This window comes from Burkholderia sp. PAMC 26561, from assembly GCF_001557535.2.
In the GTDB taxonomy this organism is placed as follows: Bacteria; Pseudomonadota; Gammaproteobacteria; order Burkholderiales; family Burkholderiaceae; genus Caballeronia.
Window position 1 is genome coordinate 1,032,735 of record NZ_CP014307.1, and the last position, 57,671, is coordinate 1,090,405.

A 57,671-nucleotide genomic window follows, 5' to 3' on the forward strand; every position below is an offset into this window, starting at 1 on the left:
ACCGATCACGATCGCCTTATGGCGCCATGACTCGAGCGCGATCAGGCGCAACAGGTCTTCGAGGGGGTATCGAAGGTAGGCGCCGTCCTTCGCGCTTTCGCCGTCGGGCACGAGCCACAAACGGCGCAGGCCGAGAATGTGATCGATACGAATCCCGCCTGCGAGCGTGAACGCGGCCCGCAACATGTCGATAAACGCCGTGAAGCCTTGCGTGCGCATGGCGCGCGGGGAGAACGTGGTCAGTCCCCACGATTGCCCCTTCTGGTTGAACAGATCGGGCGGCGCGCCGACGGACACGCCTTGCAGCATTTCATCGCGATACGACCACGCGTGACTGCCGGCGCTGTCGCAACCCACGGCGAGATCCGCAATCAGGCCGATCGCCATGCCGGAGTCTCGCGCCACGTGTTGCGCGTGCGACAAACCCTTGGCCGCGAGCCATTGCGCAAAGAGGAAGAACTCGACCTCTTCCTTGTTTGCGGCTGCAAATTCCGCGACTGCGTTGCTGCGTGGATTGTTGAGATCGCCGGACCAGTTGCGCCAGTGGCCTTCGCCGGACTCCTTCAACTGCACCGCCTGCAGCGCTTCAAAACGCGCGTGATCTTCAAGCGCGCGTCCGCCATGTTTGACGAACTTCGCAAAGTCCTTGTGCAGCGAGTCGTTGCCATGCGTGCCGAACTGCGCAAACAGCGCACGCAGCACGGCGAGCTTCGCCGTCACCACGCGCGGCCAGTCGATCAGCTGCAGCGCTTCGAGTTCGGCGAATTCATCGGCGACGCCGGCCGTCTCGATCGCGGCCTGGGCTGCTTCGGCGCCCATTACTGCAGCCGGATCGATATGCGCGATGTTCAGGAACAGGCGCGACGACGGCGAATATGGGCTGAACTTGTTCGGCTCGGCGCTGAACATGGCGTGCATCGGACTGATCGCGACGGCGTGGCTGCCGCGCTGCGCGCTTTCGGCAGCGAGGGTAGCCAGCGCCGTGTAATCGCCGACACCGCCATCGCCCGTGCGCCGCAATCCGTAAACCTGCGTGGCGATGCCCCACATGGGCGGCGCCTTTTTTGCGTTGGATTCGATCGCGCGCCAGGCGTCATCGACGGTATAGCAACGTGCCGGGGCAACCGCGAGCGTGGTGCGCTGCTCGTTGATCACGAGCGCGTGATAACCCGGCTCGGAGATCGGCGAGAGCAACGCCGTTTCGCCGCGCGGCGACGTGAACCGTCCGTCGATGACAGCGCCGCTTTCCAGCTCTATCCGATACCGTGCGCCCGTTTTCACGGCGGCGACCGGCAGCGCTATGGCGCGGTCGACCTCGGCGGTCATCAGCGGTGGAAGCTTGCGGCCGGTCAATTCGGCATCGAGCGTGGCGGTGCTTTGTTTCAGCTGCGCGGCGTTGCCGCAGGGCAAACCTAGCCGTTCCAGCAGGACGGTCAGCGTTGCTTCGGGCACGCGCTGCGTTTGCTTGTGTGCGTCCTGCCACTCGACTTCGAAGCCGGCCTTGATGGCAAGCGCCTCCACTGGACTCGGCGGCGGGTGTGTCTGGCCGGACGTGGCCGGCGGTGTGGTGATCGTGCTCACGAGGTTTTCCCCGAAGCTTTGACGCGGCGGGCGTCATGATTGAACGCGGCATCGGCGAAATCGCCCGTCAGCCACGCGATAAAAGTCTCGGCGCCGAGCTCGCCCTTGTCTGCGGCATCGCGTGCGCGAGCCGGGGTTTCGAAGACGACCTTGCCAGGCGGATGACCGGTGAGCGTCACGGCTTCCTTGCCGAGATTCAACGCGACGGAATAGGTACTGCCATCGCCAAGACGCCAGTTCGCCACGACCGCCTTCTCTCCAATTACCTCTGCGCCCAGCGCCTTTGAACCCTTCAGACGCGGCATCAGCAACTTCGCGCGTACGGCCAGCGCCGAACGGTAGAAATGCAGCCAGTCGTTGTGATCGGGGGCGAGCCTCGACTCATCCGGCGACGACATCCTGAACGTGTCGATATGGTTCGGATCCGGAATTTGCGCACGGCGTTTTTCGTCGGTGAATGCGGTGAACTTCGCGAATTCCTTGCGGCGGCCTTCGCGCACGGCATCGGCCAGTTCGTCGTGATAGTCCGTGAAAAACAGGAAGGGTTGCGTGGAACCGTGCTGTTCTTCCATGAAGAGCATCGGGATTTGCGGCGACAACAGCATCAGGCCTGTCGCTGCGTAAAGCGCGTCTTCGGAAGTCAACGTTCGCAGGCGTTCACCCATTGCGCGGTTGCCGACCTGGTCGTGATTCTGCAGGAACATCACGAATGCGCTCGGCGGCAGATGGCCGCTCGGCTCGCCGCGCGGTTTGTTGTCGTGAATGGGCGAGGGCTCGCCTTGATACACAAAACCTTCGCTCAGGACGCGGGCGAGTTTCTGGATCGGCTCTTTGCTGTACGCGCCGTAGTAGCTTTCATCCTCGCCGGTCAGCAGCACGTGAAGCGTGTTGTGCGAGTCGTCGCTCCACTGGGCGTTGAAATGCGATTCCAGGAGATTGGACGTGTTGTGCTCGTTCTCCAGCACGAGATGCACGTGCCGCCCATGTTCCACCGAAGAACGCACGCGGTCCGACAGCTCGCGCAGCCATTCGTCGTCGTTGATGGCGTGCACGGCATCGAGGCGCAAGCCATCGAAACGATATTCGTTGAGCCAGTAGATAGCGTTATCGAAGAAGAAATCGCGCACTTGCGGACGCTCGAAATCGATCGCCGGACCCCATGGGGTGTCTACGCCTTCGCGGAAAAACGTCTTTGCGTACGCGCTCAGGAAATTGCCGTCCGGGCCGAAGTGGTTGTAGACCACGTCGAGGAAGACCATCAGGCCGAGACCGTGCGCGGTATCGATAAGCGTCTTCAATTCATCCGGCGTGCCGTACGCCGAATCGGGCGCATACGGCAGCACGCCGTCGTAGCCCCAGTTGCGGGTACCGCTGAAATCATTGAGCGGCATCAGTTCGATGGCCGTCACGCCGAGATGCGCGAGCTGCTTGAGTTGCTTTGTCACGCCGGCGTAACCGCCGAGCGTGCCCACGTGCAGTTCGTACAGCACGGTTTCTTCCCACGGACGACCATGCCATTCCGTGTTTTCCCAGCGGAACGCACGCGGGTCGATGACCTCGCTCGGGCCGTGAACATCCTCTGGCTGAAAGCGCGATGCGGGATCGGGTACGGCCAGATCGTCATTCAGGCGATACCGGTAGCGGGTACCCGCGCCGCCTTCGGCCAGGGCTTCGTACCAGCCGTCGCCGGTCGGGTTCATCTGCGTCAGCGTGGGTTTCTGGTCGTCGTCATACAGCTCAAGCTGGACCGAATCGAGCGATGGCGCCCAGAACCGGTAGCGCGTGTGGCCGGCATCGGTGAGATGGGCGCCGAAGGGCAGGCAATGAGCGTGTTGGCGCTTGTGCGGATCGATGGGAGTTTCAGACATGGTCTCTTTGCCTTCAAGGGCGCTTTCAAATACTTGGCTAGGGTGCGCAGGCTTCGACATCCGCCACGTTCGCCGCATTTATCGCTTCAACAATCAACTTTCGTGTTCGCCGGGTGACTTCCAAGGATCCGGCGTGCGCCTCGCTCCGGTCGTGCCCGGGTCAGGCGGCAAGGCGGTCAGCAAACGCGGGCCCTCATGTGCTCCCGCCATCCATACGGCCTGCCAGTCGGCGTCGCCGGTCGGCTGGGCGAGCAGGACCACCACGCTATGCGCCTGCACCTCCAGTTCCGTGCCAATCAACGGATACTGCAGCGCGTCGGGCACAGCGCTATCCATGAGCACATTCCATTCCAAGTGCGGTGCAGGCGCCGAGAAAGCCAGCGCCTGTGACGACGCGTTCATCATGATCAGCATCACATCGATCTTGCCGTCGAGCCCCGGGCCCGCGCGACGCAGCGTGAGCGCGCGGCCTTCCGGGTCCTGCCACGCGTCGGTGGTGAGCGCGGCGCCGCGCTCGTCGAACCAGCCGACGTCGTAGAGGCCCGGGAGGACCTCCTTGTCGCCCTTGAGGAAACGCATTTCCCTCAACAGCGGGTAGTTTTTTCGCAGCGCAATCACGCTCGCGATGAACTCCGTCATCGTGCGGCCGGCGGGGGTATCGGCGAGACGCCAGTCCATCCACGAAATCTCGTTGTCCTGGCAATATGCGTTGTTGTTACCGTGCTGTGAGCGGCCAAATTCGTCGCCGCCGAGGAGCATCGGCGTGCCGAGCGAAAGCAGGTTGGTTGCGACCAGCGCACGCGCGACGCGTGCGCGTGTTTCGAGGATCTCGGGGTCGTCGGTCGGGCCTTCCACGCCCCAGTTCGTGCTGCAGTTCTCGTTGTGGCCGTCGTTGTTGCCTTCCTTGTTCATCTCGTTGTGCTTCTGGTCGTAGGCCGCGACGTCGGCGAGCGTGAAGCCGTCGTGCGAGGCGACGAAATTGACCGATGCCCACGGTTTCCTGCGCCGGCGGGAAAACAGCTCCGCCGATCCCGTCAGCCGCGCCGCGAGGTCGGGCCGCACGCCGGCGTCGCCGCGCCAGAAACGGCGCACGCCATCGCGGAATTTATCGTTCCATTCTGCAAAGCCGGGCGGATGGTTGCCGACCTGATAACCATCGGGCCCGATATCCCACGGCTCCGAGATCATCTTGCGCGTATTGAGGATCGGATCCTGGCGGATGGCATCGAAGAAGCCGGAACCCGGATCGAAACCGTGGCCTTCGCGGCCAAGGGTCACGCCGAGATCGAAACGAAAGCCATCGATATTGAACGCCGTCGCCCAGTAGCGCAGCGAGTCCATCACCATCTGCAGCACGCGCGGGTGCGAGAGATTGACCGTGTTGCCGCAACCGGTGTCGTTGATGTAATGGCGTTCGTCGCCGGGCATCAGGCGGTAGTAGCTGGCATTATCGAGGCCGCGCCACGACATGGTCGGCCCGAGCTCGTTGCCCTCGCACGTGTGGTTGTAGACCACGTCCAGGAACACTTCGATGCCCGCTGCGTGCAACCGGCGCACGGCAATGCGCATTTCGTTCAGGCGGTTGGTCGAGAGGTACGACGGTTCGGGGGCGAAGAAACACGCGGTGTTATAGCCCCAGTAATTCTTCAGGCCACGTTCGACGAGAAAACGGTCGTTGAGAAACGCGTGCACGGGCAGGAATTCGACGGCGGTGATTCCGAGCTTTTGCAAATGTTCGATAAACCAGGGCGACGACAGCGCCGCGAACGAGCCGCGTTCGTGCTGGCGGATATCGGGGCGAAGCATCGACGTGCCGCGCACGTGCGTTTCGTAGATGACCGTTTCGCCCCAGGGGATGTCCGGGCGTGTGTCGCGGGACCAGTCGAAGGCGTCATCGGTGACGACGCATTTCGGCATGGCGGGGGCGGAGTCGCGTCGATCCATTGAAAGGTCCAGGCGGTTCGAGTGCACGCGATAACCGAAGAGAGCGTCCGACCATCGCCATTGGCCGACGAGTTTCTTGGCGTAGGGGTCGAGCAGGAGTTTGTGCGGATTGAACCGGTGGCCGTATTGCGGCTGGTAGGCGCCGTGGGCGCGGAAACCGTAGACCGTGCCGGGGTGGGCGCCGGGGAGGTAGCCGTGCCAGATTTCATCGGTGCATTCGGGGAGCTCGAAGCGGGTTAGCTCTTTGCGGCCGGTTGTGTCGAAGAGGCAGACTTCGATCTTTTGCGCGTTCGCGGAGAAGACGGCGAAGTTGACACCCAAACCGTCCCAGTTTGCTCCGAGCGGGTAGGCCGCGCCCGGGAGTAACTTGTCGGGGAATGAATTCGGCATAGAATTTTCGTTCGCACTCGAGGGGGTTGTGGGGTGGGGCTTGTGGTCGGGGATGGTGCCGGGTTGTTGCTGCTTGGGCCCTCGCGCGTTCCTTGTTGTCTGACTTTTTTAGCACTATTAGCTACTGTCCGTGGCGGGACTTCATTTCACGGGTTATGCGCTGGCGCTCGGCCGTGGTTTTTAGTGGCCGAGTTGACGCCGGGTTGCTGCTTTTTACGCTACCGCGCGTTCAGTTCTAGCTGACTTCTTTAGCACTATTAGCCACTGTGCGTGGCGGCACTTCATTTCTTTTTCCAACGGCGAAAAAGAAACGAAGCAAAGAAAACGCCTTCCGACCGCAGGCTCATAAGTGTCCCGAGCGTGCAGTGACAACTGTTTGGTACGTCAGAAGAACGGTCGCCGCCATAACCAGCAACACTTGAAACCCTCCCCCTCCGTCAACAGATACCCACACGCTTCGCCACCAGTAACTGTGGCAGTCAATACGGAAACCTGGCCCAAGTAAACAATGGGTTGAGCACATGACGGCGCTACAGCATCCCGAACTTGCCGAGATTTTGCCGCCGGTGGTCCCAGGCTCGCGCGAGCACAACGGAACCAGTACAGCCAACCCTGCGTTTGGGCGTCAGCGCGCGCAGCGGGGAAGCCTGATTGGCGGATTCCCACACTGGTGGCGAAGCGTGTGGGTTGCCGTTGACGGAGGGGGAGGGGTTCAAGTGTTCTCAAGTCCGGCGTCGAGCGTTTTTCTGAAGTACCAAACAGTTGTCAGTGCACGCTTGGGACACTTAAGAATTAGCGGTTGAGAGGCGTTTTCTTTGCTTCGTTTCTTTTTCGCCGTTGGAAAAAGAAATGAAGTCCCGCCACGGACAGTGGCTAATAGTGCTAAAGAAGACGCCTGACAATGAACGCGCGGAAGCCTAAGAAGCAGCAACCCGGCGCCAACCCCGTCCCCGCCTTAACCCAACCCAACCCAACCCCGGACGCTAGTCCAACCTCAGCACAATAGTAGCCAACGGCGGCAAAACCAGCGCAGCAGAAAACTCCCGCCCATGACTGGAAACATTCTCGGCGTGAATCACGCCCCCATTCCCGACATTGGATCCGCCATACACCGAGGCGTCGGAGTTAAGAATTTCCGTCCATCGCCCGCCGCAAGGCAGACCCACCCGATACCCCTGCCGGGGCACCGGCGTCATGTTCGATATCACCACGCACTCGCGACCCTCGCCATCGGTGCGCCGGAACGCAAAAACGCTATTCCCAGCGTCGTCCCCGACCAGCCAGTCAAACCCGCGCGGATCACTATCAAGCTTATGGAGTGCCGGTTCGTCCCCGTACACCCGGTTCAAATCACGAACCAGCTTCTGCAAACCACCATGGTACGGATCATCGAGTAAATGCCAGTGCGGCGATGCATCGTGATTGAACTCCGCGAACTGACCAAACTCGCCGCCCATGAACAGTAACTTCTTGCCCGGATGCGTCCACATGAAACCCAGGTATGCGCGCAAATTGGCAAATTTCTGCCAGTGATCGCCCGGCATCTTGCCAATCAACGATCCCTTGCCGTGCACGACTTCATCGTGGGAGAGCGGCAGGACAAAACGCTCGGAATAGGCATACACCATCCCGAACGTGAACATGTTGTGGTGGTACTGCCGGTACACGGGATCTTCTTCCATGTAATGCAGCGTGTCATGCATCCACCCCATGTTCCACTTGAAATCGAAACCCAGTCCGCCGTCTTCAACGCGCGCCGTCACTCCCGGCCATGCCGTCGATTCTTCAGCAATCGTGATCGCACCTGGAATCTGACGCACCTCGTGATTCAGGCGCTTGAGAAACGCAATCGATTCGAGATTTTCACGGCCGCCGTAGATGTTCGGCACCCACTCGTCGGCCTTGCGCGAATAGTCCCGGTACAACATCGACGCGACCGCGTCCACGCGCAATCCATCGACGTGATACCGCTTCAGCCACGCCAGCCCGGATGCGACCAGGAACGCACTCACCTCGTTGCGGCCGAGGTTGTAGATCATCGTGTTCCAGTCCTGGTGATATCCCTCGCGCGGATCGGCGTGCTCATAAAGCGGCGTGCCATCGAACTGGAAAAGCCCGTGGGCATCGTTTGGAAAATGCGCCGGCACCCAATCGAGAATGATCCCGAGTTCAGCTTCGTGCGCACGATTCACGAATTCGGCAAATTGCTCCGGTGTCCCGAATCGTGCCGATGGCGCGAATTGCCCCAACGGCTGATATCCCCAAGATCCGCCAAACGGATGCTCGGCAATCGGCATGAACTCGAGGTGCGTGAAGCCCATGCTCTTGGCATAGGGAATCAGGCGCTCGGCAAGCTCGTGCCAGTTCATGCCGCGGTTGCCCTCTTCCGCGACACGCAGCCACGATTCGGCGTGGACTTCGTAGATGGAGATCGGCGCGTTGACGGTCTGCTTCGGGCCGCGCTTCGTGTTCATCCACTCGCTGTCGGTCCAGCTATATCCATCGATGGCATCCGCATCCGCGACCACTGAAGCCGTCGCCGGAGGCAGCTCGCTTTGCAACGCGCAAGGGTCAGCCTTCAGCGGCAAGGCGTGGCCCTCGCGCGAGATGATTTCGTACTTGTAGCGCGTGCCCGCGCCCAGTCCCGGCACGAACAGTTCCCATACGCCTGCGTTGTGGCGCAGGCGCATCGGATGACGACGGCCATCCCAAGAATTGAAATCGCCGACTACGGACACCCGGCGCGCATTGGGCGCCCAGACGGCGAACCGCACGCCCGATACCCCGTCATGTACGACCGGCCGCGACCCGAGGCATTCGAGCACGGCATACGGGTCGCCCCATGAGATGCGGTTCAGTGCGTCTTCGTCGAGAACGGGGCCGAACGAATAGGTATCGGCGACTTCCTGCGGCGTGCCGTGCCAGTCGATATTCAGGCGGTAGGCCTGAGCCTCATCGATAAACCCGACAAACAGCCCCGCCGGATGAATCTGCGTGAGCGTGCCGAGCGGCGCGCTGCTGTCGCGCGCGAGAACCTGCACGCTGGTCGCGCCGGGCAGCAGCACGCGCACGACGGGACCTGCATCGGTCTGGTGCAGCCCGAGCTTTGAAAACGGATCGGGATGGCGCGCTTCGACAAGTGCGTCGATATCGAGCGGATGCAGCCCTTCAGTCAGGCTTCGGTCGTCGGTGCGCTTATTCATTTTCGTTTCCATCGGAGATGTCCTTTTCTGCGGCGTCCGCGGGACGCGAGCCGGGCGCGAGCGGTGCGCCGGTGTCGCCAAGCAGGCGGCTCGCAAGCGACGCGAGGCCACGCAACGGCAAGCCGATCCAGGTCGGACGGTTCGCCGCTTCATAGCGGATTTCATAGGCGGCCTTTTCGATCAGGAAGAGATCGAGCAAGGCGGCCAGAGTGGCTTCATCGCCGGCGACGGGCTGCGGGGAAGCTGCAACCGCCGCATTGTATTCAGCAAGGAAACCTTCTTCGCCATGGGCGCGCAGGCGCTCGAACAGTGCACGTTTGCGATCGGCGGCGGCTGCCGGTGCGTTTTCGGTCGTCGGCTGCGCAGCGGCGCTGGCGTAGGACAAGGAACGCAATAAGCCGGCCACGTCACGCAACGGGCTCGACTTTTTGCGGCGTTCCTCCAGCGGCCGCGCCGGTTCGCCTTCGAAGTCGATCAGGAAAGCATCGCCTTGCGCCATCAAGACCTGGCCCAGGTGGAAGTCGCCGTGAATCCGGATACGCAGCGCGTTGGCGCTTTCCGGCACGAGTTTCTGCACGGCTGCGAGCAACAGATCGCGGCGATCGAGCAGGCTCTGCGCGAGTTCGCGATCATGCTCGCTGAAGTCGCGGATCTTGGCGCCGAGGATATCGAGCGCGGTGACGAGCAGCGTATGCGTGCCGTCGTTCCATGCGCGCACATCTTCCTTCGATGCCATCTCGGGCGCGAATGCCGGATCGTCGGACGGCGATGCGAGCGCGACGTGCAGTTCGCCCAGACGACGCCCGATGATCCCCGCAATCGTCCGGTATCCCTCGATGCCTTGCATCTCTTTCTCGCGATCCATCGAATGGTCTTCGGTGTCCACTGCCAGCGCGAGTTCATCGACGGTGCGGCGCAGATAATCGAGCGCATAGTTCCAGGCATCGCCCTGGTTATCGATGAACCCCTGCAAGATGCAGAGCGTGTGCGGCACGCCTTCCGGATCGACGCGCACGACTTCGCCGAACAGCGGACCGGTGTTCGCATAGCCGAGCTTCGTCAAGTAGCGGCTCATCTCGGCTTCCGGATGGATGCCGCCAACGAGGCGCCGCACGAGCTTCAGCACGACCTGGTCGCCAATCACGAGCGAGCTGTTGCTCTGCTCGGCGGCAAGCCAACGAATCTCGGGCAGCGGTTCGCCCGGCTTGAAATTGAAGTTCAGCGCATCCAGACGTTCGGTCGGGATGAAGCGGATCTCGCTCTTTTGCACGGTCGGTACAACAGCGCGTTCCTTGAGCTTGCGCAGCACGCCATACGTAAATGCCGGGACCGCGAACGCGTCGGTGATATGGCCCATGTTGCGGCTCTGGCGCACACGAGCCAGCGCCAATTGCATGTAAAGCGGCGACGTGGTTTCCGTGCCCCACGCAATCGTCAGCGGCAACACATACCGTTCGGTGTGATCGCCAACATCCGCTTCCACTTCGGTGAACGCGAACCCGGCTTCGGGGATCGTGGTCAACGCGGCAAGGCGCACGCGCTTCAACGTCTGGTCCTTCGATGCAAACCAGCGCCGCTTGCTCAAGTAAGACGGCAGTACTTCGGATTCGAGCAGGCGCACATTCTCCGGCGTCGGGCCGGTCTGCCCGGCGCGAATCACCATGGTCACGAACTCGGGCAATTGCTCCGATGGCGCCTGGCTCCATGCCGGACGCTGATTGCCCGGGCAAAGCTGGAACCACAGGAAGCCATACGGCGGGAACGTCAGCAGATACGTCAACTGGCCGATGGGCGGAAACGCGGAATCGGCGGTCATTTCCAGCGGCACGGAACCGGCGTATTCGGACAGATCGAGTTCGACGGCTTGCGGCGCACGCGAAAGATTCGCGACACACAAGATGGGCGGTTCGCCTTCGATCTCGCGGATATACGCCAGGATCTTGCGATTGTTCGGGCGCAGGAAGCGGATCGTGCCACGGCCGAACGCATGTTTCGCGCGACGCACGGCGAGCATCTTGCGCGTCCAGTTGAGCAGCGAGTGCGGATCGCGGCTTTGCGATTCCACGTTGATCGCGTCGTAACCGTAGAGCGAACCCATCACCGGCGGCAACACGAGCTGTTCCGGATCAGCGCGCGAAAACCCGCCGTTCCTGTCCGATGACCACTGCATCGGCGTACGCACGCCGTCACGATCGCCCAGGTGGATGTTGTCGCCCATGCCGAGTTCGTCGCCGTAATAGATCACGGGCGTACCGGGCATGGACAGCAGCAGCGAATTGATCAGCTCGATACGGCGGCGATCCCGTTCCATCAGCGGCGCAAGACGACGGCGAATGCCGAGGTTCAGGCGCGCGCGGCGATCGCTTGCATACGTGTTCCACAAATAATCGCGCTCCGAATCGGTCACCATTTCGAGCGTGAGTTCATCGTGATTGCGCAGGAAAATCGCCCATTGATTGGTCGGCGCGAGATCCGGCGTCTGACGCATGATGTCGGTGATCGGGAAGCGGTCCTCGCTCGCAATCGACATGTAGATGCGCGGCATCAGCGGGAAATGGAAGGCCATGTGGCATTCGTCTTCATCGCCGAAATACTCCTTCACGTCTTCTGGCCATTGATTCGCCTCGGCCAGCAACATGCGGTTCGGATATTCCTTGTCGATGGTCGCGCGGATCGTCTTCAGGATTGCGTGCGTCTCGGGCAGGTTCTCGTTGTTCGTGCCTTCGCGTTCCACGAGATACGGCACGGCATCCAGCCGCAGACCGTCGATACCCATATCCAGCCAGAAGCGCATGACGGACAGCACTTCCTTCAGCACGGCGGGGTTGTCGAAGTTCAGGTCGGGCTGGTGGTTGAAGAACCGGTGCCAGTAGTACTGTCCCGCAACAGGATCGTGCGTCCAGTTGGACGGCTCGGAATCAATGAAGATGATCCGCGTGTCTTCGTACTTCTTGTCGGTATCCGACCAGACGTAGTAATTGCGATGGTTCGAGCCGGGCTTTGCAAGCCGGGCGCGCTGGAACCACGGGTGTTGATCGGAGGTATGGTTGATGACCAGTTCCGTCACCACGCGAATGCCGCGTGCGTGCGCTTCCTGAATGAAGCGCTTGACGTCGGCGAGCGTGCCGTAATCGGGATGCACGTTGCGATAATCGGCGATGTCGTAACCGTCGTCGCGTCGTGGCGATGGATAGAACGGCAGCAGCCAGATGCAATCCACGCCAAGTTCCGCGATGTAATCGAGCTTGGCCAGCAGGCCTGGAAAATCGCCGATGCCGTCGTTGTTGGCATCGAAGAAGGACTTGATGTGGATTTGATAGATGATCGCGTCTTTGTACCAGAGCGGATCGTTGCTGAGAGTCGAATTCTTGTTGCGCTTCACGTGTCGCTCCTTGAGCCGGTGAGGTGCGTCAGGCGCACTGCTACCGGCTGTGTGAGTTGTTCTGTGCCACGTCGGCCGATGCCTTCGTGATGATCGCCTGCGCGCCGTTCAAAGGCACGCAGGCGCTTTGACTTCAGGCTGCGGTGTCCTTGCGAGGCAGGCCCCACGTCGGTGCGATTCTCCAGATCGCAAACGGCCGCGTATTGGGATCGAGTTGAATGTGCTGCCGTCGGCCGCGCCATTCAAAACGTTCGCCCGTCATCTGGTCTTCCACAGCCAGCGCGTCCCACTCCTGAACGCCCCAATCGCTCAGCGTCTTCCACGGCAGTTCAATGTCCGCGCCTTGCTCGTTGAACGGATCGAGGTTGATTGCAACCAGCACCACGTTGTCGCGTGCGGCATTGGCCTTTTCGAAGAAGAGAATGTTTTCGTTGTGGGCGGTCAGGAAGTTGACGCCGAGGTGCGAATGCAACGCCGGATTCGCCTTGCGGATACGGTTGAGCGCCGTGATCTCCCCGACGATATTCCCCGGCCGGTTCCAGTCCCACGCGCGAATCTGATACTTTTCCGAGTCCAGATATTCCTCGCTGTTCGGCAACGCGGCGGCTTCGCACAGTTCGAAACCGCTGTACACGCCCCAGAGTCCCGAGAGCGTGGCCGCGAGCGCGGCACGAATCACAAACCCGGCGCGGCCCGAACGCTGGAGGAAACGCGGGTTGATATCGGGCGTATTGACGAAGAAGTTCGGACGGAAGAATTCCTTCGCGTCGGTCTGCGTCAGGTCGTGCATGTATTCCACGAAATCGCGCTTCGACTCACGCCACGTAAAGTACGTGTACGACTGCGAGAAGCCGAGCTTGGCGAGGCGGTTCATCACGCGCGGACGCGTGAACGCTTCGGCCAGGAACATGACGTCGGGGTGACGCGCACGCACGTCGCCGATCACCCATTCCCAGAACGGCATGGGTTTGGTGTGCGGGTTGTCGACGCGGAAAATCTTGACGCCCGCCGCGATCCAGAACAGGAACACGTCGCGCAGCGAAAGCCACAACTCGGGTTTCGCGTCCTTCGCATAGAAGTCCGGATTCACGATGTCCTGGTACTTCTTCGGCGGATTTTCGGCGTACCGCAAGGTGCCGTCAGGACGCCATGCGAACCATGTAGGGTGTTCCTTCAGCCACGGATGATCCGGCGAGCACTGCACCGCGAAGTCGAGCGCGATTTCCAGGCCGTGCGCACGTGCTGCATCGAGCATGCGCTTGAAGTCATCCAGATTGCCGAGTTCCGGATGCACCGCGTCGTGACCGCCTTCCTTGCCGCCGATGGCGTAAGGGCTGCCCACATCGCCGGGCTGGGCCGTGAGCGTATTGTTCTTGCCTTTCCGGTTCGAAATGCCAATCGGGTTGATCGGCGGGAAGTACAGCACGTCGAAGCCCATCTCGCGGATGCGCGGCATCTTGCCGATTACATCGATAAACGTGCCGTGACGGTTTTCATCGTCGCTCATGGAGCGCGGGAAGATCTCGTACCAGCTTGCAAAGCGCGCGGCGGCGCGTTCGGCGTCGATCCGGTACGTCACCGGATCGCGCGACAGGAACGGACGATGCCGCGCCGCTTCGATGGCCTGCGCCGTTTCCGGCGACAAAGCCAGCGCGAGACGTGTCTCGCCATCGGCTTTCGCGAACTGCTTGACGATGCCTTCCAGCGGTTCCGTTTGCGACCCTTCAGTTGTCTTCACTTCGGCGAGGATCAATGCGAACAGGTGCCGCAACTCCTCGAGTTCCAGTTCGACGGTCTGCTCGGCCTTGAGCTTTTTCTGCATGTGATCGATGAGCGATGCAAAGTCGTCGCGCCACGCAATCACCGTGAATTCATGCCGGCCGAGCCGGTCGAGCGGAATGCTGGTCGTCCACAAGTCGTTGCCAAGCGGAATGACCGGAAGCATCTTGGCTTCATGCCAGTCGGTTTCGTCGGCGGCGCGCCACTGCACTGCAGCCGCGATCTTGTCGTGCCCTTCCGCGAAGATAGCAGCCGTGATTTCGGCGGCTTCGCCCACAATCCGCTTCGCCGGGAAGCGCCCGTGATCCACCGACGGTTCCACGCTTTCGATCATCACGCGCGGGGCGACGAGCGCCTCGTTCACCGATTTTTTATCGGCGGATTTCGCGCCGCGTTTGACTTGGGGTTGCGCGAGCAGGATCGGCGGCTCGGACGCGCCGCGCAACAGGCGGACTTCGCCCGGCTGCAGCAGGAAAGGTTTCAGCGGCAGCGGCGTTTCGGTGGTGTCTTCATCGATCGCACGGAACCGCGTGAAGTTGCCTGGAGCACCATCGAGCAAATGACGTGTATCGACATAAACCGGCTTTGTCAGGTCGGCGTTGAGCACGATCAGCGCGGCTTCGCTCGCCGTCCGCAAGTCCGGGCCGCTGCCGCGCAGGATTGCCGCGTACGGCGTGCCGGGACCGGTCAGCGTGCGCAACTCGCCGGTGCTGGCTAGCGCCGCGGAGTTGCGTTGCAACGCGTTTGCGTGTGCCACTTCCGCCGACACATTGAAGCGCGCGCTTTCCTTCGCACGATGAAATTCTTCCGCGCTGCCGTGGTTGTACGAGAGCGGTTGCGTGAGGCCGTACTCGAAACCCATGGGAACCAGCACGCCGGTACCTATGCCCGCCGCCGTGTACAACGCGCGCCTGTAAGCCCGTTCCACAAGCGATGAATCGCTGGTGTCGGGAAGATCGTTGAGCAGGCGCGTGCCGTACGGTTCTTCGGGAAATGCGATCGGCGGCGCGATGCGGAACAGGGCCGCGTGTTCATCGAAGAGCCAGTTGCTTTGAAAGTCCCACCATCTCGCCGATGAAAACACCGAATCGAAACCGGCATCGGCGAGGTTCGCCAGATCATGACGGTTGACGCCGACCGTCCACGCAAGCCATTTGGTTTGCGGATGACGTTCGCGCACAGCCGCGCCCAGGCGGCGCCAGACATGCGCGGGCACCTTCTGCGGCGCTTCGAAGCGAAAGCCGCCAATGCCGGCATCGGCGATCAGCATCAATTCTCGCGCCCACCATTCGGTCAGCGCGTGGGCCGCTTCGCCATCGCCGAAATTGGCGTGCGCGACGCTTTCCTCATGCGGTGCCGTACGCGGATCAAGCCGCGCTTCGGCCGCTTCGAACGGATGAAACCAGTGACGGTTTTCCTGGAACAGGCCGCCTTCGGCGCTGACGCGGTCGAGGTTGATATCGACGAGCAATGTCAGCCCGTGCTTCTCAGCCTGGCTTGCGAGCAAACGCAGGCCTTCCGCTGCTGGAAGATCGGACTCAAATGCGGGATGCAGCTTGTGATGGTCGGCTACCGCCTGTCGGTGCCCGTTCTTGCCGGGCAGAAAGGGCGCGCCGATCAGGACATGATCGAAGCCGAGCGCTGCTGCGTGCTCGAATTGTGCGGGCCATTGGGACAATGGTCCGACGAGAAGCGGGTCGATGAAATAGATTCGTGGCGCATACGCGTGAAGCATGTGATGGTGTTCCATCGGTCGTCTTTTCCAGTTCGTCCTGCTATGGCGTGGATGCGGGAAAACGCGATCGCGCTCAACCAGGCAATAAACCACCGCACGAACGTCTACGGCAAACGAGCCTCAGACAGTCTTCAAGCACCAATTCCGGGGTTTCGAGTGCGGTACGTATCTTCATGAAGCTGTCATGCGCGATACGTCGTTCGGTGCGGCGCCAGGGTCGCGTTCTAGGACACAGCACGTAGCGTGCCGCGCCGGAGCTGACTTCCGGCTTGGGCGTCGGGGCCTCGCTTCAGGTCAGACGACCACCGCCCGCCGCGCTTCTATCAGCGTGGCGGGCGGCAACTGCATAACCGTATCATCGAACAGTGAGATGCGAACGCTTTCAGGCGCTGCGTGCGACAAATTGCGACCGTTCTCCATCGTGACGGTCGTGACGGCTTGCAGCGGCAGCGGGCGCTGCCATGGCGGCGATGGCCGGTACCGCCGGCGTATGAACCGGCACGCGGCGTGTGCGCAGCGGCGTCTTTGCGGGACGTGCGTCCGTGAGGCCCGCGTAGAGCTGGATGTATTTGGCAACTGCATGGTTCCAGCCGTAGTCGCGGGCCATTGCGTTGCGTTGCAGCGTGCGCCATTGTTGAGGGCGCATGAAAGCGTGAATGGCGCGCGTGACCGCAACCACCATGTCATGAGTCGCTTCGCCATCGAAGAGAAAACCGGTAGCCGGACGTGACGATGTCGCGCCTTCGAAGCTGCCCAGGCTTTCAACCGGCGAAGACTGAAAGCCTTCCTGCAGCGACGATGCTTCGGCCGCATCCACGATGGTGTCCGCCAGTCCGCCCACACGCGATGCAACCGGCAGGGTGCCGTAACGCATCGCGTAGATTTGCGTCAAGCCGCACGGCTCGAAGCGGCTGCCATGCAGCAGGATATCGGCGCCGGAATGCAGGACATGCGCGCGGCGCTCGTCGTAGCCAATATGCACGCCGATGCGATCCGGCCACGTTTGCGCCAGACGTTGGAACGCGGTTTCGAGATGCGCTTCGCCTTTGCCGATCACCGCGATCTGCAAACGCGGGTGCTGTTCTAGGAGCGCGGGGATGGCATCGATCACGACATCGGCCATTTTTTGCGATGTCATCCGGCTACCGATGGCAATCACCGGCGCGAACGGATCGACAGGTAGCCCGAACATCTGTTGCAGTTCGCGCTTGCAAGCGTGTTTGCCGCGCATATCCTCGAAACAATAGTTGCGCGCGATCTGCGTGTCGGTCATCGGGTCCCATGCACCGACATCGATGCCATTGATGATGCCCGACAGCTTCTCTGCATAACATTGCAGGACGCCTTCCATCAAATGACCAAAGCGCGGCGTGAGAATTTCGCGGGCATAGGTCTCGCTGACGGTCGCGACGTGATCAGCGTGGACGATGCCCGCTTTCATCAGACTCAACGCGCCATAAAATTCGATGCTCTTTTGTTCGGTCAACGCCGGCACGAGCCACTTGGCCGGAACGCCGAGCGCTGCACCAAGCGAGAGCGAATAGTTGCCCTGGAACGCCAGATTGTGGATCGTGAAAACGCTTTTTGCGTGCACGCCCGCGTGCTTCATCAAAAGCGGCGTGAGGCCGGAATGCCAGTCATGTGCATGCACGATGTCAGGCTTCTTGAAGCCGCGAACGCCTTCGGCCAACCGGACCGCCGCCGCCGAAAGCGAAGCGAACCGGATGGCGTTGTCTTCGTAGTCGCGTCCCTTGGCATCCTGGTAAAGCCCGTCGCGTGCGTACAGGTGATCCATGCGCAACAGGATCACAGGCACGCCGGTGTCGGGCATGCGGCCGCGATACAACGCGCCGTCACCGCCCGGGAGGCCCGTCAATGAAGCAACCTTCTGCAATCCATCGACCATTTGCAATGCGTTCGGATACGACGGCAACAGTATGGCGGCATCGACTCCCGCTTCACGTAACGCCGCGGCGTATGCGCTGACCATGTCACCCAGTCCGCCAGTTTTGGCAAGCGGCACGGCCTCCGAAGCGACAAGCAATACGTTCAAGGACAAAGCTGACTCCTGGCGTCTGAAAGATGAATAGCGATGGGCTGCGCTCGGCCGGTTGAATGGCGGCGCACGCGACCGGTGCTCTTATCGGAGGGATGAGGGATGCGGAGTTCTTTAGAGCAAACGTTGTGCCATGCAGCATGGTTTTTCCCAAAACCGCGGGAAAGCGTTAGGTACGCCACTCACAAACGAACACGCTACGCCGGACAGAAGACAGACATTTGACGCCGTGTAAAAAAGCACCCGCCGGGAACGGCGTTTTTACACAGCGGTAACTGGAATGCTTATACAGATCGACTCAGGAAGTTAAGACCGAAAGTTAATAAAGCGCCAGCAATAATTGCTCGCCGGCACTTTACGAGCCTAATAACCCGGCAGCAGTGTTCACGCACAAACCCAGCACGGCCGCATTGAAAAAGAACGACAAAACCGATTGCGCCAACGCAGTGCGCCTCACTTCCGTAGAGCGCAATACCACGTCAGACGTTTGCGATGCCACCGCGATAGTGAACGAGAAATACAGGAAGTCCCAATAGTCGGGTTTCAGATGAGTATCGGGAAATTTCAGCGATGTCTCGTCTTGCGACTGATAGTAATGACGCGCGTAGTGGAGAGTGAACATGGTGGGGATGAGGAACCATGCGCCGAACATAGTGATGCCTGTCAGCAAATAGTTAGGTAATGCGCTGCGAAAGCCCATGTTCTTTGCACTGGCGAGTTCCGCGATGATCGCGACAATACTTGCGAGCGCCGCAAGACTCACAATCAACAAGACCATGCCGGCGTTTTCATCCTCTCGCGCTGCGAGCTTCTGCACTTCGTCCTGGTGCGCCCGCCACATTTGAATCCATATGAGCACGAGATACAGCCATACGGTAGTGTCCCAACCAACGAGGCCACGCACGAGCGGGCGCAAGTCATATGGAACCAAAATTGCGGCAATCACACCAATGATCAAAGCAATAATCGCCCTTGGGCGATATCGCACTACGTTGGGAAGCATGAAATTCATTTTTATCGTGGCCTTGTGATGGCGGTAATCGCGTTAAGCTGTCGCGCCGCGATTATTGCCCGTGTAGCTTTCAAACTTCAACGGGCGTCGAGCGCGGTTCTTCATGTTGACGCGCGCTCTGACTTCACCCCACGGCCTCAAATCATTTTCAAAGATATCGGCAAGGCATGTCTGACAGACCGTGTCGGACCGACCGTGTCTAACAGGCCGTGTCTGCCCGCTCTTGCCGATCATTGCTTTGTGCAAAACGCGTAACGGACACCAACCCCGGACAACCAACCCATGAGACAGCTTCAAGATCCCCCTGCGCCCGCTGATTCAGCCAGGCACTCCGCCGCCCGGCGGCGTTTCGTGCTCGGCGCGTGCGCGTCGGCGGTGGCGCTCGCTTTTGCATCGGCGGGAATGGGCTTTCCATCGTTATTCACACAGGCTTTCGCCGATACCCCGCCTGCAGGCCTTGAAGGCTTCCTCCTGCTCTCGCGCAAGCTGACCGGCCGCACGAGCTTCGACCCCGCGTTGGCGCAGCGCGTGTATGACGCGTTATCGAATTCGGACAGCGAGTTTGTCGCGAACGTGAGCGCGCTCAACGTGTGGCTTGCGGCGCATGGCGGGGTGCCATCGGATACCGTCACGCAGGCGCTCAAGGCAGACACGCCCAAGCTTGCCGGCACCGTCACGGCTGTCATACGCGCGTGGTATCTCGGTCTTGTCGGCGACGGGCAGCATACAAGCGTCGTGGCGTACGAACGTGCACTCATGTTCGATCCCGTAAGCGATGTGCTGACCATCCCTTCATATTGCCGCGATGTGCCGTTCTACTGGACGCAAAAGCCGCCGGCAGTCGGCGCGCCCAAGGCCGCCTGATCCGAGCCATATAAGAATCACGCGGTCGCGCTGCTGGACAGCGCGACCGAAGCATAAAAGCAGCACCTCACAGGACAATACAAAAATGGCAAATTCGAATTCGGCCGATGTCGTGGTCGTCGGATCCGGTGTCGCGGGCGGTCTGGTAGCCCATCAGCTCGCAAGCGCGGGCGCATCCGTGATCCTCCTCGAAGCCGGGCCGCGCATTCCGCGCTGGCAGATCGTCGAAAATTTCCGCAACTCGCCCGCGAAAGCGGATTTTGCAACGCCGTATCCATCGACGCCTTACGCGCCGCATCCCGAGTATTCGCCCGAGAACAACTATCTGATCCAGAAGGGCGAGTACCCGTATGCGTCGCAATACTTGCGGCTCGTGGGCGGGACGACTTGGCATTGGGCTGCCGCGGCGTGGCGTCTGCTTCCCGCCGACTTCAAGATCCGGACGCTGTATGGCGTGGGCCGCGACTGGCCGATCTCCTACGAAACGCTCGAACCGTGGTATCAGGCAGCCGAGGTGCAACTGGGTGTATCGGGTCCGGGCCATGATGTCGATCTCGGTTCGCCGCGCTCGAAACCGTATCCGATGGACATGTTGCCGCTTTCCTACATGGACCAGCGTTTCTCCGATGTCCTCAACGCCGAATCGTTTCACGTCGTGCCGGAACCGGTTGCGCGCAACAGCCGCCCGTACGATTCGCGCCCGACCTGCTGCGGCAATAACAACTGCATGCCCATCTGCCCGATCGCGGCCATGTACAACGGCGTCACGCATGCCGAAAAAGCTGAACGCGCGGGCGCGAGGCTGATCCCGCAAGCCGTGGTCTACAAGATCGAAGCCGACGACAAAGGCCTGATCACCGCCGTCCATTACAAGGACCCGAACGGCAACAGCACGCGTGTGACGGGCAAGCTGTTCGTGCTGGCGGCGAACGGCATCGAAACGCCGAAGCTGATGTTGCAATCGGCTTCGGATACGTTCAAGAACGGCATTGGCAACAGCTCCGATCAGGTCGGCCGCAACCTCATGGACCACCCCGGAACGGGCGTCACGTTCCTCGCCAACGAGACCTTGTGGCCGGGACGCGGCCCCATGGAAATGACGTCCATCGTCAATTTCCGCGATGGCGCGTTCCGTTCCGAATACGCGGCGAAAAAGCTGCATTTGTCGAATGGCGTGCCGACCATGGCGATCACCGCAGATCTCATTGCGAAGGGTTTGAGCGGCGCCGAGCTCGACCGGCAGATCCGCGACCGCGCTGCACGCACCATGAACATCAACAGCTTCCACGAGCATCTTGCCGAACCGCAGAATCGCGTGTTGCCTTCGTCGGATCACAAGGATTCGCTCGGCATTCCGCAACCCGAGATCTATTACTCCATCAACGACTACGTAAAGAAAAGCGCCGCCGATACACGCACGCACTACGCGCGCATCGCGGAACTGTTCGGCGGCACGGAGATCACCTTCGACGACAAATTTGCCCCGAACAACCACATCATGGGCACGGCCATCATGGGCGCGGACCCGAAGGATTCCGTGGTCGATACCGAATGCCGCACGCACGACCATCCGAATCTGTTCGTGGCCGGAAGCGCGGTGATGCCGACGGCGGCATCGGTGAACTGCACGCTGACGCTGTCCGCGTTGTCGCTGCGTCTCGCCGACAAACTGAAGAAAGAACTTTGATGGCGCGCCGACGGAGATCCACGATGAAGAACCACGAACCCCGCGACGCCCGCACGATCACAAAACGTTTTGGCGGTGCGCTCGCCGTGCTTGCGCTCGCCGTAGCCGGCGCGATGAATTTTCACTCACTGATAGAACCCGCACAGGCGCAAACAGCCGCTGGCGCTGCGAACGGTGCGGAGACGGCCACGACCGTCAAGGACAATCAGGCCGGCGCCGACCTGATCAAGCGCGGCGAATATCTCGCGCGCGCGGGCGATTGCATCGCGTGTCATACCGCCGACAAAGCCCGCCCCTTCGCCGGCGGCCTGCCCATCAACACGCCGTTCGGGACCATCTACACGCCGAATATCACGAGCGATCCGGACACGGGGATTGGACGATGGACCGACGCCGATTTCGTGCGCGCGATGCACGAGGGTATCGGCAAGGGCGGCGAGCGGCTGTATCCGGCGTTCCCGTACGCGGACTACACGAAAGTCACCTCCGGCGATGTGCTCGCCATCCGCGCCTATCTCAACACGCTCGCGCCGATCCACTACACGCCGCCGCGCAACGAGATGTCGTTTCCTTTCAACCAGCGCTGGCTGATGGTGTTCTGGAACATGTTCAACTTCAAGGAAGGGCGTTTCGTGCCCGACCCGAAGCAAAGCGCCGAGTGGAATCGTGGGGCGTATCTGGTCGAAGGCCTGGCGCATTGCGAGGAATGCCATACGCCGCGCAACGTCACGCAAGGCCTGAAGTCCGGCGAACGTTTCAGCGGCGCCGAACTGTCGGGCTGGCACGCCTACAACATCACGCCTGACAAGAACGCGGGCGTCGGCAACTGGACGGACGATGAACTCGCGCAATATCTCGCCACCGGCGCCGTGCACGGCCGTGCGAACGCAGCCGGCCCGATGGCCGATGTGATTCAGAACAGCACGCAATACATGACGCCTGAGGACTTGCGTTCCATGGTCGCCTACTTGCGCACGGTTCCCGCGCAAAGTGGCGGCGATACCCATCCGCGCGCTTCCTTCGGCAAGCCGACCAGCCAGGACGTCATCGCAATGCGCGGCACGCAGGTGAGCGGCGTGAACGGCGCGCAGTTGTTTATCGCCAATTGCGCGACCTGCCATAGCTGGACCGGCGAGGGACGCGGCGGCAGTGCGGCGGGCGCATATCCGTCGCTGATTCATAACAGCGTGGTCGGGGCATCGGCGGCGAACAACCTGACCATGGTGATGCTCCACGGCGTGAATCGCGAGACGAAAACAGCAAATGTCTTCATGCCGGCCTTCGCCGATCAACTCAATGACGAGCAAATCGCCGCCATCAGCAACTACGTCACGAAGACTTTCGGCAATCCGCAATCGACCACAACCGCTGCTGAAGTTGCCAAATTGCGCGCAACACCGCAGTAGAGGAACGGAAATTGCGTAGTAAATGCAAGTTTGTGCGGTGCGGCACGGCAAATTTTGCCTTGTCGCGCCGCGAAGATTGCTTATCGGCGTCACCGGTTTCAAAATGTGAACTTGCTTTTTAGTTTGGGCGCGCTTGTGCGCCGTGTACGAAGAAGATTTGGCTATGACTGCTGCTACATATCCCGTCGTTTGCTGGCATCCGGCGAACAAATCAGGCCGTGACCTCGTGGTTGGCGACGTGCATGGTTGCGTCGATGCGTTGCGTTATCTGCTCAACGAAATCGGCTTCGATAGCACGCATGACCGGCTGTTTTCCGTCGGCGATCTGGTCGATCGCGGCAGCGACTCGCTTGCGGCGCTCGATCTGATCGATCAACCCTGGTTTTATCCGGTGCTCGGTAACCACGAAGACGCCCTGTGCGCCGTCGCTGACGGGCGCATGAAGCGCCACGTCTGGTATTCGATTGGCGGCGCGTGGGCATCGAATCTGTCCGATGAGCAGTTACAGCGCCTTGCTGCAAAGCTGGCAAGCGTGCCGCTCGTGCGCATAGTCGGGGACGGCGCGTCGCGGTTCAACGTGCTGCACGCGGAGTTTTTCGGCAGCGACGCCGACCTCGAAGTGGCCTATTTCCCCGATGAAGTCCGCCAGCAACTGCTGTGGGGAAGGTCGCTCGCGCTCGGGACGGGAAAGCCTTCCATGCAGCGGGGTTTGTCGCCAACGTACTGCGGGCATACGCCGGTGAAGGCCATCAAGCAGATCGGGGCGCAGATCTTTATCGATACCGGTGCATACACGGACGATGGCCGTCTGACCATTGTCGAGGCTGGAACGGATCAACGCTGGTCAGTCAAGCAGGGCTGGGCGAAAGGCGCCGGTTCGCTTGCCGAGGGGTTCCGATAGTCCGGGAGAACGTCCGCGGCATTCCTTTTGCTTAGATCTCGTAAACCGCCCGACGGGCGACCCTTGCGAGACTAGCAACAATGCCGACCTCATCAGTCACCGACTCCGTTATCGATTCATCCCCTGATATCAAAGGCTGCCCGGAAGACTTGCCGCCGGGTCTGCGCTATGTGGACGACGCCCGCGCGGGCTACACGCGCGAGTGGAAAAACGGCGCGTTCGTCTACTTCAATACGCAGGGCAAGCAACTCTCCGACGATGCCGACATCAAGCGCATCAATGCCCTGGCCATTCCGCCTGCGTACACGAATGTGTGGATCTGCCCGGACTCGCGCGGACATCTGCAAGCCACCGGACGCGATGCGCGAGGCCGCAAGCAGTACAGATATCACCCGCAATGGCGTGAAACCCGCGACGCCACCAAGTACGAACGCATGCTCGCCTTCAGTGCAGTCCTGCCGAAACTGCGCGCCCGCGTGACCCGCGATCTCGATCTGCCAGGCATGCCGCGCGACAAGGTTTTAGCGACCGTCGTCAGGCTGCTCGACACCACGCTCGTGCGAGTCGGCAGCGAGGAATATGCGCGCGAAAACAAGTCCTATGGCCTGACCACGCTGCGCAAAAAGCATCTCAGCGTGAAATCCGGCACGCTGCGCTTCCAGTTTCGCGGCAAGAGCGGGATTGAACACGATGTATCGGTGAGTGATCCGCGGATTGCGAAAATCGTGAAGCGATGCATGGACTTGCCGGGACACGAACTCTTCCAGTATCTCGATGCCGATGGCCAGCGCCACGCCATCAGTTCTTCGGACATCAACGACTATCTCCACGAAATCACCGGCGCAGATTTCACTGCGAAGGATTATCGGACGTGGGCGGGCAGCGTGTTTGCGCTCGCGGCGCTGCGCAAGCTCGCGTGGGAAACCGTCACCGAAGCGCGCAAGCACGTGGTGGGGACGATCAAGGAAGTATCGAAGATGTTGCGCAATACGCCAGCCGTCTGCCGCAAATGTTATGTGCATCCGGCGGTGATCGAAGCATTCGAAGCAGGCCAGCTCGCCGATGAACTGCCGGCGTCGCGCCGGTCGGGGCTCAAATCCGACGAGGCCACGCTCGCGATATTTCTCGAGCAGGACGCGAAGCGCCGCGCGCGCGAAGCGGCTCGTGCGAGGAAAGGCAAGGCGAATACGGCGGACCCCAGCCTGGCCCGGCTGCTGACCAAGTCCAGCCAGAAAGCTGCGGCGTTGAAAAATTCGGGGAAGGACGTGAAGACGGAAGCGCTGGCCGCGGTAAAAGCGGCGTCGGTCAAGCCAGCATCGCCAAAAGTGAAATCCAAAGCGGCGCGGCCGGCGACGAAAAAGATCGGACGCGTCCGATCGCCGACGGCGGTCGCCATCGGCTGATCAGCGCAAGGTTCAACCGACCTTGCTCATCTCGTAGACACTGGTCACGGTCTCGCCGTCCCATTCGTATTCCAGATACGCAGCGTGGTGGCAATCGTGCAGCAAGGTCGTCCGGAATGCGGCGAGGCATTCGCCACCCTCATCCCGCACCGACGGATACGCAATACCGCGCACGCCGGCTTTGCGCGCCGCGCGTCCGAGCGCCTGCCCCGCCGCATAGTCCGATGGCGAAAGGATCTCCGGATCGAGCGAATTTTGCGTCAGGCGTCCGGCGCAGAGATCGAGCACTTCCCCATGAGCCGATACCGTGTAGAGCCGCATCTGCTGTCGCAGCGGCGCCTGCCGGGTATGCGCGAGAAAGAGCGCGGAGTGGTATCGCGTTTCTTCGATGGCAGTGCGCCTTTCACGCGCGCAGTAAAACACGCCGTAGGTGCCGTCGGAGAAGCGGCTGCCGTTCGGATTCAGATGGGTGAACGCGGCCATGATCGGGCCGTAACCCGCGCCGAAGCGGCGTTCGTCCGACGGGACCAGGTCCAGATCGCCCAGCTCGGTTCGCAGACGGTCATTGGTCATGGCTTCGAGCGCGTAAAGAGCATCGAAATCCTGCGGCGACGCTACGCGATCAAACAGATTGACGGCCGGAAAACGCGTCGGTATCACGCGATACGCCGGTGTCCAGTCAAATTCAGCATGCGGCCAGCGAGCACGCCAGTCGTTTTCCGCCTCTGGCACATTGGATAGATCGCTCACGCCCAGCCGCCTCGCATTGCGTCCAGATATTGCCGCACCGCCACCAGGTCGCTCACATTGCCCGCCAGCATGCGGTCGAGCGCGCGCCGTCCGCCGAAGGGCGGCGCGGTATTCGCGCGCTTGATCCAGCCATCGGACGCTTCGGGTTGGGGCAACAGGATTTGCAGCGCTTTGTAGATGCCGAGAATCAGCGAGAGCCGCTCGAGCGTGTCGCGGCCAAGCCGCGCGGTTTCCGGCGCACCTTTCCATTTGAAGAACGTTGAACGGCCGGGAGAGCCGAGCAAAACAATTTGCTCGTCGGCGGAAAGGGTCCAGTCACTCGCGATATTGAAAAACGCGCGCAGACCGGCCGCGGACATATCGGCAATGGACGGTTGGGGCGCCGGTACGGGGCGCGGGGCGCGTTGAGCGCGGGGCATGGGGTGAGTCTCTTTTTGAACTAAAATTCTATATTAGTCCATTTATGGACTTAATCAAGTTCTTTCGAGAATCTGCCTGCACCCACCCGTCAGTCAGATGCTTCCGTCGGAATCCGTCGGTCCGTAGCGCCGCCCGGTTATGTGCGCGCGAAGCACTTCCGCAATTTCCGATGTCGTGAATTCCGCCGGCACTACGCTCAACTGGCTGCACGGATCGCTCTTGCGCGCCCATTCAACCATCCTGTACGCCTTGCCCCAGGGCCGCTCGACGGCTTCGGACAGGCGGCACTGATGCAACGGCAATGCGTGCTCGGTTTTCATCGTCGATTTGATGTTCTGAAACGATGCGCTGGCGGCCATGGCGTGTCCTCGCGTGAAAGCCCCGGTGAAAAAGGCGCCAGAGACTGGCGGTAATGAAAGCTCGCGTTTTGAAATGTGCCCTCCGACAATTAAGCGCAGCTTAAATGCGACGGGTTTACACGCGTACTTCCCTTCCCACGCGAACGCCGCACGCAAGTCTCACCAAGACTTTTCTCCCGCGCGGCATTACTGTATATTCATACAGGTTGATGCTCTTGCATAGACACGAAATGAACCGTCCTGATACTCATTCTTCTGCTGAGGCCGCCGCGCTCGCGCGCTATGTGCAGGCAACGCGCGCGGTATCGGCAGCGTTCGACGCCACCCGCGCCGAACCGGAACCCGGCGCTGGCGGCGGCACGGTCGCTCTGGCGCTGCAGAGGCTTGACAACGCCTTGCTTGAGCTCGACACATCGCAGCGCTCGCTCGACGCTATACTTTCGCGCGCTGGTGGACACTGAACAATCTGGAGCGTTTGCTGTGAGACCTGTTTTATCCGCACTTTCCTCGAACGTCGCGCTTGCTTTGCTGGCTGGTTCCATGAGTTTCGGCTCTGCCGCGGCCGTGGCTGCCGAACGTTATGTCGAAGTCTGGAATCCGCCCGAGTCGCAGTTGCATACGCCGAACACCAGGACGCGCAGCGTCGTGTCGGCGCAAGCAAAGAAAAAGCGCAAGGGCGGACCGGCCGTCAAGCAAGTCGCCGACAGAACCACGACCCCGCCGCCGGCATTGACGGTTGCGCCTTCGGCATCTCCCTCAAGTACGGGGCGCGCGAAGACCGCGCCGAAAGGGATCGACTCGTTGCCCAAGCTGCCGCCGCTGATCGGCCCGGACGGGCGCGTGCTTCGCGTGTAATTTCGGCCACCCAGTACAGTTAGAACGCCGAACGCACCACGCCGCCGTCCACGCGCAACGCCGCGCCGTTCGTGGCCGATGACGCTTCCGAACACACATACACCACCATGTTCGCGACTTCTTCGGTGGTCGCGAACCGCTTGATCAGCGAACTCGGCCGTTCAGTTTCGAAGAAGCCTTTCTCGAACTCGGCGAATGTCTTGTCGCCCATGCCTTTGGCGGCCATTTCATCAAGTCCGTCCGAGTGCGTCGGACCCGGCAAAACTGCATTCACGGTGACGCCCGTGCCCGCACAATCCTCAGCAAGTCCACGCGACAAACCCAGTTGCGCCGTCTTCGTCACGCCGTAGTGGATCATCTCCACGGGGATCTGAATCCCGCTTTCGCTGCTGATGAACACCACGCGGCCCCAGTTCTTCTCTTTCATCTTCGGCAAATACGCGCGTGAAAGACGCACGCCAGACATGACGTTGGTATCGAAGAAACGTTGCCAGTCTTCGTCCGGAATGTCGGCGAACGGCTTGGGATCGAAGATCCCGAGGTTGTTCACGAGTACATCCACGACCGGATACTGTGCGACGACCGCCTTGACCTGGGCAGCATCGGAGAGATCGCCGGCGAAACCTTCGACATTCGCATCGGGTACGGCAGCCTTGAGCTTCGCGATGGCTTCATCCACCGACGCTTGTTTGCGTCCGTTTACGATCACATGCGCGCCTTCACGCGCAAGGCCGGTGGCAATTGCGAGGCCAATGCCTTTCGTCGATCCCGATACGAGTGCGAGCTTGCCTTCGAGATGGAGGTCCATGAAGTCGATACTCCTTGAAATGGGTTGGCAATGTAAATCGCCCGCCGGCAGGAACGTTCCCCTGACGGCGGGCGATGACGCTATGGCCCGAACTGCAACTGCCTGCTTGCACCGCTGCGTTTGGCCGGATGCGGTAGGCGCGGCTTGTTAAGCCGCGGCCATCGAGTTATAGCCGGCCCATGAGCAGCAGCACGATCACAATGATCAGCACCACGCCCAAAATCCCGCTTGGGCCATAGCCCCAGCTACGGCTGTGCGGCCACGACGGAAATGCGCCGAGCAGCAACAGGATCAAAACCACCAGCAAGATTGTTCCGATAGTCATTCCACTTCTCCTTAATTATTGGCGTCTGCTGAAGAGTGAATGGCGATGCCGCATGCGGGGCGGCGTGGGTAGCGGCGGTGGTGAAGCATGTTGTGTCCCGCATCACCGATACCCTCGCGATTGCCCGTTGCTTTTAGCAAGCGTTGTGCCATCGGCGCAAAGGCTTGTTGGGTATGGGGCGGAATCAAAACTCGATAGCGGCGCGGACAAAAGTCGGTCAGCGGTCGGGAAAATTTGCAAGCGCGTCGGCGGTTTAAGGAAGCGCCGACGCGTGGGAGAAAAATAGCGGTGAGAGAACGCTCAGAACAACCCGCGGAAGACCCAGAACAACCCGGCCGCCAACGCGATGGAAACCGGCAACGTCAGCACCCAGGCCAGCGCCAGGCTGCGAACGGTTTTCCATTGCAGCCCGGAGCCATTCGCGGCCATCGTCCCTGCCACGCCCGATGACAACACGTGCGTGGTGCTGACCGGCAGGCCGTACATATCGGCGGCGCCGATGGTCACCATCGCAACCAGTTCCGCCGATGCACCTTGCCCATACGTCAGATGTGTCTTGCCGATGCGCTCGCCCACCGTCACCACGATGCGCTTCCAGCCGACCATCGTGCCGAGTCCCAGTGCAACAGCAACGGCGACCTTGACCCACGTCGGGATGAACTTGGTCGAGTGATCGAGCTGGCCTTTGTAGTTCTTCAGCACGGCGGCGTCTTCGGGCGCGAAGGCCGGCGCATTCTGCTTGTCCATCAGGCGCAGCGCTTCGGAGCTCACGTACATGTTGTTGCGCACGTTGCCCACGATGTTTTGCGGCACGGTCGCCATGGAATCGGAGGTGCCGACTTGCCCGTCGATGATATCGGTGAGCTGTTTCAACGCGACGATCGTATTCGGCTCGACCGTCTTGGTCTGCACGTAATGCTGCACGATAGCCCGCGGGTCGGCGACCGGCGCGGCGCCGTTCGTGTACTTGCCGAGCACTTCGGATGCGTGGTGACCGACCGACAGGAAGGTTTGCGTCTCGGCGGGTGTGACGGCCTTGTTCAACGCATAGGCGGTCGGGACCGTGCCGATCAGGATCAGCATGATGAGGCCCATGCCTTTCTGGCCATCGTTTGAACCGTGCGCGAACGAAACGCCGGTGCAGGTGAGGATCAGCAGGCACCGGATCCAGAAGGGCGGCGGCGTGTTTTTCTTGGGCTCCTTATAAAGCGCGGGAACGCGCACGACGAGCTTCATGATGTAGAGCAGCAGGCCGGCCAGCACAAAACCGATCAACGGCGAAAACAGCAGCGACTTGCCGACCGCGAGCGCCTGGCCCCAGTCCACGCCCGAGGTACCCGACGTGCCGTGCAGCATCTGGTTCATCAGCCCGACGCCAATCACCGATCCAATCAGCGTATGCGAGCTCGACGATGGAATCCCCACCGCCCAAGTCCCGAGGTTCCAGATGATTGCGGCAATCAGCAGGGCAAAAACCATCGCGAATCCCTGCGATGTCCCCACGCCCAGGATCAGCTCCACGGGCAGCAGTTGCAGGATGCCGAACGCGACCGCACCGCTCGATACCAGCACACCCAGGAAATTCCACGCGCCCGACCAGACGACCGCGAGATTCGGCGCGAGCGAATGTGTGTAGATGACGGTGGCGACGGCGTTGGCGGTATCGTGGAAGCCATTTACGAATTCGAAGCCGAGGGCAATCATCAGTGCTACGCCGAGCAGGACGTAAGGCAATATGGATGACTGCTGGACTGATTCCAGGTCGTGCAGCAAGTGCGTGACGCAATAGATGATGCCGCCGGCAATCACGACCAGGAACAGCGGCATGCTCAGCCGTCGTCCGAGCGTTCGTCCCTGCGTGTTGTTATCGGGAAGGGTCAAGTCAGGCATGTAACGTCCTTTGTGCTGGGCTGCGCGTGAAGCGGCGGGTTGGCGTGCTGATGGAGCAATTGGCGATGAGAGGCGTTGTTTCGTGATTCCTTCAAGCGGCATCTGGCAGTGACGCTGCTCATGTTTGCACGCGCTTTATTGCGTTTTGATGACAGCCGCAAGCATTGAAATTCGTCTGAACTGAAAAGCGCGGCGTGGGATTTGCTGCCTTATCAAGTGTCGCGTTCATGGTGGAGAATTTATGTTGCAACTTGTCGAGTTGGTGATGATTTCCCATGACGTTTCAAACACGCCGCCCGATAAGGCGCTGTCGGAGCTGGGTTCGTTTTCGAGCGCAAGTCGTTCTGGCTTCATGTTGCACACGCAAAAAGTCGAAGCGGATTTGCACGGCTGGGAAGTGAGCATCGAAACGCGCGGAGGACGGAAGGTGTTTGTGGCGAGTCATCGTGAATGGCCGTTTGTCCGGCGCGTTGAAGCTGCGCCCGACGCGCAAGATGATCTGCGGTCGTGGATCGCGTCGGAAGAGGGGCTTGCCGATCTGCAGAAAATACTCGGCGACGGCGACGCCGTTCTCGGCGAAGCCTCCAAAGTGGAAGCAAGCGAATGGAACACGTCGGACGCGGTTCGCGCGACGCTTCAAGCAAACGCGCACGGCTCTGCTAAGTTGACGCTGACAGCCACGCCTGAATCACGTGAAGCGCTTTACGCCGTCGCGCATGAGATCACGAAGACGCTGCCGTTCGTGATCGCGCCTGTTCATATCGATCCCGCCGCGCTAGAACCGGTCAAAGCCGCCAAGCTGAAATTGCCGCGCCACGCCACGCCAACCGATGCCTTCGCCGAGATCGGCAAGTCGGTGGCGGCGCATTGGTTCGGCAACGACGCGGCATCGCGCGGCGGACTGGAACCTGAGCACGTGCATCAATTGCGCGTGGCGCAGCGCCGCCTCAAAACTGCGCTCAAACTTTTCCCCGAATGGATCGATGAAATCTGGAACACGCAGATCGCGCCTGACCTGAAATGGTTTGGCGATCTGCTCGCCGATGCCCGCGACTGGGATGTGTTCGCCGATACCACGCTCGCCACCTACGCCGTAGCCGACGACGAACATAGCCAGGATTCCTGGTCGAGGCCAAAACACGCCGCCGATGCAAACCGCATGGCCGCGCGCCAGCGCCTGCAGGACGCGATGAACTCGCCGCGTTACGCGAGTCTCGCGTTATCGTTCGTGCAGTGGTTCAGCGCGCTCGAAGCGCCGCTCGAACTCGCGCATAGAACGCTCGCGGAGCATGCGCAGAAGCGGATCACCAAGCATTATCGGAAGATCGAGCGTGCGCCGGATCTGACCACCATCAGTGCCCCCACGCGGCACAAGGTCCGTATCCATGCAAAGCGTTTGCGGTACGCGCTGGAATTTTTCCGCTCGATCGTCACGCGATCCACGCGCAAGCATGTCGAAAAGGCGCTGGGCGATCTGCAAAGCGTCTTAGGCGACGGCAACGACGCAGCCGTCGCCGCGCAACGTCTTGCGTCCCTGGACGAAGCCGATGATTTCCAGAAGGGACTGGCGAAGGGCTTCGCGGTCGCGGCCCAGCAGATGCATGCAGCCGAAGGCGAGCGTATCCTGCGCAAGATAAAAAAGCCGCGCGTCAGCTGACTTTTAGGCATCCAATATAATCGCCGTACTCTATAACCAGCCTTCGACGCAGCCATGACCCAGGAAACGCCTGATAAGCCGAACGAGTCCATCGAAGTCGGCGGCGCCGTGTGGTTTCGCAGCGGCAACGAAACACTCGGCGGGGCGGCGCGCATTGCATTGCTGGCGGCCGTCCGTCAAACCGGTTCGATCACGGGCGCGGCCAAGGCGGTCGGGATGAGCTACAAGGCCGCATGGGATGCCATCGATGCCATGAACAACCTGGCCGGCGCCGCGCTGGTCGTGCGTGCAGCGGGCGGCAAGGGTGGCGGCGGAACGACGCTGACGCCGAAGGGGCTGAAGCTGATCAGTACATATGGCGCCATCGAACGTGAACATCGGCTGTTTCTCGAACGCGCGGGCGCGGCCATAGAAGGCTTCGAGCAGGACTGGCAACTCATCGGACGGATCGGCATGAAAACCAGTGCGCGCAACCAATTATTCGGCACGGTCAGGAAGATCACGCGCGGCGCCGTCAACGACGAAATCGAACTCGCGCTCTCGGGCGGCCAGTCGATCGTTGCCGTCGTCACGCACGAAAGCACCGAATCGCTTGGTCTTAAAGAAGGCTGCGACGCGTTTGCTTTGGTGAAAGCATCGTGGGTGATCCTGATGGCGGATGAACCCGTCCGGATCTCGGCGCGCAATCAGTTGAAGGGCCGGGTCTCGAAGGTGACGCGCGGCGCGGTGAACGCGGAAGTGTCGCTGGCGCTCGATGACTCGACCACGGTCACCGCCGTCATCACCAATGAAAGCGTCGAGACGCTCGGGCTGGCAGAAGGGCAGAGCGCCATCGCGGCGTTCAAGGCGTCGAGCGTGATACTCGGTGTGACGGGTTGAGCTCGTTGCTACCGTCGTGAATCTGCACGATACCCTCGCGCAGATTCACCACCTGATCGCCGAACATGGCGACATCGTCGGGATCGTGCGTGATGAGCACCATGGGAATATCGAGCCGGCTTTGCAGGTCGGCGAGTTCCTGACGCATGCGCTGGCGCAACGCCATGTCGAGTGCGGAGAAGGGCTCGTCGAGCAACAGCAGTTGCGGATGTGGAATCAGCGCCCGGGCCAGCGCCACGCGTTGCTTCTGCCCGCCCGATAACTGCCCCGGATACTGACGCGCGACCGGCTTCAGGTCGAACGCGTTTAGCCAGTAGTCGATATCGGCATGCGCCACGTGCTTCGATGGATTCCACCAGCCGCGCTTCAGCCCAAATGCAATGTTCTGCCGCACGTTCAGGTGCGGGAAAAGCGCGTAGTCCTGGAACAGATACGCGATGCGCCGCGCTTGCGGTGTCAGGTCGATACCCTTGGTTGTATCGAGCAGCGTGGTGCCGTTCAGCACGATCTCGCCTTCGTCCAGATGGATCAATCCGGCGATGGCCTGCAACGTCAGGCTTTTCCCTGCGCCCGAAGGTCCGAACAGCACGATGCGCTGACTCGTGGAACGGAATGAGACGTCAAGCAGGAAATCGCGCTCGGGCGTGATGAAATGCTTGCGCAAATGCACGGAAAGGGCCGTCATCTCAGCGCACCGATGCCGTCGAGCGCTGCGGCAACAATCGCCCCGCCGCGAGCAGGATCACCACGCACGTCACCGATGTCACGATCACGAGGACGTTCGCCGTGCTGTCATCGCCGGCTTGCACGGCGGCGTACACCGCGACCGAAAGCGTCTGCGTCCTGCCCGGCAGGTTCCCCGCGATCATCAGCGTGGCGCCGAATTCGCCGAGCGCCCGCGCAAAAGCGAGCAACGCGCCGGCCAGGATGCCGCGTGCGGCAAGCGGCAAGGTGACGCGAAAAAATACGGCAGTTTCATTGATGCCGAGCGTCCGGGCGGCGCGCTCGAATTGCGGATCGACGGCTTCAAACGCGGTACGGGCCGATTTCAGCACGAGCGGAAACGCGACCACCGCCGACGCGATCACGGCGCCCTGCCAGGTGAACACCAACTGGATATCGAACTTGTCGAGCCACGCGCCGATCACGCCGCGCCGGCCGAGCAGCACGAGCAGGTAATACCCCAGCACCGTGGGCGGCATGACAAGCGGCAGTGTCAGCAGCGAATCGACAAGCTCACGCGCCGACGAGCGCCAGCGCGACAAGCCGAACGCCACTGCGACGCCGAGCACGACGTCGATCGCCGTGGCCCATCCCGCCACTTTCAGCGATAACAACAGCGGTATCCAAGCGTGCTCCATGAAGATTTACTTTACTGGCGGCTTGAAGCCGAATTGCGCGAGCGTCTTCTGACCTTCCGGCGACAACACATACGCAATGAACAATTGCGCGTCGGCGGCATGCTTGCTTTGCGCGACTTGCGCGATCGGATAGGTGATCGATGTTTGCGTCGGCACGGTCAGCGCCACTTTCACGCGCTCGGGCATCACAGCGGCGTCCGTGCTGAACACGAACCCCGCGTCCACTTCGCCGCGCGCCACATAGTCCAAGCTTTGGCGCACGTTCGCCGCAAGCACGCCTTTTGGGCTGACCGCATCCCAGACGCCCGCGTCCTTGAGCGCGCCTTCCGTATAGCGGCCGACCGGTACCGACGCCGGGTCGCCGTAAGCGACCCGTTTCACGCTGGCTTCGGTGAGGTCCTTCACGCTGGCCGGCGCGAACGCGCTGTCCTTCGGCACGATCAACACAAGCGAATTCGCGGCAAAGTCACGGCGCGATTCGGTGGCGATCACTTTTTCCTGGATGGCCTTGTCCATTGCTTTCTTATCGGCCGATGCGAAGACATCGGCAGGCGCACCCTTCACGATCTGCTGCATCAGCACGTCGGACGCGCCGAAATTCATCAGGACCTTCGTGCCGGGATGCTGCTTTTCGTACGATTCGCCAATCGCCTTGAACGCGTTGGTCAGGCTAGCCGCTGCGGAGACGACGATTTCATCGGCATGGGCGGCGCTTTGCAACGCAACGGAAGAAGCGGCGAGGACGACAGCGATCAGCGATGGTTTGAATTTGAACACGATGGCCAGGGCGAAATGAACGGAAAGCGCATCGTAATATATTCGCGGCTATAACGGGAAGCTCGCGCTCAATTCATGCTCGATTCATACCCGTCCCGGCGCGATCAGGATTCGGTTGGACCACCTAACCGGACATCGATATGCCTTGCCGGCGCGGCGGCCGGCTTGTCGTATTGGCCGGCTTTCCAGCGCGCCCGGATAAACGGCTGATCGCGGCCGGACAACTGCAGCGCGATGTCGGTAATCCAGCGCTGCGTGGGAACGGGGATCCCGTGCAGCACCACCGCGACGATCGCGAGACTTACCGCGACCGGTGCGGGAGACAACTTGCCTGATTCCGCACGCCACGCATAAGCCACGAAGAGAAGCGCCGTCAGCGCGCCGAGCCCGCAACCAGTGACAACTTCCGAGACCGAGTGCGCGTTCAGAAGGATACGTGACACGCCGACCACGATTCCAATCAGCAGTCCAAGGACGACGCCGAGCGCTCGAACCCATTGCCGCCCCGGCAGGCACGCAACGAACAACGCGACCGGCAGTACCGCCGATGAAATCATTGCGTGGCCGCTGATTCCTGTGAAATCCAGTTCGCGCACGCCGATGCCCCAGCCCATGAACGCTAGTTTGGTAAGAAAAACAAGACCGCTGGCGCCACCAAGCACAAGGAGCCAACACATGGCGTAGCGCCACGGATATCCAAGCGCGAGCCAGACGGCTACGACGATAGCAAGCGGAATCATTACGCCGACACTTCCGACGGACGTAATGGAGAGCCAGAGTGATAGTGGCAAGTCAGGCATGAAGATTGTTCTGCAAAGCGGAAAAAGCAGACATTATAACCGTCAGCCCATCTCCTAAACTTATTGCAGTGATCCTCGAGACTGACGGAGATGAAACACAAAATCGGCTAAATCGCCCTCTTCGTATGGCCAAATATCAACAATACGCAGCAAGGTGAAATTCTGTGTCGCGCGCAAGTCTTTCGAATAAATGCTATTGTGCACTGCACAACTTCCGTCATTCCTGTTGGGTTTGACGGCCGACTTATCAAGTGCGCGGGATCTGATTCGATGCCTAAAAGTCTGACAAAATTGTGGCTGAAAGGCTTGAAACGCCTGGTCGCCACACAAATTGCGCCGTCAAGAACGCCCAAGCCGCGGACGTCGACTCGGCCGGTGATTCCCAAGGCCGCAAAATCCGCGGCAAGCCCGAAGCCTGCGGTCAGGCCGCGCACGCCAGTAAAGGCCCGAGCCGAGCGTGAGTCGCGCGTGCGGCCGCGTGCATCGGCATGGGCGGCGGGGAAATGGACCCGTTCGTTCCATTCGGCGCCCCCGGCTGCCGGCCGTTTCGTGAACCATCTGGCATACGCATTGTATTTGCCGGCTAATGCTGCCGCTGCACCCATGCCGCTGCTGGTGATGATGCACGGCTGCCAGCAATCGGCCGAAGACTTGGCGCAAGGCACGCGCGTCAACTTGCTGGCCGACCAATACGGCTTTGCAGTCTTGTACCCGGAGCAGTCGAAAACTGGGCATGTGCATCGTTGCTGGCACTGGTACGAGGAATCGGCGGTATCGGGCGGTGGCGAGGCGGCGTCGGTCGTTTCGCTCGTGCGTGAAATCGTCGCGCAGCACGACGTGGACAGCGAACGCATCTACCTCGCTGGAATGTCGGCCGGGGCGGGGCTTGCGGCCATGCTCGCGGTCAAATATCCGTCGGTTTTCGCGGCAGTGGGACTGCACTCCGGCGTGGTATTCGGCGCTGCGAAATCCGGCATCGATGCAATGGACATCATGCGGCGGGGCTCACGCAAAGACCCGGTGGCGCTGATCGACGCAGCCACCGATATTGCCCGCTATCCCGGCATGCCGACCGTGATCGTTCATGGCGAGCTGGATTCTGTGGTTTCGAAGGTCAACGCCGAGCAACTGACGGCGGAATTCCTGCGTCTGAATCGCTTTACTGATGCCACCGGCGCGTGGCGCAGCGGCGAGCGCCGTGAAGAAATGCAGCCCGAAGGCGTATTCACGGATTACGTGAAAAACGGTCGGCGCATGATGCGGACGTGCATTGTGCGCGGCCTCGGGCATGCCTGGAGCGGCGGCGACGACACCGTGCCGTTCCATTCGGCGAAAGGTCCGGATGCTTCAGCCATGCTCTGGGAATTTTTCAAGCATCAGCGACGCGTGCAGGCAACGGTTCAGGACGAGACGCTCGCTTAGGGCGAGTGTTGTAAAAAAGTCTTTTGTTTCAATACGTTCTTTTGAATACTTGCCCATGACTAGGGATTACCCTATACTTCGTTCAAGCACTAGGTAATTACCCCTATATCACCAAGCGAGGTTCACCATGTATCTGCTCAGCCGCCTCTTCCTGTTCCTGACGAAATCCGCCGACCAGCGTGACAAGGAGCGTAACGACGCTTATCTGGCCGAAGCTACGGACATTTACGACCTCGAATACCGCATGAAGAAGCTGGATCGTCGCGCATCAGCACGTCATCCTTCGTGGCTCGCGCAGTAATTCGACCGTCGTAAGAAGTACATGCAGGGCTCGGTACGCCGAAAACGGCGTCTATCGAGGCAAAAAAATGCCGGCGCTCGTGGCCGGCATTTTTGCGTTCTGGCGCTATAACACTCAGGCCAGCTTGACGCGCACGTCCACGTTACCGCGCGTTGCGTTCGAGTACGGGCAGACCTGGTGCGCGGTATCGACCAGTGTTTGAGCATCGGCCGCGTCCATTCCTAGCAACGAAACACGCAGCTCAATATCCAGTGCGAAACCGCCCTTGTCATTCGGGCCCACGCCAACATCCGCGGAAACGGTTGTATCGGCGGGAATGGTCTTCTTCTGCTGACCGGCAACAAACTTCATCGCGCTCAGGAAACAGGCCGAATAGCCGGCCGCAAACAGCTGCTCGGGGTTCGTGCCCTCTGCACCCGCGCCGCCCAATTCTTTCGGCGCACTCAACTTCACATCCAGATTCTTGTCCGACGATACCGCCCGGCCATCGCGACCACCCGTGCTCGTTGCGCGTGCAGTGTAAAGGACGCTCATGATCTTCTCCTGTTCAATGGTTGCCGCTCGGCGGCAGAAAGGGTTTTTGGAACTGCGCTAACCACGGGCATAAATATAGCGCGCTAATCATTAGTGTGCAAATTAAATTGGCGCGCGGAGCGATTGTTATTTGCTATCGCTATGTTGAGTCTCGTTGTGTTCCATCAGAGATGAACGCAATTGCATGAGTTCGTCGCGCAATTTGAGCAGGCGGTCAGCGTCGGATCCGGCCGCACAGTAGATCTCGCCGGGAATGCCTCGAATCGATTTTTTGAGCGCGCGGCCTTCATCGGTGAGATGAATGTGAACCTGCCGTTCGTCCTCCGTGCTGCGCACCCGTTTCACGAACCCTTGTGCTTCGAGCCGTTTAAGCAAGGGCGTCATGGTCGCTGAATCCAGACTCAGCCGTTCGGCCATCTGCTTGACGGTCAGCGCGTCGCCTTCCCAGAGCACGAGCATCGTCAGGTACTGGGGATAGGTCAGTCCGACCTTTTCCAGCAACGGCTTGTAGGTCTTTGTCATCGCGAGCGAGGTGGAGTAGAGCGCGAAGCAAAGCTGGGCGTCGAGTTCAAGCGGAATGTGCGGAGCAGAAGTCATGGCGATCGGTTTACTGCGCTTTTGGGACGATACATAACGATACTGCACGCGAATCGTTAGCGCACGAAGCAAATAAAAGAGCAAAAAAACGCCGGTGACCTCGACAGTTACCGGCGTTTTTTTTACGCGTCGATGCGTTTCAGGCTGTGGGTCCCGACAGATCGGGAATGTCGTCGGCCGGGTCTTCCGACTGCAGGCCGAAACAACCGCGATACGTCGCGTAGAACGAGCAATACAGCGCGGTGGTGACCAGGATGGACGCCGGCATCAGTACGGCCAGCGCCATTTCCTGCCCGACGCCTAATACCTGCATCAATGCGCTCAGTCCAAACGATACCGCCAGCGCCACGCCAATCCACAGCGCGCCATACAGTACAAACGCCCCGCGATTGCGCCAGCAGCCGATAAAGCTGAAAAACAGTGCCTTGGCCGGCGGGACGTCGTGCCACGCGACGAGAATCGGCGCAAACCAGAACAGCATGGCGACCGGGATGTAGCACGCCATCGCAACCAGGACCGCGAGCGGATTGAAGCTTGCCGCAATGGTTTCGGGGTCGCCGGCCGGCCCATTGCCGATCATCAGGTTGAGCAGCACGCCGTCATCGACGAGCGCCGACAAGGCAAACACCACGCCCATCGCGACGACATACACCACGCCCAGCACGAGCAGCCGCCGGGCGACGATCTGCCCGTACGAGCGGAAACCATCGACCAGCACGGTCGGCCAAACCGGTTTTTTGGCGATGGTATTGCGGCAAGCGGCCATGAATCCCACCGCGACGCCCGGGATCAGCAGCAGCGGCAGCACGGGGCCGACCACGGGCAGCCGCGAGATCAACGTCATGGCGAACAAATAGGCGAAGAACACCGTGAGAAACGCGAGGGGATTCCGGCGAAACAGCCAGACGCCCTGGCGGAACCATACATAACCGGTTTTAGCGGGGACTTCGATCAAATGCATTGATTAATTACCGTCGGCGGGAGGGGGCGCAGTTTTGATGCGCTCGCGCAAAATGCGTTCGAAGTGGCCAGGATCATGCGGTTTGAGCATTTCGGCTTCGCGCGGCCGATAAAAGTCGTATAGGCGCGATACCCAGAAACGCAAGGCGCCTGCGCGCAGCATGTCGCTCCAATGGTGTTCTTCGGCCGGCGTGAACGGACGCACCGTCTGATACGCGCGCAATAGCGCGTCGGTACGCGCGGTATCGAGTGCGCCGGTAGCGAGATCGACACACCAGTCGTTCACGCAGACGGCGACATCGAAAAGCCATTTGTCGTTGCCGGCAAAATAAAAGTCGAAAAAGCCGCCAAGACGCGTTTCGTCTGCCGTGGGATGCGCGAACAACACGTTGTCGCGGAACAGGTCGCAGTGGCACGGGCCTTCGGGCATGGCAGTGTATTCAGCCGATGCAAAAAAGGCCGCCTGATGCGCGAGTTCATTGGTAATCAGCGCGCGCTGCTCGGCGGTGAGGTGCGGCACCACAGCCGGTACGTTGTCCTGCCACCACGCAAGGCTGCGCAGATTTGGCTGATACGTCGCGAAATCACGCCCCGCGAGATGAAGCCGCGCCAGCATGTGGCCCACTTCGATACAGTGCGCCGGACCCGGCGACAACTCCGGCGCGCCATCAAGTTTCGTCACGACAGTGGCCGGCTTGCCGTTAAGCGTGCCAAACAACGCGCCATCGCGACGCGGCATGGGGTCCGGAACGGGCACCGCATGTGACGCCAGATGCCGCATCAGATCGAGATAAAACGGCAATTGCGTGGCCGTCAGATTTTCGAAGAGGGTGAGGACGTACGCGCCGCGCGTGGTCGTCAGGAAGAAGTTGCTGTTCTCGATACCGGATGCAATGCCACGGAAATCGGTGACTTCGCCGAGTTCGTAGTTCTGGAGCCAGTCGGTAAGCTGGGAATCGGAGACAGCAGTGAATACGGCCATGCGGGAGAACGTCGGTGAAGTTGAAGGGCGCGTGGACCGGCGTACGGATCAGTGGCGGGGACAGCGGCGAACGCCGGGCATAGGCTTGAACGCAGCCCGGCGGTCATGAAAGCTCAGTAGGTCAGGTTCCACGACGGCAGGCGTGTGCTTGCCTTGCCGTTGTCGCGCACGGTCGGCGACGTGTCCGCAGGCGCACTCATCTGATAACGCGTGCCGAAATTCGAACGCACGTTGATTTCAACGGGTTTGCCCTTGTCGCGGTATTCGGTGATCTCGGTGCCGTTCGTGCTCGTCTCGTGATAGCTCGGCAGGCGCGGCGGCGAGATTTCCACTTTCGAGCTGGCTTCCGCGGCCGGGCGGTTGATCGCCTTCAGGTCGGGCAAGCCGGCATTCTCTTCAGGCGACATGACGTGCGCCGGAGTTGCATCCGTCGCGGGCGCCGGCTGAGCGGGCAGGCTCTGCGCGTGAGCACTGATGCTGGCTGCGGCAATAACAGCCGCGATGGCGACAGATTGAAGCGACTTCATGATGTTTCTCCAGATGAGTCCCCGAATTTTAGCAAAACGCACCAGCTTGAGGGACGTTAAGGGGGAATTGAACCGTCGCAAAAGCCTTATTTTGCGCTGGTTTCAAATAAAGCACGGCGTTGTGAGGCGATGTGTTGAAGAAACGCATCGGCGGGAGGGGTGTTCATGGGCGTGTTGTTCTTCCGTGTTAATGTCGATTCATCACAAGAGCGCATGAAGAACATGACAAACGACCGGACTCAAGCCACCCATTCCACTCCCGCCAGCAACTTCCCCACGGAATCGTTCGATGACCCCGTGGCAGCGGTTGCGCGGGTATCGGCCATCTATGAAGCCAACACCGGTTTCCTGCGCGACGCCTTTGCGCGCTATCGGAAAAACGAGCCATTTTCGCATCGCGTGCGTGCGTGTTATCCGTTCGTGCGCGTGCGCACCGAGCTGAATACGCAGATCGATTCACGTCGATCGTACGGCTTCGTCGCGGGGCCGGGGATCTTCGAAACCACGCTGACGCGGCCGGATATGTTCGGCGATTACTATCGCGAGCAATTGCGGCTGCTTGCCAAGAACCATCATGTCGGGATCGAAGTGGGGGTGTCGGCGCAGCCCATTCCCATTCACTTCGCGTTTGCCGAAGGCATTCACCTGGAAGGCGACCTGGATCGCGACAGGCTGCTCGCCATGCGTAACATCTTCGATATGCCCGATCTCGCGCTGCTCGACGACCGAATCGTGAACGGCACGTACGAACCGGGTCCGGGCGAGCCGCATCCGCTCGCGCTGTTCACGGCGGCGCGCGTGGATTTCTCGTTGCATCGGCTGAAGCACTACACCGCGACGTCGCCCACGCATGTGCAGAACTACGTGCTTTATACGAACTACCAGTTTTATATCGATGAATTCGTGAAGCTCGGCCGCAAGATCATGTCCAAAACGGACGATGAAGAAACGCGGAAATACCGCAGCGAATACACATCGTTCGTCGAACCGGGCGATGTGATTACGGGTAATGAAAACCTGGGCGGCGTACAGGAAGAGCCCCAAGGCGTCGCGCCCGCGCGTCTGCCGCAAATGCCGGCGTATCACCTGAAACGCGCCGATGGCAGCGGCATCACGATGATCAACATTGGCGTGGGGCCATCGAACGCGAAGACGATCACGGACCACATTGCCGTGCTGCGTCCGCATGCGTGGATCATGCTCGGGCATTGCGCGGGATTGCGGAACACGCAGCGCCTGGGCGACTACGTGCTCGCGCACGGTTATGTGCGCGAGGACCATGTGCTCGATGCCGACTTGCCATTATGGATTCCGATTCCCGCCTTGGCCGAAGTCCAGGTCGCGCTCGAGAAAGCCGTGGCGCAAGTGACCAAGCTCGAAGGCGTGGACCTGAAGCATGTGATGCGTACCGGCACGGTCGCGAGCGTGGATAACCGCAACTGGGAATTGCGCGATCACCGCGAGCCGGTGCAGCGCCTATCGCAAAGCCGCGCCATTGCGCTGGATATGGAAAGCGCGACCATCGCGGCGAATGGATTCAGGTTTCGCGTGCCATACGGAACGCTGCTCTGCGTCTCCGACAAACCTCTGCACGGCGAACTGAAACTGCCCGGCATGGCGGACCAGTTTTACCGCGCGCAAGTGGATCAGCATTTGCAGATCGGCGTGATGGCCATGGAGTTGCTGCGCATGAACGGGCTGTCGAAGTTGCATAGCCGGAAGTTGCGCGGCTTTGCCGAGGTGGCATTCCAGTAACGCAAAAAGCGGCTCCCGAAGGAGCCGCTTTCAACCTGCCAGGCCATCAAAGATAGAACATCCGGTCTTCGTCGGACTTCCCTTCGGCGGGCTGTTCTTCCGCGGTCTCACGATCTTCGTAGAACTGCAGCACCGCTTCGAGCACCTGGTCCGGATCGTCGATAACCTGCATCAAGTCCAGATCTTTCTCGCTGATCACGCCGGTCGGAACCAGTGTGTTGCGGAACCACGAGAGCAGGCCTTCCCAGAACTCGGCGCCCACCAGCACGATGGGCACGTGCCGCGACTTCTTCGTCTGGATCAGCGTGAGCACTTCGGCCATTTCGTCGAGCGTGCCGAACCCGCCGGGCATGACGACCACCGCGTCCGAATTCTTCACGAACGTGACCTTGCGCGTGAAGAAGTGACGGAACCGCAGCGAGATATCTTGCCACTGGTTGCCCGACTGCTCGTGCGGCAACTCGATGTTCAAACCGACCGACGGCGACTTGCCCGCATGTGCGCCCTTGTTCGCGGCTTCCATGATGCCGGGACCGCCGCCGGAGATCACGGCGAAGCCCGCGTCAGAAAATTTCTGCGCGATTTCTATGGTGAGCTTGTAGTACGGCGACTCAGGTTTCAGGCGCGCCGAACCATAGATGCTGATGGCAGGGCGGATCTCGGAGAGGTACTCGGTCGCCTCGATAAACTCTGCCATAATCGTGAACATCTGCCACGATGCGCGAGCCTTCTTGGCCGTCGCGCGCTCTTGATCTGCGAGCGATCGCAGACTCGGAATCACTTTTCTTTTGTTCATAATGCCTGAAGAACTTAATCTTGAAGGTAAGACCCTGCTATTGGTCGACGGATCCAGCTATCTGTATCGGGCCTACCACGCCATGCCGGATCTGCGCGGGCCGGATGGCGGACCGACAGGCGCGTTGTACGGAATGATCAACATGCTGCGGCGCCTGCGGAAGGACATCAATGCAGAGTATAGCGCGTGCGTATTCGACGCCAAGGGCAAGACATTTCGCGACGACTGGTACGCGGATTACAAGGCAAACCGGCCATCCATGCCCGATGACCTCTCGAAGCAGATAGAACCCATCCACGAGACCGTTCGGGCGCTCGGCTGGCCGCTCGTGATGATCGAAGGCGTGGAGGCCGACGACGTCATCGGTACGCTTGCAGTGGCCGCCGAAAAGCGCGGCATGAAGGTTATCGTGTCGACGGGCGACAAGGATCTGGCGCAGCTTGTGACGGATCATGTCACCCTCATCAATACGATGTCCAACGAGACGCTCGATCGCGCCGGGGTGCTGAATAAGTTCGGCGTGCCGCCGGAGCGGATCGTCGACTATCTCTCGCTCATCGGCGATACGGTCGATAACGTACCGGGCGTCGAGAAATGCGGGCCGAAGACGGCGCTGAAGTGGCTCACACAATACGACACCCTCGATGGCATCGTGGCACACGCGAGCGAAATCAAAGGTGCGGTGGGAGACAATCTGCGCAAGGCTCTCGACTTCCTTCCCATGGCCAGAAAGCTCGTTACCGTACATACGGAATGCGATCTAGCGGCGCAGATCGCGTCTATCGAGGAAACGTTGCCTTCACGGCCCGAAGCGCGCGACGAATTGCGCGATCTCTTTACGCGCCACGGCTTCAAGACGTGGTTGCGCGAAGTCGAGATCGCCGACGCCGTGGAAGGTCCCACGGATACACCGCCCGCGGCCGCCACGGAAATGGAACGGCATTACGAAACGGTGCAGACATGGGAACAATTCGACGAATGGCTTGCCCGGATCAACGCTGCTGAGCTAACGTCCTTCGATACGGAAACCACCGCCCTCGATCCCATGCTCGCGCAGCTCGTGGGATTGTCGGTATCGGTCGAACCGGGACGTGCGGCCTATATCCCTGTTGCGCATCGCGGGCCGGATTCGCCTTTGCAATTGCCGCGTGACGAAGTCCTGCAGAAACTGAAATCGTGGCTGGAAGATCCATCGAAGAAGAAAGTGGGACAGCACCTCAAATACGATGAACAAGTGCTCGCGAACTACGGCATCGAGTTGAATGGCGTCGAGCACGACACGTTGTTGCAGTCCTATGTGATCGAATCGCACAGGCCGCACGACATGGACAATCTCGCGTTGCGGCATCTCGGCGCGAAAACCATCAAGTATGAAGAGGTGGCGGGCAAGGGCGCGTCGCAGATCGGCTTCGACGAAGTCGCGCTCGATCAGGCCGCGCCCTACGCTGCCGAAGACGCCGACATCACGTTGCGGCTGCATCAGGCGCTTTATCCGCAACTTGTCGACGAAGCGCAATTGCTGAAGGTGTATCGCGATATTGAAATGCCTACGGCGCGCGTGTTGCGCAAGATGGAGCGCAATGGCGTACTGATCGACGGCGAGTTGCTGCGCGTGCAAAGCGGGCAGATTGCGACGCGTCTGATCCAGCTCGAGGCTGAAGCGTACATGCTCGCGGGCGGCGAATTCAATCTTGGATCGCCCAAGCAGATCGGGCAGATTTTCTTCGAGAAGCTGCAATTGCCGGTGGTCAAGAAGACGCCGAGCGGCGCGCCTTCCACCGACGAAGAAGTGCTGCAAAAGCTCGCCGAAGACTATCCGTTGCCGAAGATCCTGCTCGAACATCGCGGTTTGTCGAAGCTCAAGTCGACTTATACGGACAAGTTGCCACGCATGGTCAACGCGAAGACCGGCCGCGTGCATACGAACTACGCGCAGGCCGTTGCGGTGACGGGGCGTTTGTCATCGAATGAGCCGAACTTGCAGAACATTCCGGTGCGTACCGCCGAAGGCCGGCGCATTCGCGAAGCATTCATTGCGCCCCCGGGAAGCAAGATCGTGTCGGCGGATTATTCGCAAATCGAGCTGCGGATCATGGCGCATATCTCCGGCGATCCCTCGCTCATGCGCTCCTTCGCCGAGGGCGAGGACGTGCATCGTGCGACGGCCTCCGAGATTTTCGGCGTGACGCCCATCGAGGTGTCGAACGATCAGCGGCGCATCGCGAAGGTCATCAACTTTGGCTTGATCTATGGCATGAGCGCGTTCGGACTGGCATCGAATATCGGCATCTCGCGTGATGCGGCGAAGCTTTATATCGACAAGTATTTCCAGCGCTATCCAGGCGTTGCCAACTACATGGACGAGACCCGCACGAAGGCGAAGCGCGATGGGTTCGTGGAGACGGTGTTCGGGCGCCGTCTGTGGTTGCCCGAGATCAACGGCGGCAGCGGACCGCGCCGGCAGGGCGCCGAACGCGCGGCAATCAACGCACCGATGCAGGGTACGGCCGCCGACCTGATCAAGCTGTCGATGATCGCGGTGCAGGACTGGCTGGAAGCATCGAAGATCGAAACGAAGATGATCATGCAGGTCCACGATGAACTCGTGCTCGAAGTGCCCGAAGCCGAGCTGCCGGAAGTGCGCAAGCGTCTGCCGGAACTCATGTGCGGCGTCGCGAAGCTGAAGGTGCCGCTCGTCGCCGAAGTCGGCGTGGGGAACAACTGGGAAGAAGCGCATTGAGCGAGTCTCAACGGCGCCATATGGGAGGTTAGATGCATCGTTTCATCATTGTCGGCGGCGGGGCGGGTGGGCTGGAACTGGCCACGCGCCTGGGCGACAAGCTCGGCAGCGCCGATGGCAAGCGCACGGCGCGTGCGCAGGTGACGCTCATCGACAGGAATTCCACGCATATCTGGAAGCCGTTGTTGCATGAAGTCGCGGCTGGCAGCCTCGATCCGTTCTCGCAGGAATTGTCGTATGCGGCGCAGGCGCGCTGGCATGGATTCGAGTTTCAGCAGGGCGATCTGCTGGGCGTCGACCGGACGGCAAGAAAGGTCACGCTGGGGCCGCTTCTCGACGACGAAGCCGGCGAACTCCTGCCGCAACGCGATCTCGAGTACGACACGCTGGTCGTGGCGATCGGCAGCACGACAGCGTTTTTCGGCGTGCAGGGCGCGCAGGAGAATTCACTCGCGCTCGATACGGTCGACCAGGCCGAGCTGTTCCGCAAACGGCTGATTGCTGCGTGCATTCGCGCGGAATATCGGGCGCCTGATCCGGCTACCCTCACTTCTGTCGACGCCGCTACAAGGGCACCGCGGATCCAGGTCGCGATTGTGGGCGGCGGTGCGACGGGCGTGGAGTTATCGGCGGAATTGCGCAATACGGCGCAGGTCCTGCACGCTTACGGACTGCACAAACTCGACCCGAAGAACGATATCGGCATTGTGTTGATCGAAGCCGGTCCGCGCATCTTGCCCGCGCTGCCCGAGCGCGTTTCCACGGCGACAGCCGAATTGCTGGAAAAGCTCGGCGTCAGGCTGATGACCGGCGAGACCGTGGCCGAAGTGTCGCGGGACTCCATCCGCACGGCGAGCGGCAAGACCATCGCGGCGGATCTGACGGTGTGGGCGGCGGGGATTCGCGCGCCGGCCGTGCTTTCCAAGCTCGATGGCCTCACGACCAACCGTCTTGGCCAGCTCATCGTGCGTCGTACGCTGCAAACAGAAATCGATGACAACGTGTTCGCCCTCGGCGATTGCGCCGCGTGCGCTTGGCCGGGCGGCGAGAAAGAAGGGCGCAACGTGCCGCCACGTGCGCAAGCCGCGCATCAGCAAGCGAGCTTCTTGCTGAAGTCGTTCGAGCGCCGGCTGGAGGACAAGCCGTTGCCGGACTACACGTATCGCGATTTCGGTTCGCTTGTGTCGCTTGGGCATTTCAGCGCGGTCGGCAGTCTGATGGGCGGTTTGATCGGTGGGAACATGCTGATCGAGGGGCTCTTCGCGCGGTTCATGTACCAGTCGCTTTACCGCATGCACATTGCCGCGCTGCACGGCTGGGCACGCATGGCGCTCGATACCGTCGCGCACTGGCTGCGCCGCTCCACCGTGCCACGCGTCAAGCTGCACTGATGCTTCGCGTGGAAATGAGCAAGCGTCGTAAAGCTGTTTAGAATGGGCGGCACGCTTTGGAAGCGGTTTCGTTCAAGGCGCGGTCGTAGTCAAGGTCCTTGCCGTGTCTCACCGTCCGGCGCTTCAACCGGGCAGCGAGGCTCACCCGTTCTGGATGGTCCGGTGCGCTGCAGCACGGCGCCGGCCGCCCCTTCGCGGCCCCATGCCGCTGGAGCTTTGCATGCTTACGCCTGAAATCGACAGCCTCGTTCCGCATGTCCCGTTCAACCGGCGCACGTTCATCAAGGCGGCTGTCGGCAGCGGTTTTGCCGCCTGTGTCTTGCCGGTTTCCGCGCAAACCATCATCACCGACAGCAACGGTCTCGAAGCCGGCCCCGTAGGGTTCAAGGCCGCCGACGGCACGCTCGTGCCCGCGTACCGGGCGCAACCGCTGGGCAAGACGCACTTGCCGGTGATCATCGTAATTCACGAGATCTTTGGCGTGCACGAACATATCGCCGATGTCTGCCGCCGCTTCGCCAAGCTCGGTTATCTCGCCGTGGCGCCGGATCTCTACGTGCGTGAAGGCGACGCGTCCAAATATCCGTCCATGCAGCAGCTCAACGATCAGCTCGTCTCGAAGGTTCCGGATGACCAGGTGCTGTCGGATATCGATTCGACCGTGGCATGGGCAGGCGAGCATGGCGGCGACCTGAACCGGCTCGGGATCACGGGTTTCTGCTGGGGCGGCCGGATCACGTGGCTCTATGCTGAGCGCAATCCGCGCATCAAGGCAGCGGTCGCGTGGTATGGACGTGTGGTCGGCGCGAAGACTGCGAACAATCCCGCGAATCCGCTCGACCTTGCCGCGAATCTGAAGGCGCCGGTCCTAGGTCTTTACGGCAAGCTCGATCAAAGCATTCCGCAGGACACGCTCGCGCAGATGAAAGAGGCGATTGCGACCGGCCCGGCAGTGGCGCGCGGCTCGCAATTCGTGGTCTACGATGACGCGCCGCATGCGTTCTTCGCGGATTACCGGCCGAGTTACCGGAAAGCCGATGCCGAAGATGGCTGGAAGCGCGCGCTCGCGTGGTTCAAGGAACACGGCGTCAAGTAACGCCCTGGGGCGGCCGGAGTTCTTATGCCGCCGCGCCGGTCGCCACGGGCCGAGAAGCGTCCGAGCTCCATTCGCTCCACGATCCCGGATACAGCGCCGCGCCGTGCAAGCCGGCGATTTCCAGTGCCAGGGCGTTGTGGCAGGCGGTGACGCCCGATCCGCACTGCAGCACCACCCGATCCGGCTGCGTTGCGCCGAGCAGCGCGCCGAACGTCTCGCGCAATTCATGGGCGGTCTTGAAGCGGCCGTCCGCGTTCAGGTTGTCCTTGAAAAAGCGATTCAGCGCGCCGGGAATATGACCGCCGACGGCATCGAGCGTCTCGTTTTCCCCGCGATACCGGTCGGCTGCGCGGGCATCGATCACCACGCGCTCGCGCGTATCGATATTGCGCAAGACCCCGTCTGCATCGATGGTCACCGACAGCGGCGCGCCCGCCTTGAACGTTCCCGCCGATGTGGCCGGCGCCGCCGATTCCAGCGGCTGCCCGGCCGCTTGCCACGCTTGCAGGCCGCCGTCGAGCAGCGCGACGGAATCGTGGCCTAGCCAGCGCAACAGCCACCACAGACGCGATGCATACATGCCGCCCTGCGCATCGTAGGTAACGACTTGCTGGCCTTCGTTCAGGCCGATTTCCTTCAGCTTGGCGACGAGCGCCGCGCGCTCCGGCAACGGATGACGGCCGTTCTTGCCGGTCTTCGAGCCCGACAGGTCGCGGTCGAGATGCAGGTAATGCGCGCCGGGGATATGCCCAGCGGCGTAGGCGTTTTCACCCGAATCGGTTGCGGCCAGATCGAAGCGGCAATCGACGATAAACACGCTGCCAGGCGCAGCGGCGATCCGCTCGACGAGATTGCCGGCGGAAATCAGCGTGGTGTAGTGCGTGTGAGGCATGACGGCTCCTGATGCAACGGGCGATGTTATGAAATGTTGAGCTTGAAGTCTAAACAAAAAAAGACGGGCCAAAGCCCGTCTTCCTCAACAAAACCGTGCCGCTTTTAAATCTTGCCCAACTGCCGCCGCAAAAACTCATGGAAGTGCTGCATGCCTGATTCCATGGGACTCTGATACGGCCCGACTTGCGACTCGCCGCGGTTCATCAGCGCGCGCCGTCCGGCATCCATGCGTTCCGCGATTTCGTCGTCCTCGCGCGCCGTTTCCATGTAGGCGGCACGCTCGGCCTCGATGAACTCACGCTCGAACAGCGCGATTTCCTCAGGATAATAAAACTCGACGATATTCGTGGTTTTCTGCGGCCCTTGTGGAATCAGCCACGACACCACGAGCACGTGCGGATACCACTCGATCATGATGCCCGGGTAGTACACCATCCAGATCGCGCCGAATTCCGGCAGCTTGCCGTTGCGGAACCGCAATACCTCGTCGTGCCACTTACGGTACGTGGGACTGCCGGGTTTTTCGAGATTCTTGTGCAGGCCAACAGTCTGGACGCTGTACCAGTCGCCGAATTCCCAGGTCAGGTCATCGCAGGACACAAAGCTTCCGAGACCCGGATGGAACGGCGCGACGTGGTAATCCTCGAGATACACCTCGATAAAACTCTTCCAGTTGTAGTTGCACTCGTGCACTTCGACGTGATCGAACATGAAGCCCGAAAAGTCAAAATGTTTGGACGGTCCAAGTCGGGCGAGATCGGCCGCGACATCGCGCCCGCTCGCTTCGAACAACAGTCCTTGCCAGTTCTGCAAAGGGGATTTGCCGAGGTTCAGACAAGGTTTGTCGGCGAAATGCGGCGCGCCGAGCAACTGGCCGTCGAGGTCGTACGTCCACCGGTGCAGCGGACACACGATGTTCTCCGCCGTGCCGCGCCCATTGAGCATGATGGCCTGGCGGTGACGGCATACATTCGACAGCAGCTCGATCTGGTCCTGTTTATTACGGACGAGCAGACGCCCTTCACCTTCGCCGGGCAAAGCAAAATAATTTCCCGCCTCGGGCACCATGAGTTCGTGGCCGATGTAGCGTGGACCGTGCTTGAAAAGCGCGTCGATTTCGCGCTTGAGAAGCGCTTCGTCAAAGTAAGCCGTGACTGGCAACTGACTGTGAATTGCGTTCAGTTGCAATGCATTGCTCAGATTGGACATTCCCACTCCCGTGAAGACGTGAAAGCAGTGAACAACCCAACCATCGAGGATTCGATTTAGGGAGACCGCGAATTATAACGAAAACCCTTTCAATGGGGCGCCCGAGGACTTGTTTTGGGTCAAATCCCAGCGCGGAGTTCCGGGCTTTTGCGGGACTTTTCAGGATTTTTACAAGCAAGCGAAGGCAGCCTGAGACGCGCTACTGGCATGGGTCAGCGCATGGCGGAGGTCGGAAAAGCCGCTTTTGCCGTAGAATGTCCGACTTGTTTCCCGAAATCCGACATTACACCCACGATTCATGGCGAAAACCGCAACGCAGGATGGCTCGGCAAGCGCGGACAACGCGCCGCTCCCGGAGAATTACGAGACGGCGCTGGCCGAACTGGAGGGGCTCGTAGCGCGCATGGAAGGCGGCGCGCTGAGCCTGGAGGAGTCGCTCGCTGCGTACCGCCGTGGCGCGGCGCTCGTCGGCTTTTGCCAGCAACAATTAGAAAAGGTCGAGCAGCAGGTTCGCGTGCTCGATGGCGACACACTAAAACCGCTGCCCGCCGAATTGCAGCGCGCCACCCAGGGCGCAGGCACATCGGCAGATAACGGGGACGACTTATGACTTTTGACCAATGGATGCACGCGAGCCTCGATCGCGTCGAAACCGCGCTGGAACATTACCTGCCGGGTACGGACATCGCGCCCGCCAAGTTGCATGAAGCCATGCGCTACGCCGTGCTCGGGGGCGGCAAGCGGGTGCGCCCGCTCCTGTGCCACGCAGCCGGTGAACTGACGGGTGCGAGCGCCCAGGCGCTGGACGCCGGGAGTGCGGCTCTCGAGATGATTCACGTGTATTCGCTGGTTCATGACGACATGCCTGCCATGGACGACGACGCTCTGCGTCGCGGAAAACCAACGGTACATGTGCAATATGACGAAGCGACGGCACTGCTCGTCGGCGACGCGCTGCAGTCGCAGGCGTTCGTCGCGCTGACCGGGGACAATAACGGCCTGAGCGCCGCCCAGCAGGCCGCTCTCACGCGGGAACTGGCGCTGGCGAGTGGTTCGGTGGGCATGGCGGGCGGGCAGGCCATCGACCTGGAGAGCGTCGGGCGCAAGCTGTCGCGCCCGGAACTCGAGACCATGCACCGAAAGAAAACCGGCGCCTTGTTGCGCGCGGCCGTAAGAATGGGTGCACTCTGTGGCGAAGCACCGGACGCGGCCGCCATGAGCGCACTGGATTCGTATGCGGCCGCAATTGGCCTGGCGTTCCAGGTCGTGGATGACATTCTCGACGTCACCGCAGACTCCGCCACGCTTGGCAAGACGGCGGGCAAGGACGCAAAGGACGACAAACCGACGTACGTGTCGATCATCGGACTCGATGCATCGCGCGAACTGGCAGCTCAACTGGGCCGCGATGCCCATGCTGCACTAGCGCCGTTTGGCCCGCGGGCCGCCCGACTGGGCGAACTGGCCGACCTGGTTGTGAACCGGGTGAACTGAAACATACGATAAAACGCGGAACCGGCGGGCGTGCAAGATGCTTGCAGACCTGAACGGCTTTCGCCAGTTTTCCTAAATGGGACGACGATGTACGACTTGCTGAAAACCATCGACGATCCAGCCGCATTGCGAGCGCTGGACCGCCACGAACTAAAACCGCTGGCCGAAGAGTTGCGTGCCTACGTGCTCGACAGCGTGTCGCAGACGGGCGGGCATTTGTCGTCGAATCTCGGAACGGTCGAGCTGACGATAGCGCTTCATTACGTCTTCGATACCCCGAACGATAAAATCGTCTGGGACGTGGGCCACCAGACTTATCCGCACAAGATCCTGACGGGCCGCCGCGACCAGATGAAAACGCTGCGCCAGGCTGGCGGGATTTCCGGCTTTCCGCGCCGTAGCGAATCGAAATACGACACCTTCGGCACAGCGCACTCCAGCACGTCCATTTCGGCGGCGCTCGGCATGGCGATCGCGAGCAAGCTGCAGGGCGACAACCGTTATTCCATCGCGGTGATCGGCGACGGCGCAATGACCGCCGGCATGGCCTTCGAAGCCATGAACAACGCTGGCGTGGCCGACGACGTGCCGCTCCTCGTGATCCTGAACGACAACGACATGTCGATCTCGCCGCCGGTCGGCGCGCTAAACCGGCATCTTGCGCGCCTGATGTCGGGGCGTTTCTACGCCGCCGCACGTGCCGGCGTGGAGCGTGTGCTGCGCGTGGCGCCCCCCATGCTCGATCTCGCCCGCAAGCTTGAGGAACACGCGAAGGGCATGATCGTGCCGGCCACGTTGTTCGAGGAATTCGGCTTCAATTACATCGGGCCAATCGATGGTCACGATCTCGAATCACTGATTCCGACGCTGCAGAACATCAAGGAGCTGCGTGGTCCACAGTTCCTGCACGTCGTGACGAAGAAAGGGCAAGGCTACAAGCTCGCCGAAGCCGATCCGGTGCTGTACCACGGCCCGGGCAAATTCAATCCGGCAGAGGGCATCAAGCCTTCTACGGTGCCATCGAAGAAAACCTACACGCAGGTCTTCGGCGAATGGCTCTGCGACGCCGCCGAGCAGGATTCGCGCGTTGTCGGCATTACGCCCGCCATGCGTGAAGGCTCGGGCATGGTGGAGTTCGAGAAGCGCTTCCCGGATCGTTATTTCGATGTCGGTATTGCCGAGCAGCACGCCGTGACGTTTGCGGGCGGTCTGGCCGCCGATGGCATGCGCCCGGTCGTCGCGATCTACTCGACCTTCCTGCAGCGTGCGTATGACCAGTTGATCCACGACGTCGCATTGCAGAACCTGCCGGTGGTGTTCGCCATCGACCGTGCGGGTCTGGTCGGCGCGGACGGTGCGACGCATGCCGGCAACTACGACCTCGCGTTCCTGCGCTGCATCCCGAACATGACGGTGATGGCCGCGTCCGACGAAGACGAATGCCGCCAGATGCTTTACACGGCGTTGCAGCAGCCGAACCCCACGGCCGTGCGTTATCCGCGCGGCGCGGGCACGGGTGTGAAGATCGTCAAGAAGATGACGGCCCTCCCGGTCGGCAAGGGCGAAATCCGGCGCGAATCGACGCAAAAAGTGGGTTCGGGCTCGCGCATCGCGATTCTTGCGTTCGGCACCATGGTCGCACCCGCGCTTGCCGCTGCCGAAGAACTGGACGCGACCGTGGCCAACATGCGTTTCGTCAAGCCTATCGATGCCGATCTGCTGCGGGAACTGGCCGCCACGCACGACGCGCTCGTAACCGTCGAAGAAGGCGCGATCATGGGCGGCGCGGGCTCGGCCTGCGTGGAAAGCCTGCTGGCCAGCTCGGTCATCAAGCCGGTGCTGCAACTCGGCTTGCCGGACGTGTTTATCGATCATGGCGATCCGGTCAAGTTGCTAGTGTCGTGCGGGCTGGACGGGGCGGGGATCGCGAAGTCGATTCGCGAGCGTTTCCTGAAAGACGCCGTCTCACACGACGTCCAGAGCGACACCGGCAAGCTGACCAAACGCGTCGCTTGACTTCTATGATTGCAGTGCTACGGCGGGCGTCGGGGACGTCCGCCAGGTTGCATCGCCGCTGCATCCTCGCGTGATAACGACCACAATGCGCGCGACGGACAAGGAAATTCAATGAATCAGATGAATCCCGCCTTTGCGATGCCCGATGTCCAGAGCTCGCTCGACACGCGGCAGATCCCGATCCAGCGCGTAGGCGTTAAAGCGGTGCGATATCCGCTGACCATCCGGACATCGACCGGCGAATTGCAGCCGGGCGTGGGTCTCTGGAATCTCGACGTCCACCTTCCCGCCGATCAGAAGGGCACCCACATGTCGCGCTTCGTGGCCTTGCTCGAAGAGCATCGCGCGCCGCTCGACCAAACCGCTCTCCGTTCCATGCTCGCCGCGATGCTGCTCAAGCTCGAGGCGCATTCGGGGCGTATCGAAGTATCGTTTACGTACTTCGTCATGAAGACCGCGCCGGTCTCCGGCGTGCAAAGCCTGATGGACTACGAGGTCACATTCGCGGGCGAGATTCGCGCGGGCGAAACGCGGACGTCGCTGAAAGTGCTCGTGCCGGTGACGAGCTTGTGCCCGTGCTCGAAGCAGATTTCACAGTACGGCGCGCACAACCAGCGCTCGCATGTGACGATCAGCGCAGAGTTCACGGGCGATCTGGCCGTTGAAGACCTGATCCGGATTGCCGAAGAAGAGGCGTCGTGCGAGTTGTGGGGTTTGCTGAAGCGGCCCGACGAGAAATTCGTGACCGAGCGCGCGTACGAAAATCCGAAGTTCGTAGAAGACCTTGTACGCGATGTCGCCACGCGCCTGAACGCGGATGCGCGGATCGTGGCTTATGTGCTGGAAGCGGAAAACTTCGAGTCCATTCACAATCACAGCGCCTACGCGGTGATCGAGCATGACAAGCGGGTTTCCTGACCCGTCTTGAAACTACATTCTTAAACTAGGCGGCCGCCAGGGACGTCAGATCCCAGCGCGGCTTCACCGTGAAAGCGTAATCGCGCACGGCTTGATCGGGCCAGCGCGCAAGCCTCAAGGCGCCGGCGAGCGCAATCATCGCGCCGTTATCGGTGCATAGCGACAAGTCGGGGTAGTGCACCTCGAAGCGGCGCTTTTTCGCAGCCGCCGACAACGCCTCGCGCAACTGCCGGTTCGCCCCCACGCCGCCCGCCACCACCAGCCGCTTCAAGCCCGTCTGCTTCAATGCGGCGATGGACTTCGCCGTCAGTACATCGACGGCTGCATCGACAAAACCGCGCGCCAGATCCGCCTTCGACTGCTCGCTGACGTCCGCGCCGAACTTGCGGCTGTGAGTGAGCACGGCGGTCTTCAAACCGCTGAAGCTGAAGTCCAGGTCGCCGGAATGCAGCATCGGGCGTGGCAGTCTGACCGCGCCGGATGTGCCGGATTCGGCCAGCCGCGAGACCTCCGGGCCACCTGGGTAGCCCAGGCCGAGGAGCTTGGCGGTTTTGTCGAAGGCTTCGCCTGCGGCGTCGTCGAGCGTCTCGCCGAGCGTTTCGTATTCCCCGACGTCGGTCACGCGCATCAACTGCGTGTGTCCGCCCGATACCAGCAGCGCCACGAACGGAAACGGCGGCGGCTCGCTCACGAGAAGCGGCGACAGCAGATGCCCTTCCAGATGATGAATGCCGACGGTCGGCAGATCCCACGCCATGGCCAGTGCGTTCGCCACACTCGCGCCGACCAGCAGCGCGCCGGCGAGGCCGGGCCCTTGCGTGAACGCGATGGCGTCGATGTCCGCAGGCGCCGTTTTCGCTTCCGCCATCACTTGTTCGAGCAGCGGCAACGCGCGGCGAATATGGTCGCGCGATGCCAGTTCGGGCACGACGCCGCCGTATTCCCGGTGCATGGCGATTTGCGAATGCAGTGCGTGCGAAAGCAGGCCGCGCTCGGTGTCGTAGAGGGCAAGGCCGGTTTCATCGCAGGAGCTTTCGATGCCTAGAACGAGCATGGCGGGGGACTTCTCGGGATGTTTGGGGTAGCGCGCAAGTATACCAGCGGCAGCCGTTCTGCCCTCGGCAACCCCGGCGGCCAGCCGCTACAATGCGCGCCATGGAAACTTACGATATCGCCGTCATCGGTGCGGGCGCCGCCGGCATGATGTGCGCCGCCGTGGCCGCGCAAAACGGCCGCCGCGTGGTGCTGATCGACCATGCCGAACGGCTCGCTGAAAAGATCCGCATTTCGGGTGGCGGGCGCTGCAACTTCACGAATATCAACGCCGGGCCGGCAAATTTTTTATCGGCGAATCCGCGTTTTTGCCGCTCCGCGCTCGCCCGTTATACGCCTCAGGATTTTCTCGCGCTGCTCAGGCGGCATCGCGTGGCGTGGCACGAAAAACACAAAGGCCAGCTTTTCTGCGATGACTCCAGCGAATCGATCATCCAGGTCCTGAAGAGCGAATGCGACACGGGCGGCGTGACGTGGCGCCGGCCGGTCGGAATCGATACCATCAGTCACGACGGCGCCCGCTTCACGCTTGCAACGACCGCGGGCGCGATGTCGTGCGCTGCACTCGTAGTCGCGACCGGCGGCCTGTCGATACCGAAAATCGGCGCGACGGATTTTGCGTATCGTGTGGCGAAGCAGTTCGGCCACAAGCTCATCGATACCCGTCCCGCCCTCGTGCCGCTGACCTTCGCACCGGCCGACTGGGAGCCGTTCGCGGCGCTATCCGGGCTGTCCGTACCCGTTGAACTGAGCGCCGGCACGGGCCGCCAGCGCACGGAATTCTCCGAGGATCTGCTGCTCACGCACAGGGGTTTGTCGGGGCCGGGCGTGTTGCAGATTTCGAGCTACTGGAACCCGTCGGAGCCGATTTGCATCGACCTGCTGCCGGGCGTG

General features: G+C 61.1%; 47 protein-coding genes (2 of these 47 cut by a window edge). 20 read left to right on the top strand and 27 right to left on the bottom strand.

All coding sequences use genetic code 11. The features are described 5' to 3' along the window. The 8 genes from malQ to AXG89_RS20345 form a co-directional block, all read right to left on the bottom strand. Window positions 1-1,572, bottom strand: partial view of a 4-alpha-glucanotransferase gene (malQ, locus tag AXG89_RS20310; RefSeq protein WP_082771548.1) — the 5' portion only. It extends 654 nt beyond the left edge of the window; 1,572 of the gene's 2,226 nt are visible here — the first part of the coding sequence; its start codon is at window positions 1,570-1,572; the stop codon falls past the left edge of the window. Between the two features lie 5 nt (window positions 1,573-1,577). Next, window positions 1,578-3,449: a malto-oligosyltrehalose trehalohydrolase gene (gene treZ / locus AXG89_RS20315; protein ID WP_062172087.1), complete on the bottom strand. Its 1,872-nt coding sequence runs from the start codon at window positions 3,447-3,449 to the stop codon at window positions 1,578-1,580. A gap of 93 nt (window positions 3,450-3,542) precedes the next feature. After that, window positions 3,543-5,783, bottom strand: coding sequence for a glycogen debranching protein GlgX (gene glgX, locus AXG89_RS20320; protein ID WP_062172089.1), 2,241 nt, complete (start codon window positions 5,781-5,783; stop codon window positions 3,543-3,545). A 983-nt stretch (window positions 5,784-6,766) separates the two neighbouring features. Then, complete coding sequence (glgB, locus tag AXG89_RS20325; RefSeq protein WP_062002477.1) at window positions 6,767-8,986, bottom strand: 1,4-alpha-glucan branching protein GlgB; 2,220 nt, start codon at window positions 8,984-8,986, stop codon at window positions 6,767-6,769. Continuing rightward, window positions 8,979-12,368: a maltose alpha-D-glucosyltransferase gene (treS, locus tag AXG89_RS20330; protein ID WP_062172091.1), complete on the bottom strand. Its 3,390-nt coding sequence runs from the start codon at window positions 12,366-12,368 to the stop codon at window positions 8,979-8,981. The genes glgB and treS overlap by 8 nt, the downstream gene beginning before the upstream one ends. Before the next feature lie 133 nt (window positions 12,369-12,501). After that, the gene (locus AXG89_RS20335; protein ID WP_069638399.1) at window positions 12,502-15,897 is read right to left on the bottom strand and encodes a maltotransferase domain-containing protein; all 3,396 of its coding nucleotides are present in this window, start codon (window positions 15,895-15,897) and stop codon (window positions 12,502-12,504) included. Window positions 15,898-16,264: 367 nt separating this feature from the next. Further along, window positions 16,265-17,941 (bottom strand): glycogen synthase GlgA, encoded by a 1,677-nt coding sequence (glgA, locus tag AXG89_RS20340; protein WP_062172093.1) that lies wholly within the window; start codon window positions 17,939-17,941, stop codon window positions 16,265-16,267. 352 nt (window positions 17,942-18,293) lie between these two features. Next, window positions 18,294-18,950 (bottom strand): DUF1345 domain-containing protein, encoded by a 657-nt coding sequence (locus AXG89_RS20345; protein ID WP_062172095.1) that lies wholly within the window; start codon window positions 18,948-18,950, stop codon window positions 18,294-18,296. Window positions 18,951-19,232: 282 nt separating this feature from the next. Between AXG89_RS20345 and AXG89_RS20350 the strand changes: the two genes are divergently transcribed. The 5 genes from AXG89_RS20350 (at window position 19,233) to AXG89_RS20370 (ending at window position 25,211) form a co-directional block, all read left to right on the top strand. Next, a complete protein-coding gene (locus AXG89_RS20350) occupies window positions 19,233-19,814 on the top strand; it encodes a sugar dehydrogenase complex small subunit (RefSeq protein WP_062172097.1) in 582 nt (193 codons plus the stop codon). A gap of 85 nt (window positions 19,815-19,899) precedes the next feature. Next, window positions 19,900-21,501, top strand: coding sequence for a GMC family oxidoreductase (locus AXG89_RS20355; protein WP_062172099.1), 1,602 nt, complete (start codon window positions 19,900-19,902; stop codon window positions 21,499-21,501). A 113-nt stretch (window positions 21,502-21,614) separates the two neighbouring features. Beyond that, window positions 21,615-22,907 (top strand): c-type cytochrome, encoded by a 1,293-nt coding sequence (locus tag AXG89_RS20360; protein WP_372237070.1) that lies wholly within the window; start codon window positions 21,615-21,617, stop codon window positions 22,905-22,907. 163 nt (window positions 22,908-23,070) lie between these two features. Next, a complete protein-coding gene (locus tag AXG89_RS20365; protein ID WP_082771511.1) occupies window positions 23,071-23,808 on the top strand; it encodes a metallophosphoesterase in 738 nt (245 codons plus the stop codon). Between the two features lie 80 nt (window positions 23,809-23,888). Beyond that, window positions 23,889-25,211, top strand: a complete 1,323-nt coding sequence (locus AXG89_RS20370) for a DNA topoisomerase IB (RefSeq protein WP_062172109.1) — start codon at window positions 23,889-23,891, stop codon at window positions 25,209-25,211. Window positions 25,212-25,223: 12 nt separating this feature from the next. On the opposite strand, the gene AXG89_RS20375 is transcribed toward AXG89_RS20370, so the two are convergent. The 3 genes from AXG89_RS20375 to AXG89_RS20385 all read right to left on the bottom strand — a co-directional run bounded on the left by AXG89_RS20375 (window position 25,224) and on the right by AXG89_RS20385 (window position 26,740). Next, entirely contained in the window at window positions 25,224-25,967 is a 744-nt protein-coding gene (locus tag AXG89_RS20375; RefSeq protein WP_082771549.1) for an RES family NAD+ phosphorylase, read from the bottom strand. Continuing rightward, window positions 25,958-26,380, bottom strand: coding sequence for an MbcA/ParS/Xre antitoxin family protein (locus tag AXG89_RS20380; protein ID WP_062172111.1), 423 nt, complete (start codon window positions 26,378-26,380; stop codon window positions 25,958-25,960). The genes AXG89_RS20375 and AXG89_RS20380 overlap by 10 nt, the downstream gene beginning before the upstream one ends. A gap of 93 nt (window positions 26,381-26,473) precedes the next feature. Then, a complete protein-coding gene (locus AXG89_RS20385; RefSeq protein WP_062002489.1) occupies window positions 26,474-26,740 on the bottom strand; it encodes a DUF2866 domain-containing protein in 267 nt (88 codons plus the stop codon). A 230-nt stretch (window positions 26,741-26,970) separates the two neighbouring features. Between AXG89_RS20385 and AXG89_RS20390 the strand changes: the two genes are divergently transcribed. Together AXG89_RS20390 and AXG89_RS20395 are read left to right on the top strand one after the other, a co-directional pair. Continuing rightward, on the top strand, window positions 26,971-27,201 hold the full coding sequence (locus tag AXG89_RS20390) for a hypothetical protein (RefSeq protein WP_062172113.1): 231 nt from the start codon (window positions 26,971-26,973) through the stop codon (window positions 27,199-27,201). A 19-nt stretch (window positions 27,202-27,220) separates the two neighbouring features. After that, window positions 27,221-27,595 carry a hypothetical protein gene (locus AXG89_RS20395; RefSeq protein WP_144029348.1) on the top strand — a complete coding sequence of 125 codons (375 nt, stop codon included), beginning with the start codon at window positions 27,221-27,223 and terminating at the stop codon, window positions 27,593-27,595. A 19-nt stretch (window positions 27,596-27,614) separates the two neighbouring features. Here the strand turns inward: AXG89_RS20395 and AXG89_RS20400 are convergent, their stop codons facing one another. From AXG89_RS20400 to AXG89_RS20410, 3 genes are all read right to left on the bottom strand, one after another. After that, the gene (locus AXG89_RS20400; RefSeq protein WP_062002492.1) at window positions 27,615-28,403 is read right to left on the bottom strand and encodes an SDR family NAD(P)-dependent oxidoreductase; all 789 of its coding nucleotides are present in this window, start codon (window positions 28,401-28,403) and stop codon (window positions 27,615-27,617) included. 166 nt (window positions 28,404-28,569) lie between these two features. Next, on the bottom strand, window positions 28,570-28,728 hold the full coding sequence (locus AXG89_RS20405; RefSeq protein WP_069638401.1) for a DUF3309 family protein: 159 nt from the start codon (window positions 28,726-28,728) through the stop codon (window positions 28,570-28,572). 300 nt (window positions 28,729-29,028) lie between these two features. Then, entirely contained in the window at window positions 29,029-30,618 is a 1,590-nt protein-coding gene (locus AXG89_RS20410) for an inorganic phosphate transporter (RefSeq protein WP_062002493.1), read from the bottom strand. A gap of 241 nt (window positions 30,619-30,859) precedes the next feature. Here AXG89_RS20410 and AXG89_RS20415 point away from each other — a divergent pair, with 241 nt between their 5' ends. Next, on the top strand, window positions 30,860-32,275 hold the full coding sequence (locus AXG89_RS20415) for a CHAD domain-containing protein (protein WP_062172117.1): 1,416 nt from the start codon (window positions 30,860-30,862) through the stop codon (window positions 32,273-32,275). Between the two features lie 54 nt (window positions 32,276-32,329). Then, window positions 32,330-33,154, top strand: a complete 825-nt coding sequence (locus tag AXG89_RS20420) for a TOBE domain-containing protein (RefSeq protein ID WP_062172119.1) — start codon at window positions 32,330-32,332, stop codon at window positions 33,152-33,154. On the opposite strand, the gene AXG89_RS20425 is transcribed toward AXG89_RS20420, so the two are convergent. The 4 genes from AXG89_RS20425 to AXG89_RS20440 all read right to left on the bottom strand — a co-directional run bounded on the left by AXG89_RS20425 (window position 33,117) and on the right by AXG89_RS20440 (window position 36,092). Beyond that, window positions 33,117-33,839 (bottom strand): ABC transporter ATP-binding protein, encoded by a 723-nt coding sequence (locus AXG89_RS20425; RefSeq protein WP_062002496.1) that lies wholly within the window; start codon window positions 33,837-33,839, stop codon window positions 33,117-33,119. The genes AXG89_RS20420 and AXG89_RS20425 overlap by 38 nt on opposite strands. A 1-nt stretch (window position 33,840) precedes the next feature. Continuing rightward, window positions 33,841-34,515, bottom strand: coding sequence for a molybdate ABC transporter permease subunit (modB, locus tag AXG89_RS20430; RefSeq protein ID WP_062172121.1), 675 nt, complete (start codon window positions 34,513-34,515; stop codon window positions 33,841-33,843). 6 nt (window positions 34,516-34,521) lie between these two features. Continuing rightward, the gene (gene modA, locus AXG89_RS20435) at window positions 34,522-35,271 is read right to left on the bottom strand and encodes a molybdate ABC transporter substrate-binding protein (protein ID WP_236873482.1); all 750 of its coding nucleotides are present in this window, start codon (window positions 35,269-35,271) and stop codon (window positions 34,522-34,524) included. A 125-nt stretch (window positions 35,272-35,396) separates the two neighbouring features. Further along, window positions 35,397-36,092, bottom strand: a complete 696-nt coding sequence (locus AXG89_RS20440) for a phosphatase PAP2 family protein (RefSeq protein WP_062172125.1) — start codon at window positions 36,090-36,092, stop codon at window positions 35,397-35,399. 270 nt (window positions 36,093-36,362) lie between these two features. Here AXG89_RS20440 and AXG89_RS20445 point away from each other — a divergent pair, with 270 nt between their 5' ends. Both AXG89_RS20445 and AXG89_RS20450 read left to right on the top strand, forming a co-directional pair. Continuing rightward, window positions 36,363-37,514 carry an extracellular catalytic domain type 1 short-chain-length polyhydroxyalkanoate depolymerase gene (locus AXG89_RS20445; RefSeq protein ID WP_062172127.1) on the top strand — a complete coding sequence of 384 codons (1,152 nt, stop codon included), beginning with the start codon at window positions 36,363-36,365 and terminating at the stop codon, window positions 37,512-37,514. Window positions 37,515-37,641: 127 nt separating this feature from the next. Continuing rightward, window positions 37,642-37,815, top strand: coding sequence for a DUF3563 family protein (locus tag AXG89_RS20450; RefSeq protein WP_069638402.1), 174 nt, complete (start codon window positions 37,642-37,644; stop codon window positions 37,813-37,815). A 114-nt stretch (window positions 37,816-37,929) separates the two neighbouring features. On the opposite strand, the gene AXG89_RS20455 is transcribed toward AXG89_RS20450, so the two are convergent. From AXG89_RS20455 to AXG89_RS20475, 5 genes are all read right to left on the bottom strand, one after another. Beyond that, entirely contained in the window at window positions 37,930-38,349 is a 420-nt protein-coding gene (locus AXG89_RS20455; RefSeq protein WP_062172129.1) for an organic hydroperoxide resistance protein, read from the bottom strand. A 126-nt stretch (window positions 38,350-38,475) separates the two neighbouring features. Continuing rightward, window positions 38,476-38,946 carry a MarR family winged helix-turn-helix transcriptional regulator gene (locus AXG89_RS20460; protein ID WP_062172616.1) on the bottom strand — a complete coding sequence of 157 codons (471 nt, stop codon included), beginning with the start codon at window positions 38,944-38,946 and terminating at the stop codon, window positions 38,476-38,478. 139 nt (window positions 38,947-39,085) lie between these two features. After that, window positions 39,086-39,907, bottom strand: a complete 822-nt coding sequence (locus AXG89_RS20465; RefSeq protein ID WP_062172131.1) for a BPSS1780 family membrane protein — start codon at window positions 39,905-39,907, stop codon at window positions 39,086-39,088. Window positions 39,908-39,910: 3 nt separating this feature from the next. Continuing rightward, window positions 39,911-40,888 (bottom strand): homoserine kinase, encoded by a 978-nt coding sequence (locus tag AXG89_RS20470; protein WP_062172133.1) that lies wholly within the window; start codon window positions 40,886-40,888, stop codon window positions 39,911-39,913. 113 nt (window positions 40,889-41,001) lie between these two features. After that, window positions 41,002-41,415: a hypothetical protein gene (locus AXG89_RS20475; RefSeq protein WP_062002503.1), complete on the bottom strand. Its 414-nt coding sequence runs from the start codon at window positions 41,413-41,415 to the stop codon at window positions 41,002-41,004. A gap of 222 nt (window positions 41,416-41,637) precedes the next feature. Between AXG89_RS20475 and AXG89_RS20480 the strand changes: the two genes are divergently transcribed. Then, a complete protein-coding gene (locus AXG89_RS20480) occupies window positions 41,638-43,170 on the top strand; it encodes an AMP nucleosidase (RefSeq protein WP_062172617.1) in 1,533 nt (510 codons plus the stop codon). Between the two features lie 46 nt (window positions 43,171-43,216). Here the strand turns inward: AXG89_RS20480 and AXG89_RS20485 are convergent, their stop codons facing one another. After that, window positions 43,217-43,966, bottom strand: a complete 750-nt coding sequence (locus AXG89_RS20485; RefSeq protein WP_062002504.1) for a TIGR00730 family Rossman fold protein — start codon at window positions 43,964-43,966, stop codon at window positions 43,217-43,219. A gap of 1 nt (window position 43,967) precedes the next feature. Between AXG89_RS20485 and polA the strand changes: the two genes are divergently transcribed. The 3 genes from polA to AXG89_RS20500 all read left to right on the top strand — a co-directional run bounded on the left by polA (window position 43,968) and on the right by AXG89_RS20500 (window position 49,193). Then, entirely contained in the window at window positions 43,968-46,706 is a 2,739-nt protein-coding gene (gene polA / locus AXG89_RS20490; protein ID WP_062172135.1) for a DNA polymerase I, read from the top strand. 32 nt (window positions 46,707-46,738) lie between these two features. Then, on the top strand, window positions 46,739-48,097 hold the full coding sequence (locus AXG89_RS20495; protein ID WP_062172137.1) for an NAD(P)/FAD-dependent oxidoreductase: 1,359 nt from the start codon (window positions 46,739-46,741) through the stop codon (window positions 48,095-48,097). A gap of 220 nt (window positions 48,098-48,317) precedes the next feature. Further along, window positions 48,318-49,193 (top strand): dienelactone hydrolase family protein, encoded by an 876-nt coding sequence (locus tag AXG89_RS20500; protein WP_062172139.1) that lies wholly within the window; start codon window positions 48,318-48,320, stop codon window positions 49,191-49,193. 22 nt (window positions 49,194-49,215) lie between these two features. On the opposite strand, the gene AXG89_RS20505 is transcribed toward AXG89_RS20500, so the two are convergent. Further along, on the bottom strand, window positions 49,216-50,085 hold the full coding sequence (locus AXG89_RS20505; protein WP_062172141.1) for a sulfurtransferase: 870 nt from the start codon (window positions 50,083-50,085) through the stop codon (window positions 49,216-49,218). Between the two features lie 104 nt (window positions 50,086-50,189). Then, complete coding sequence (locus tag AXG89_RS20510) at window positions 50,190-51,296, bottom strand: aromatic ring-hydroxylating oxygenase subunit alpha (RefSeq protein WP_062172143.1); 1,107 nt, start codon at window positions 51,294-51,296, stop codon at window positions 50,190-50,192. 298 nt (window positions 51,297-51,594) lie between these two features. On the opposite strand from AXG89_RS20510, the gene AXG89_RS20515 reads away from it, so the two are divergent. From AXG89_RS20515 to folE2, 4 genes are all read left to right on the top strand, one after another. Beyond that, complete coding sequence (locus tag AXG89_RS20515; protein WP_062002509.1) at window positions 51,595-51,906, top strand: exodeoxyribonuclease VII small subunit; 312 nt, start codon at window positions 51,595-51,597, stop codon at window positions 51,904-51,906. After that, entirely contained in the window at window positions 51,903-52,790 is an 888-nt protein-coding gene (locus tag AXG89_RS20520; protein WP_062002510.1) for a polyprenyl synthetase family protein, read from the top strand. The genes AXG89_RS20515 and AXG89_RS20520 overlap by 4 nt, the downstream gene beginning before the upstream one ends. Before the next feature lie 87 nt (window positions 52,791-52,877). Further along, entirely contained in the window at window positions 52,878-54,806 is a 1,929-nt protein-coding gene (gene dxs, locus AXG89_RS20525; RefSeq protein ID WP_062172145.1) for a 1-deoxy-D-xylulose-5-phosphate synthase, read from the top strand. A 111-nt stretch (window positions 54,807-54,917) separates the two neighbouring features. Beyond that, window positions 54,918-55,724: a GTP cyclohydrolase FolE2 gene (gene folE2 / locus AXG89_RS20530; protein ID WP_062172146.1), complete on the top strand. Its 807-nt coding sequence runs from the start codon at window positions 54,918-54,920 to the stop codon at window positions 55,722-55,724. Window positions 55,725-55,749: 25 nt separating this feature from the next. On the opposite strand, the gene tsaD is transcribed toward folE2, so the two are convergent. Then, a complete protein-coding gene (gene tsaD, locus AXG89_RS20535) occupies window positions 55,750-56,778 on the bottom strand; it encodes a tRNA (adenosine(37)-N6)-threonylcarbamoyltransferase complex transferase subunit TsaD (protein WP_062172148.1) in 1,029 nt (342 codons plus the stop codon). A gap of 101 nt (window positions 56,779-56,879) precedes the next feature. Here tsaD and AXG89_RS20540 point away from each other — a divergent pair, with 101 nt between their 5' ends. Continuing rightward, on the top strand, window positions 56,880-57,671 hold the 5' portion of the coding sequence (locus AXG89_RS20540; protein WP_062172150.1) for an NAD(P)/FAD-dependent oxidoreductase. It continues 420 nt past the right edge of the window; the window shows 792 of its 1,212 coding nt (coding positions 1-792); it begins with the start codon at window positions 56,880-56,882; its stop codon lies off the right edge, out of view.

Bases quoted from the DNA above. Each gene is read 5' to 3' on its own strand.
- treZ (WP_062172087.1), bottom strand. From the start codon at position 3,449: ATGTCTGAAACTCCCATCGATCCGCACAAGCGCCAACACGCTCATTGC.
- glgX (WP_062172089.1), bottom strand. From the start codon at position 5,783: ATGCCGAATTCATTCCCCGACAAGTTACTCCCGGGCGCGGCCTACCCG.
- glgB (WP_062002477.1), bottom strand. From the start codon at position 8,986: ATGAATAAGCGCACCGACGACCGAAGCCTGACTGAAGGGCTGCATCCG.
- AXG89_RS20335 (WP_069638399.1), bottom strand. From the start codon at position 15,897: ATGGAACACCATCACATGCTTCACGCGTATGCGCCACGAATCTATTTC.
- AXG89_RS20345 (WP_062172095.1), bottom strand. From the start codon at position 18,950: ATGAATTTCATGCTTCCCAACGTAGTGCGATATCGCCCAAGGGCGATT.
- AXG89_RS20350 (WP_062172097.1), top strand. From the start codon at position 19,233: ATGAGACAGCTTCAAGATCCCCCTGCGCCCGCTGATTCAGCCAGGCAC.
- AXG89_RS20355 (WP_062172099.1), top strand. From the start codon at position 19,900: ATGGCAAATTCGAATTCGGCCGATGTCGTGGTCGTCGGATCCGGTGTC.
- AXG89_RS20360 (WP_372237070.1), top strand. From the start codon at position 21,615: ATGAATTTTCACTCACTGATAGAACCCGCACAGGCGCAAACAGCCGCT.
- AXG89_RS20365 (WP_082771511.1), top strand. From the start codon at position 23,071: ATGACTGCTGCTACATATCCCGTCGTTTGCTGGCATCCGGCGAACAAA.
- AXG89_RS20370 (WP_062172109.1), top strand. From the start codon at position 23,889: ATGCCGACCTCATCAGTCACCGACTCCGTTATCGATTCATCCCCTGAT.
- AXG89_RS20380 (WP_062172111.1), bottom strand. From the start codon at position 26,380: ATGCCCCGCGCTCAACGCGCCCCGCGCCCCGTACCGGCGCCCCAACCG.
- AXG89_RS20385 (WP_062002489.1), bottom strand. From the start codon at position 26,740: ATGGCCGCCAGCGCATCGTTTCAGAACATCAAATCGACGATGAAAACC.
- AXG89_RS20390 (WP_062172113.1), top strand. From the start codon at position 26,971: ATGAACCGTCCTGATACTCATTCTTCTGCTGAGGCCGCCGCGCTCGCG.
- AXG89_RS20400 (WP_062002492.1), bottom strand. From the start codon at position 28,403: ATGGACCTCCATCTCGAAGGCAAGCTCGCACTCGTATCGGGATCGACG.
- AXG89_RS20405 (WP_069638401.1), bottom strand. From the start codon at position 28,728: ATGACTATCGGAACAATCTTGCTGGTGGTTTTGATCCTGTTGCTGCTC.
- AXG89_RS20410 (WP_062002493.1), bottom strand. From the start codon at position 30,618: ATGCCTGACTTGACCCTTCCCGATAACAACACGCAGGGACGAACGCTC.
- AXG89_RS20415 (WP_062172117.1), top strand. From the start codon at position 30,860: ATGTTGCAACTTGTCGAGTTGGTGATGATTTCCCATGACGTTTCAAAC.
- AXG89_RS20420 (WP_062172119.1), top strand. From the start codon at position 32,330: ATGACCCAGGAAACGCCTGATAAGCCGAACGAGTCCATCGAAGTCGGC.
- AXG89_RS20425 (WP_062002496.1), bottom strand. From the start codon at position 33,839: ATGACGGCCCTTTCCGTGCATTTGCGCAAGCATTTCATCACGCCCGAG.
- modB (WP_062172121.1), bottom strand. From the start codon at position 34,515: ATGGAGCACGCTTGGATACCGCTGTTGTTATCGCTGAAAGTGGCGGGA.
- AXG89_RS20440 (WP_062172125.1), bottom strand. From the start codon at position 36,092: ATGCCTGACTTGCCACTATCACTCTGGCTCTCCATTACGTCCGTCGGA.
- AXG89_RS20445 (WP_062172127.1), top strand. From the start codon at position 36,363: ATGCCTAAAAGTCTGACAAAATTGTGGCTGAAAGGCTTGAAACGCCTG.
- AXG89_RS20450 (WP_069638402.1), top strand. From the start codon at position 37,642: ATGTATCTGCTCAGCCGCCTCTTCCTGTTCCTGACGAAATCCGCCGAC.
- AXG89_RS20455 (WP_062172129.1), bottom strand. From the start codon at position 38,349: ATGAGCGTCCTTTACACTGCACGCGCAACGAGCACGGGTGGTCGCGAT.
- AXG89_RS20460 (WP_062172616.1), bottom strand. From the start codon at position 38,946: ATGACTTCTGCTCCGCACATTCCGCTTGAACTCGACGCCCAGCTTTGC.
- AXG89_RS20465 (WP_062172131.1), bottom strand. From the start codon at position 39,907: ATGCATTTGATCGAAGTCCCCGCTAAAACCGGTTATGTATGGTTCCGC.
- AXG89_RS20470 (WP_062172133.1), bottom strand. From the start codon at position 40,888: ATGGCCGTATTCACTGCTGTCTCCGATTCCCAGCTTACCGACTGGCTC.
- AXG89_RS20475 (WP_062002503.1), bottom strand. From the start codon at position 41,415: ATGAAGTCGCTTCAATCTGTCGCCATCGCGGCTGTTATTGCCGCAGCC.
- AXG89_RS20480 (WP_062172617.1), top strand. From the start codon at position 41,638: ATGACAAACGACCGGACTCAAGCCACCCATTCCACTCCCGCCAGCAAC.
- AXG89_RS20485 (WP_062002504.1), bottom strand. From the start codon at position 43,966: ATGAACAAAAGAAAAGTGATTCCGAGTCTGCGATCGCTCGCAGATCAA.
- polA (WP_062172135.1), top strand. From the start codon at position 43,968: ATGCCTGAAGAACTTAATCTTGAAGGTAAGACCCTGCTATTGGTCGAC.
- AXG89_RS20495 (WP_062172137.1), top strand. From the start codon at position 46,739: ATGCATCGTTTCATCATTGTCGGCGGCGGGGCGGGTGGGCTGGAACTG.
- AXG89_RS20500 (WP_062172139.1), top strand. From the start codon at position 48,318: ATGCTTACGCCTGAAATCGACAGCCTCGTTCCGCATGTCCCGTTCAAC.
- AXG89_RS20505 (WP_062172141.1), bottom strand. From the start codon at position 50,085: ATGCCTCACACGCACTACACCACGCTGATTTCCGCCGGCAATCTCGTC.
- AXG89_RS20510 (WP_062172143.1), bottom strand. From the start codon at position 51,296: ATGTCCAATCTGAGCAATGCATTGCAACTGAACGCAATTCACAGTCAG.
- AXG89_RS20515 (WP_062002509.1), top strand. From the start codon at position 51,595: ATGGCGAAAACCGCAACGCAGGATGGCTCGGCAAGCGCGGACAACGCG.
- AXG89_RS20520 (WP_062002510.1), top strand. From the start codon at position 51,903: ATGACTTTTGACCAATGGATGCACGCGAGCCTCGATCGCGTCGAAACC.
- dxs (WP_062172145.1), top strand. From the start codon at position 52,878: ATGTACGACTTGCTGAAAACCATCGACGATCCAGCCGCATTGCGAGCG.
- folE2 (WP_062172146.1), top strand. From the start codon at position 54,918: ATGAATCAGATGAATCCCGCCTTTGCGATGCCCGATGTCCAGAGCTCG.
- tsaD (WP_062172148.1), bottom strand. From the start codon at position 56,778: ATGCTCGTTCTAGGCATCGAAAGCTCCTGCGATGAAACCGGCCTTGCC.